The organism is Enterococcus sp. AZ095a, from assembly GCF_050546735.1.
Lineage (GTDB): Bacteria > Bacillota > Bacilli > Lactobacillales > Enterococcaceae > Enterococcus_D > Enterococcus_D entomosocium.
This window is the reverse complement of the sequence record NZ_CP172953.1, coordinates 858,015-915,685: the sequence shown is the minus strand read 5'-3', so window position 1 is coordinate 915,685 and position 57,671 is coordinate 858,015. Positions and strand designations below refer to the sequence as shown.

General features: G+C 41.5%; 53 protein-coding genes (2 of these 53 cut by a window edge). 9 read left to right on the top strand and 44 right to left on the bottom strand.

Annotation, left to right across the window (positions count from 1 at the left end; genetic code table 11):
- The 20 genes from IGJ26_RS04120 to IGJ26_RS04025 form a co-directional block, all read right to left on the bottom strand.
- Nucleotides 1-443: the 5' portion of a carbohydrate ABC transporter permease gene (locus IGJ26_RS04120; RefSeq protein WP_005237316.1), read on the bottom strand. The gene continues 427 nt to the left of window position 1, outside the view; the window shows 443 of its 870 coding nt (coding positions 1-443); its start codon is at nt 441-443; the stop codon falls past the left edge of the window.
- Between the two features lie 27 nt (nt 444-470).
- Entirely contained in the window at nt 471-1,406 is a 936-nt protein-coding gene (locus IGJ26_RS04115) for a carbohydrate ABC transporter permease (protein WP_005237317.1), read from the bottom strand.
- Nucleotides 1,390-4,401, bottom strand: coding sequence for an extracellular solute-binding protein (locus IGJ26_RS04110; protein WP_086372682.1), 3,012 nt, complete (start codon nt 4,399-4,401; stop codon nt 1,390-1,392). The genes IGJ26_RS04115 and IGJ26_RS04110 overlap by 17 nt, the downstream gene beginning before the upstream one ends.
- A gap of 89 nt (nt 4,402-4,490) precedes the next feature.
- Nucleotides 4,491-6,017 (bottom strand): ABC transporter substrate-binding protein, encoded by a 1,527-nt coding sequence (locus tag IGJ26_RS04105; protein ID WP_430599890.1) that lies wholly within the window; start codon nt 6,015-6,017, stop codon nt 4,491-4,493.
- Between the two features lie 739 nt (nt 6,018-6,756).
- A complete protein-coding gene (locus IGJ26_RS04100) occupies nt 6,757-6,924 on the bottom strand; it encodes a hypothetical protein (RefSeq protein WP_005237320.1) in 168 nt (55 codons plus the stop codon).
- A gap of 456 nt (nt 6,925-7,380) precedes the next feature.
- Nucleotides 7,381-7,788, bottom strand: coding sequence for a NusG domain II-containing protein (locus tag IGJ26_RS04095; RefSeq protein ID WP_034868672.1), 408 nt, complete (start codon nt 7,786-7,788; stop codon nt 7,381-7,383).
- A gap of 25 nt (nt 7,789-7,813) precedes the next feature.
- Complete coding sequence (locus IGJ26_RS04090) at nt 7,814-8,209, bottom strand: hypothetical protein (protein WP_194199596.1); 396 nt, start codon at nt 8,207-8,209, stop codon at nt 7,814-7,816.
- A gap of 37 nt (nt 8,210-8,246) precedes the next feature.
- Nucleotides 8,247-8,417, bottom strand: a complete 171-nt coding sequence (gene rpmF / locus IGJ26_RS04085; protein WP_005225341.1) for a 50S ribosomal protein L32 — start codon at nt 8,415-8,417, stop codon at nt 8,247-8,249.
- Between the two features lie 29 nt (nt 8,418-8,446).
- Nucleotides 8,447-8,581, bottom strand: a complete 135-nt coding sequence (locus IGJ26_RS04080) for a putative metal homeostasis protein (protein ID WP_005237325.1) — start codon at nt 8,579-8,581, stop codon at nt 8,447-8,449.
- A 15-nt stretch (nt 8,582-8,596) separates the two neighbouring features.
- Nucleotides 8,597-8,866: a 30S ribosomal protein S14 gene (gene rpsN / locus IGJ26_RS04075; protein ID WP_005225340.1), complete on the bottom strand. Its 270-nt coding sequence runs from the start codon at nt 8,864-8,866 to the stop codon at nt 8,597-8,599.
- 16 nt (nt 8,867-8,882) lie between these two features.
- Entirely contained in the window at nt 8,883-9,035 is a 153-nt protein-coding gene (rpmG, locus tag IGJ26_RS04070; protein ID WP_005225339.1) for a 50S ribosomal protein L33, read from the bottom strand.
- Nucleotides 9,036-9,332: 297 nt separating this feature from the next.
- Nucleotides 9,333-11,312: an alpha/beta hydrolase family protein gene (locus IGJ26_RS04065; RefSeq protein ID WP_194199595.1), complete on the bottom strand. Its 1,980-nt coding sequence runs from the start codon at nt 11,310-11,312 to the stop codon at nt 9,333-9,335.
- Between the two features lie 78 nt (nt 11,313-11,390).
- On the bottom strand, nt 11,391-12,335 hold the full coding sequence (locus IGJ26_RS04060; protein WP_008377300.1) for a tocopherol cyclase family protein: 945 nt from the start codon (nt 12,333-12,335) through the stop codon (nt 11,391-11,393).
- A 117-nt stretch (nt 12,336-12,452) separates the two neighbouring features.
- Nucleotides 12,453-13,286: a hypothetical protein gene (locus tag IGJ26_RS04055; protein ID WP_008377298.1), complete on the bottom strand. Its 834-nt coding sequence runs from the start codon at nt 13,284-13,286 to the stop codon at nt 12,453-12,455.
- A 6-nt stretch (nt 13,287-13,292) separates the two neighbouring features.
- A complete protein-coding gene (locus IGJ26_RS04050) occupies nt 13,293-13,610 on the bottom strand; it encodes a PadR family transcriptional regulator (RefSeq protein WP_008377296.1) in 318 nt (105 codons plus the stop codon).
- A 155-nt stretch (nt 13,611-13,765) separates the two neighbouring features.
- The gene (locus tag IGJ26_RS04045; protein WP_008377293.1) at nt 13,766-14,470 is read right to left on the bottom strand and encodes a DeoR/GlpR family DNA-binding transcription regulator; all 705 of its coding nucleotides are present in this window, start codon (nt 14,468-14,470) and stop codon (nt 13,766-13,768) included.
- 67 nt (nt 14,471-14,537) lie between these two features.
- On the bottom strand, nt 14,538-15,404 hold the full coding sequence (locus IGJ26_RS04040) for a ketose-bisphosphate aldolase (protein ID WP_016613798.1): 867 nt from the start codon (nt 15,402-15,404) through the stop codon (nt 14,538-14,540).
- Nucleotides 15,405-15,457: 53 nt separating this feature from the next.
- On the bottom strand, nt 15,458-16,861 hold the full coding sequence (locus tag IGJ26_RS04035) for a PTS fructose transporter subunit IIC (protein ID WP_008377289.1): 1,404 nt from the start codon (nt 16,859-16,861) through the stop codon (nt 15,458-15,460).
- The gene (locus IGJ26_RS04030; RefSeq protein ID WP_225869358.1) at nt 16,858-17,340 is read right to left on the bottom strand and encodes a PTS sugar transporter subunit IIA; all 483 of its coding nucleotides are present in this window, start codon (nt 17,338-17,340) and stop codon (nt 16,858-16,860) included. The genes IGJ26_RS04035 and IGJ26_RS04030 overlap by 4 nt, the downstream gene beginning before the upstream one ends.
- A gap of 320 nt (nt 17,341-17,660) precedes the next feature.
- A complete protein-coding gene (locus tag IGJ26_RS04025) occupies nt 17,661-18,698 on the bottom strand; it encodes an NADH:flavin oxidoreductase/NADH oxidase (RefSeq protein ID WP_086332109.1) in 1,038 nt (345 codons plus the stop codon).
- Between the two features lie 263 nt (nt 18,699-18,961).
- Between IGJ26_RS04025 and IGJ26_RS04020 the strand changes: the two genes are divergently transcribed.
- The gene (locus IGJ26_RS04020; protein ID WP_194199594.1) at nt 18,962-21,100 is read left to right on the top strand and encodes a UvrD-helicase domain-containing protein; all 2,139 of its coding nucleotides are present in this window, start codon (nt 18,962-18,964) and stop codon (nt 21,098-21,100) included.
- A 163-nt stretch (nt 21,101-21,263) separates the two neighbouring features.
- Here IGJ26_RS04020 and IGJ26_RS04015 read toward each other — a convergent pair whose 3' ends face one another.
- Nucleotides 21,264-22,646 carry a CHAP domain-containing protein gene (locus tag IGJ26_RS04015; protein ID WP_223347066.1) on the bottom strand — a complete coding sequence of 461 codons (1,383 nt, stop codon included), beginning with the start codon at nt 22,644-22,646 and terminating at the stop codon, nt 21,264-21,266.
- 392 nt (nt 22,647-23,038) lie between these two features.
- On the opposite strand from IGJ26_RS04015, the gene IGJ26_RS04010 reads away from it, so the two are divergent.
- Nucleotides 23,039-24,439 (top strand): metallophosphoesterase, encoded by a 1,401-nt coding sequence (locus IGJ26_RS04010; protein ID WP_087664401.1) that lies wholly within the window; start codon nt 23,039-23,041, stop codon nt 24,437-24,439.
- Between the two features lie 451 nt (nt 24,440-24,890).
- Here IGJ26_RS04010 and IGJ26_RS04005 read toward each other — a convergent pair whose 3' ends face one another.
- From IGJ26_RS04005 to IGJ26_RS03985, 5 genes are all read right to left on the bottom strand, one after another.
- Nucleotides 24,891-25,244, bottom strand: a complete 354-nt coding sequence (locus IGJ26_RS04005; protein ID WP_087664402.1) for a nuclear transport factor 2 family protein — start codon at nt 25,242-25,244, stop codon at nt 24,891-24,893.
- 558 nt (nt 25,245-25,802) lie between these two features.
- Nucleotides 25,803-26,003, bottom strand: a complete 201-nt coding sequence (locus tag IGJ26_RS04000; protein ID WP_005225331.1) for a cold-shock protein — start codon at nt 26,001-26,003, stop codon at nt 25,803-25,805.
- A 247-nt stretch (nt 26,004-26,250) separates the two neighbouring features.
- Nucleotides 26,251-27,711: a glycoside hydrolase family 1 protein gene (locus IGJ26_RS03995; protein WP_087664403.1), complete on the bottom strand. Its 1,461-nt coding sequence runs from the start codon at nt 27,709-27,711 to the stop codon at nt 26,251-26,253.
- 1 nt (nt 27,712) lies between these two features.
- Complete coding sequence (locus IGJ26_RS03990) at nt 27,713-29,155, bottom strand: glycoside hydrolase family 1 protein (RefSeq protein ID WP_005237340.1); 1,443 nt, start codon at nt 29,153-29,155, stop codon at nt 27,713-27,715.
- Complete coding sequence (locus IGJ26_RS03985; protein WP_005237342.1) at nt 29,152-31,023, bottom strand: beta-glucoside-specific PTS transporter subunit IIABC; 1,872 nt, start codon at nt 31,021-31,023, stop codon at nt 29,152-29,154. The genes IGJ26_RS03990 and IGJ26_RS03985 overlap by 4 nt, the downstream gene beginning before the upstream one ends.
- 107 nt (nt 31,024-31,130) lie before the next feature.
- On the opposite strand from IGJ26_RS03985, the gene IGJ26_RS03980 reads away from it, so the two are divergent.
- Nucleotides 31,131-31,940, top strand: a complete 810-nt coding sequence (locus IGJ26_RS03980) for a MurR/RpiR family transcriptional regulator (protein WP_008377267.1) — start codon at nt 31,131-31,133, stop codon at nt 31,938-31,940.
- A gap of 245 nt (nt 31,941-32,185) precedes the next feature.
- Nucleotides 32,186-32,767 (top strand): polymer-forming cytoskeletal protein, encoded by a 582-nt coding sequence (locus tag IGJ26_RS03975; protein ID WP_005237347.1) that lies wholly within the window; start codon nt 32,186-32,188, stop codon nt 32,765-32,767.
- 193 nt (nt 32,768-32,960) lie between these two features.
- On the opposite strand, the gene IGJ26_RS03970 is transcribed toward IGJ26_RS03975, so the two are convergent.
- The 4 genes from IGJ26_RS03970 to IGJ26_RS03955 form a co-directional block, all read right to left on the bottom strand.
- Complete coding sequence (locus tag IGJ26_RS03970) at nt 32,961-34,625, bottom strand: peptide ABC transporter substrate-binding protein (RefSeq protein WP_005237349.1); 1,665 nt, start codon at nt 34,623-34,625, stop codon at nt 32,961-32,963.
- A gap of 228 nt (nt 34,626-34,853) precedes the next feature.
- Nucleotides 34,854-35,801 (bottom strand): hypothetical protein, encoded by a 948-nt coding sequence (locus IGJ26_RS03965; protein ID WP_430599889.1) that lies wholly within the window; start codon nt 35,799-35,801, stop codon nt 34,854-34,856.
- A gap of 108 nt (nt 35,802-35,909) precedes the next feature.
- On the bottom strand, nt 35,910-36,749 hold the full coding sequence (locus IGJ26_RS03960) for a Cof-type HAD-IIB family hydrolase (protein ID WP_005237353.1): 840 nt from the start codon (nt 36,747-36,749) through the stop codon (nt 35,910-35,912).
- 156 nt (nt 36,750-36,905) lie between these two features.
- Nucleotides 36,906-37,529 carry a GNAT family N-acetyltransferase gene (locus IGJ26_RS03955; protein WP_034878738.1) on the bottom strand — a complete coding sequence of 208 codons (624 nt, stop codon included), beginning with the start codon at nt 37,527-37,529 and terminating at the stop codon, nt 36,906-36,908.
- Between the two features lie 73 nt (nt 37,530-37,602).
- Here IGJ26_RS03955 and IGJ26_RS03950 point away from each other — a divergent pair, with 73 nt between their 5' ends.
- Nucleotides 37,603-38,391, top strand: a complete 789-nt coding sequence (locus IGJ26_RS03950; RefSeq protein WP_005237356.1) for a MerR family transcriptional regulator — start codon at nt 37,603-37,605, stop codon at nt 38,389-38,391.
- Between the two features lie 87 nt (nt 38,392-38,478).
- On the opposite strand, the gene IGJ26_RS03945 is transcribed toward IGJ26_RS03950, so the two are convergent.
- Both IGJ26_RS03945 and IGJ26_RS03940 read right to left on the bottom strand, forming a co-directional pair.
- Nucleotides 38,479-40,251: an oleate hydratase gene (locus IGJ26_RS03945; protein ID WP_008377255.1), complete on the bottom strand. Its 1,773-nt coding sequence runs from the start codon at nt 40,249-40,251 to the stop codon at nt 38,479-38,481.
- Nucleotides 40,252-40,495: 244 nt separating this feature from the next.
- On the bottom strand, nt 40,496-42,139 hold the full coding sequence (locus IGJ26_RS03940) for an SH3 domain-containing protein (RefSeq protein WP_034878740.1): 1,644 nt from the start codon (nt 42,137-42,139) through the stop codon (nt 40,496-40,498).
- A gap of 611 nt (nt 42,140-42,750) precedes the next feature.
- Between IGJ26_RS03940 and IGJ26_RS03935 the strand changes: the two genes are divergently transcribed.
- Entirely contained in the window at nt 42,751-42,891 is a 141-nt protein-coding gene (locus IGJ26_RS03935) for a hypothetical protein (protein WP_005237363.1), read from the top strand.
- Nucleotides 42,892-43,236: 345 nt separating this feature from the next.
- Here the strand turns inward: IGJ26_RS03935 and IGJ26_RS03930 are convergent, their stop codons facing one another.
- The 4 genes from IGJ26_RS03930 to IGJ26_RS03915 form a co-directional block, all read right to left on the bottom strand.
- Nucleotides 43,237-43,695 carry a GNAT family N-acetyltransferase gene (locus tag IGJ26_RS03930; protein ID WP_008377253.1) on the bottom strand — a complete coding sequence of 153 codons (459 nt, stop codon included), beginning with the start codon at nt 43,693-43,695 and terminating at the stop codon, nt 43,237-43,239.
- 71 nt (nt 43,696-43,766) lie between these two features.
- Nucleotides 43,767-44,066 carry a MazG-like family protein gene (locus IGJ26_RS03925; protein WP_194199592.1) on the bottom strand — a complete coding sequence of 100 codons (300 nt, stop codon included), beginning with the start codon at nt 44,064-44,066 and terminating at the stop codon, nt 43,767-43,769.
- 146 nt (nt 44,067-44,212) lie between these two features.
- The gene (locus IGJ26_RS03920; RefSeq protein WP_016620624.1) at nt 44,213-45,526 is read right to left on the bottom strand and encodes a PTS sugar transporter subunit IIC; all 1,314 of its coding nucleotides are present in this window, start codon (nt 45,524-45,526) and stop codon (nt 44,213-44,215) included.
- Between the two features lie 11 nt (nt 45,527-45,537).
- Nucleotides 45,538-46,917: a glycoside hydrolase family 1 protein gene (locus tag IGJ26_RS03915; RefSeq protein WP_042890026.1), complete on the bottom strand. Its 1,380-nt coding sequence runs from the start codon at nt 46,915-46,917 to the stop codon at nt 45,538-45,540.
- 199 nt (nt 46,918-47,116) lie between these two features.
- Here IGJ26_RS03915 and IGJ26_RS03910 point away from each other — a divergent pair, with 199 nt between their 5' ends.
- Nucleotides 47,117-47,815: a GntR family transcriptional regulator gene (locus tag IGJ26_RS03910; RefSeq protein WP_430599888.1), complete on the top strand. Its 699-nt coding sequence runs from the start codon at nt 47,117-47,119 to the stop codon at nt 47,813-47,815.
- A 64-nt stretch (nt 47,816-47,879) separates the two neighbouring features.
- On the opposite strand, the gene IGJ26_RS03905 is transcribed toward IGJ26_RS03910, so the two are convergent.
- From IGJ26_RS03905 to IGJ26_RS03895, 3 genes are all read right to left on the bottom strand, one after another.
- A complete protein-coding gene (locus IGJ26_RS03905; RefSeq protein ID WP_005237369.1) occupies nt 47,880-49,199 on the bottom strand; it encodes a glycosyltransferase family 2 protein in 1,320 nt (439 codons plus the stop codon).
- Nucleotides 49,199-49,705: a hypothetical protein gene (locus IGJ26_RS03900; RefSeq protein ID WP_005237370.1), complete on the bottom strand. Its 507-nt coding sequence runs from the start codon at nt 49,703-49,705 to the stop codon at nt 49,199-49,201. The genes IGJ26_RS03905 and IGJ26_RS03900 overlap by 1 nt, the downstream gene beginning before the upstream one ends.
- 97 nt (nt 49,706-49,802) lie before the next feature.
- Nucleotides 49,803-50,549, bottom strand: coding sequence for a YcjF family protein (locus tag IGJ26_RS03895; protein WP_016613772.1), 747 nt, complete (start codon nt 50,547-50,549; stop codon nt 49,803-49,805).
- A gap of 401 nt (nt 50,550-50,950) precedes the next feature.
- On the opposite strand from IGJ26_RS03895, the gene IGJ26_RS03890 reads away from it, so the two are divergent.
- Nucleotides 50,951-51,148, top strand: coding sequence for a hypothetical protein (locus tag IGJ26_RS03890; protein ID WP_016610551.1), 198 nt, complete (start codon nt 50,951-50,953; stop codon nt 51,146-51,148).
- 207 nt (nt 51,149-51,355) lie between these two features.
- Here IGJ26_RS03890 and groL read toward each other — a convergent pair whose 3' ends face one another.
- Both groL and groES read right to left on the bottom strand, forming a co-directional pair.
- Nucleotides 51,356-52,984: a chaperonin GroEL gene (groL, locus tag IGJ26_RS03885; protein WP_005237384.1), complete on the bottom strand. Its 1,629-nt coding sequence runs from the start codon at nt 52,982-52,984 to the stop codon at nt 51,356-51,358.
- A gap of 32 nt (nt 52,985-53,016) precedes the next feature.
- Nucleotides 53,017-53,301, bottom strand: a complete 285-nt coding sequence (gene groES / locus IGJ26_RS03880) for a co-chaperone GroES (RefSeq protein ID WP_005225291.1) — start codon at nt 53,299-53,301, stop codon at nt 53,017-53,019.
- A gap of 217 nt (nt 53,302-53,518) precedes the next feature.
- Here groES and IGJ26_RS03875 point away from each other — a divergent pair, with 217 nt between their 5' ends.
- The gene (locus IGJ26_RS03875; protein ID WP_008377239.1) at nt 53,519-54,163 is read left to right on the top strand and encodes a CPBP family intramembrane glutamic endopeptidase; all 645 of its coding nucleotides are present in this window, start codon (nt 53,519-53,521) and stop codon (nt 54,161-54,163) included.
- 44 nt (nt 54,164-54,207) lie between these two features.
- Here IGJ26_RS03875 and IGJ26_RS03870 read toward each other — a convergent pair whose 3' ends face one another.
- The 3 genes from IGJ26_RS03870 to IGJ26_RS03860 all read right to left on the bottom strand — a co-directional run.
- Nucleotides 54,208-55,638, bottom strand: coding sequence for a 6-phospho-beta-glucosidase (locus IGJ26_RS03870; protein ID WP_087664408.1), 1,431 nt, complete (start codon nt 55,636-55,638; stop codon nt 54,208-54,210).
- A gap of 25 nt (nt 55,639-55,663) precedes the next feature.
- Nucleotides 55,664-56,956 (bottom strand): PTS sugar transporter subunit IIC, encoded by a 1,293-nt coding sequence (locus tag IGJ26_RS03865; RefSeq protein ID WP_005237388.1) that lies wholly within the window; start codon nt 56,954-56,956, stop codon nt 55,664-55,666.
- A 155-nt stretch (nt 56,957-57,111) separates the two neighbouring features.
- Nucleotides 57,112-57,671, bottom strand: the 3' portion of a protein-coding gene (locus tag IGJ26_RS03860) for a MurR/RpiR family transcriptional regulator (RefSeq protein WP_008377233.1). Its footprint extends 178 nt past the window's final position; the window shows 560 of its 738 coding nt (coding positions 179-738); the start codon falls outside the window, past its right edge — the gene reads right to left on this strand; its stop codon occupies nt 57,112-57,114.

The following is a 57,671-nucleotide window of genomic DNA, read 5'->3' as shown; positions in this document are numbered from 1 at the left end:
TATAAGCCCAATTGAACAATGATCAGAAATCGGGGGATCGCCACCGCAACCGGAACGAACATCAGCGCCAAAGTATTGATTTTATTGAAGGTCTCCTTACCTTTAAAATGCAGTTTAGACAATGCAAAGGCAGCAGAGGAACTGATCAACAACGTCAAGACAATCAACGTGAACGCTACGAATAAACTATTGAATAAATAGCGGCTCATTGGTATGCCTGACTGATTGGAAAAATTGGTCAGTAGTTGAAAGTTTTCTAATGTGGGTTGCCGAACAAAAAAAGTCGGCGGATAAGCAAATAACTCGGTAAAAGGTTTAAATGCATGATTCACAATAAAGATCACTGGTAACCCCATGATCAATGAGACGAAGACCAAAAGTACATGTATTTTTAGTTGATCCTTATGAAATCGCTGCGGATTCACTTTGACGGGACTGGACATCTTTTCACCACTCTCTAAATAATAATTTTAGTTTTCACTAAACAGCTTATAGCTGACACGATTAAATAGAATCACAATAAGTAATAGCACAACTGTAACCGCTGAGGCATAGCCTAACTCATACCGGGTAAAGCCAAAATCTTGGGCATGATCGACGATCAACCAGCCGGAATATTGAGGTGGTGGATTGCCACCACTCAAAGCTGCCGCCAAACCAGCTGTGTTAAACGTGCCAACGATGGCCATGACTGCGCCAAATAGCATTTGTGGCTTCATGGAAGGAATGGTAATAAAGAAGACTTCCTGCCATCTATTTTTCACTCCATCAATACTTCCTGCTTCATAAAGTGAGCGATCGATATTCAATAACCCGCCTAGCATAGCTAAAAAGCCGACCCCCATGCTACTCCAGATCCCGATAAAAATCATAATGACAAATAAAATCGTTGGCTGTTGTAAAAATTGAATCGGCTCTCGCACGATGCCCCACTCTAAGAGCCAATGATTCAAGTAGCCGGTCTCATCACCACTGAATAAAACCCGCCAAACTGTCCCCATCATGATGGAGCCTGTAATCGAAGGTGAGTAAATGATCACTGTATAAATGGTCCGCATTCGATGGGTAACTTGCGAAATATTCCAGGCGAGAAAAAAAGCGAGCATATAGCCGACAGGCCCAACAATCACACCATACAAAATCGTATTCATCAGCGCATTTTGTAAAAAAATCGTATCTCCCATAATCAAATCAATGTAATTTTGAAACCCGATGAATTCTGGAAATTGAACAGTATTGAAATAGGTAAAGGACAAAAGAAATGCGACGATAACTGGCAATAAAATTAACAAGCCAAATAATAGCGCATAAGGCGAAAGAAAGAGAAACGATGAATTCAGTAGACGATCTAGCCAGCGATACTCTTTTTTGGCTGTCTTTTGATTTGATTTAGTTATCCCCATCATGACTTGGTATCCACCTTTCAATTGTTTCTAGTACGGGAACATTAAAAGGCCGAACCAAGACGTCTTCTTGGATATACCCAAACTCCCTCAATTTTCTTTCCAACTCTTTGTCGATTATCCTGACCGCATGATCGATGGCGATCCGCGGATTCTCTCCATCGAGAACTACTTTGTTCCAAGCATTGCTAAGCTCTCTTTCTACAATATAATCACCGGGAACTCTCCCTGTTGTTTGAATCCATTGCCATTGCTCTAAAATCACTTGCTTTGATTCTTGCGGCCAAGCACTTGCTTTAAATCCTTCTAGGTTGGCTGGCAAATAGAGAAATTGGTGTCCCAGAGTCGCCTGCAGATCATAGGAGAACGTCGCCTGTGTTTGGCTACTGTTCCACCATTGTAAGAAAGACCAGCTTTCTGCTTTTTTCTCACTATCGCTAAAAATAATCGACGCAGAACCATAGGTAGGATCCCATCGTTCGATCTCTCCACTGTCATTTTCGATCCCAGGAATTGGGATCATCCCCCACTGACCGGCAATTTCAGGCGCTGCATGCTTCAATTGCACATAGAGATTAGCATCGCCGATCCCAATAGGAGTTTTCCCATCACGAAAACTCTGATAGAATTGCGCAGTAGTCAAGGGCATGTTGTAGACTGTAAAAAGACTGGTCATAAAATCAAACGCTTCATAGGAACCACCTAAATGAATCTCCGTCTGACTCCCAGTATCATCGAACAACCGCCCGCCATACTGATAAATAAACGGCGTGGTCGTGTCGAATCCTTTATGTGAACTGTCGGATCCTAAAGGGATATAAATATTCATATCGTATCTTTGTAATAATGGAATGATGCTGATCATTTCTTCCCATGTTTGCGGTGGTTCTTCTCCGATCATCTCCAACAGATCCTTACGGTAATAAAGTAACTTGACTGTCTGTGTTTCCGGAATCGCATAGACTCCTTCGTCATAGATATATTGCGTAAAGGAATTTGGGTTGTATTCAGCGGTAAGCTGCTCAAATCCTTCCAGCTCACTTAGATCTTCGATGATTCCTCGCAGTCCCAACTCAAAAGGCATCCCATGACTGACACTTAAGGCCGCATCTGGCACACTTCCTGCAGCATTGTTTAAGATGATTCGTTGTTCATCAGGCAACAAGGATAAATTCACTTGGATGCCCGTTTTCGGTGTAAATTCTTCATCAACAAGTCGCTGAATGATCTCTAAATTTAAACGCGATTGATTGACCCAAACCTCTATCGCTTCTCCCTCAGTTTCATTTATTTGACGATATCTTGGATTGATAAACGTATAAGCAAATGCCTTTACGCTTTCCAAAGCTGTGGTAAAAATCCCTACTCGCTCCCTTGGCAGTTCGACATTCGCATCATGGATAAAAATTCGATCCATTGATAAGGGACTAGCAATTAAAGTTGGTAAGACAGATTGGATCCTTCCGTAGGCCGAGGAGTAGCCTTGATTAAAACGGGTTAAATAATGAGGCAATGTATCCGGCTGTTCATAGAAACTCTCGACCATAGCGATTGCAACCGCTAATTCTGTCAAAATCGGTAATTTTTCATTGCCTAATAAATCGATCAACACTTCTCTTTGTGCGTTCAATCCATCTAGGATCTCTGCTAATGATGTTTTGAGTTCTGGGAAATAGGTTTCGATCCGCCAGTCTCTCTGACGATCAACCAATCCACCCGTCAAGCGCACCACTTCCGCACCGATGCCATCCATCTTTGCCAGTAATGCCAACAATTCATGGTATGGTGCTGCAACAAGCGTGCTGTCAATGACAAGCGATAGCGTATGTTGTCCCTCTTCTAAATAAAATAAAAAGGCGTTTCCCTCATCATCACTCAGTGTTTCATGGATCCACTTATTTGAATAATCAAAGGAATAAGTACTCAATTCTTCAAACGGAACTTCGCCATTCAACTCGATTCGTCTTCTAGCAGGCATTCCGTTATTCATGTTTTGTAAGTATTTGAAGGTGATTTGGTAAAAGCCACTCTCTTCCACAGTCAAAACATACGACACTTGGTCCCCAGGCTCAGAAAAAGAAGCACCATCTAAAACATTCAATAATCGGGTTTGATAGTCATAGGGGCTTAATGCTGGGTTACGAAGATATTGACCGCGGATACTTCTTCGACTTTTAGTCACAGGATTTTCTGTCTCGATCGTCAATAATTGTTGATCATTTTGTTTTGATGCGCCTTCGTGCACGACAAGGTATTCCTCATAGGAAAGGGTGGATCGTTGCGTGTTCTTGATAATGATATCTCCTAGTAAAATAGCTCCTTCAATCAATTCGAAGGAAAGCGTGTTCTCACCTTCTGCTAGTTCAAACTTCAACGGATCAGCAAAGAAATGATTTGGGTCTTTCAATGGTTGTTGGTCCCATTCCCCAGCTAGCTCTGATCGCACCTGAAGCTGATCGCCATAACGATCAAATTGAATTGCAGATTTCTCGTGCGCTTGTTGCCATTGCAAGGGCAACGTTAAGGCGTTCATCTCATTAAACTGAGTCGTATCGTTGATTTCGAAGGACAGTTCTGGGTTTAAAAATGTCTGCTCTTCTACACGGTAATCCAGCCAAACCTCATACAAACCCCCAACAGGCGCATTGATGGTCAACTCGATTTTATCTCCAGCTTGAAGATTCGTGACATATCCCTCATAGTTCTTACTCTGAGAAGGAGGCACCAATTCACCACCCAGGCGCTCTTGCGCTAAGTTAACTGACTCCTCAGTAGGTATTTCAAGCCCTTCTCGTACTCGTTCCATCGCTACCGCATAGTAATGATCTGCTTCGTGGGAAAAAGCCATTAATTCTTCAGTACTTCTTAGATCACTCCGACTTACTTCCTTTTCTTGTTCGGTATCATTTCTAGAAAAAAGAACGGATGCCAATACGATCACTGTTGTGATGCCGATTGACCAGGCTATTTGAAACATACTTCTTTTTTTCTTTGTCATAGAATCCCAACCTATCACTCATTTTTTGATGTAAGGAAACCTTGTTATGGTTCAAATGACCATAACAAGGTAGGTACTGATGGAAGTGATCAACGATTGTATTGTCGTAAGTATTCTTCGATCTGTTCATTGATTCTGCGGTCCCATTCGCTAGCGATGTCACTATAGCGAACTCCTTCATCCTTGATTTGATGCATGATTTCCCAAGGATCAACATCCCCTTGGACATTAGAGAAACCAGGCATTTGTCTCGGATAAGCGACAGGGTTAGATAATTGTTGCTGGAAGGCTTCTTCTTTAAAAGCGGCGAAATTGTAGTTAGCTAATCCACTCTCTTCATCGAACCCTTTTACCAATGGATGATTCGCTAACACCGTTGGATTAGTCGTAATTGGCCATCCTTGAATGAAGTCCATCAAACGATCCTCAGCTCGTAATGGTGCATCTTCTGGAAGACCTGAGTATTCATCGATCAAGGCCCATCTTGAAAGTAAGCCTTCCTCGCCATAAGTTAGCCACTTCAACAGCTCAAACGCCGCCTGAGCCTTCACCGGATCATCTTCTAACTGACTAGAGATACTAAAAGTATCATAGTAACCAGGAATGTATGTTTCGCCACGAGGAGCAGTTGGCATTGGATAAATATCGATCTCCATGTCTCGTGTTTCAATCAATTCAGAGACATCGCCGCTTAATGCCCACAACCAACCACTTTCTAAGACTTGCAAGCCATCACCAAATGCCCAACTCAAGTTGCCGACTTTTGCAACTCGTTCTTCTTCACTGAGATCATAAAAATGCAATCCTTCGATCGCTTCACGGGCAAATCGCTCATAGTACTCGCCAAAGTTTGTCGCACTAGCTAAATCCCATCGTTCTGTTTCAATATTGAACCCTTTCCACCCATTGGGAATATCATCAAAATAATTAGGTCCTATTTCCCCAAACCCAACAACGCCGGGAAAGATCGGGCTATTGGCTGTCAAAACTGCAATTTCACTTCGAAGCTCTTCATACTCTTCATAACTCCAGTTATAATCTGGAATCGAGAGATTATTTTCTCTCAAAAGACGTGTATTCACTAATACATATTGGGAAACAGACTGCCAAGCCAAGCCATAGATTTCTTCACCATCATGGGTACGTAAAAACTCCATCGCATTATCAGAGTTCCATTGCGCTTCATCATCTGCTTCTAAATAAGGTGTTAAATCAAGCGTAAACTCACGATCATAAACTTCAGCAGACATCGGCGAAAAGTAAATGTCTGGTAAGTCATTGTCTTGCGCACGAGCATTCAGCATTTCCAATTGTTCAAAGTTTCCATTCTCGCCATTGGCAAATTGCGCATCGCGAATAACGTTGATATTTGGATACTTCTCCATAAATTTCTCAATATTTAACCACATTGGATTTTCGCTATTTTCTTCCCCATAATAGCGGCTGGCAAAAACCAGATCGATCTCCTCTTCTTGCCATGCCAAATCCCCTTCTTCATCAGATGTAACATGGTTTCCAGATTCTGTGGTATCTGGATCATTGGAATTACTACAAGCTCCTAAAAGGAATAAACTTGAGAACAAACAGACCGACCTTACTATTTTGCTTTTTTTCATACAAAACACTCCTCATTTATATTTTTGTCTTTTATTTTTCTTATGGAAATGGAGGTACTTTCCTTAAGGACTTAAAAAATCACTTTTAGTTAAACGTTTACGTAAGTAATACGTAAACGTTTAACTATTATTCATTACTTGCTTCATTTGCTTCCAATCTACTTCTAGCTTTGCAATGCACGCTCTTAAACGATAGAGATTAGAACGTTATTGCCTTTTTCTCCTGATTCTTCTGTTTATCAGGATGCCGAAGTATGTGATTACCTGTCATCCTCTTTCTTTTGATCAATAATCTACCCAAGCGAGGATGAAGCAAGAACTTTTAGCTCTTCTTTTAGTCCTCAACTGACGATAGAAAAGCCTCTCTCACCTATGAAAGCGCTTAAGATATAAATCAATAGTACCATATGATAACAGATACTCAATATAAAACTTATAATTTGTATAAATAACCCACCTATTTCGTTTAACATATCAGATTATTTTCGTCTAAAAGAGTCTTAAACAATTACAAAAATACTTTTTTAAGACGATTTTAATGAAATCGAAAAAAACCGATTAATAATAATATAACATAACATTCTATAGACGACCTGAACGATTAATTAATCAAACCATTTAACTCCTGCTGCTTGCTGGTTTTCTATTTCAGTCAACAAAAAAAAGCATTGATGCTTGCATCATGCTTTTTTCTCATTTTCTTCTACTCATTAAAAATTTGTTATTGTTGAAAACAATATTAATGATTCTTTGAACGCCATTTGATCGTGTCTTTCGTCTTGCGCTGTTTCGTTACTTTGATTCCTTTTGGAGCCACACGAATCGCATAATCTTCCTTTTTCACCACATCATAGACATGCTCTGCAACTTCCGTTACTTTTTCTTTTAGATTCAATTTAAATTTCATGTGTTTTCATCTCCCGAATGCTTTACTAATAGCCTATCGCAAATAAAAAAAATCTTCAACTTATAGCCCTTCATAAAAAGGATTTTTAGGGTTTTCGTTCCTCTTTATTGGACAAGCGATTTAGACGCAACCAATGCTTCGTAATGCTGAACTGTTTTTCTAGGTTTAGAAGAAAATTTGTTGAACAAACGGCACGATCTTTCCTTTTCCCCTTCACAGTTCCCTATTTCTGGCAATGTAGCATTATTGACATCCCTTTGATTTCAGGGATGTTTGCAGAAACTTATCTTTTTCATGTGCTCCTCGTTTCTTATCAAATGAGACTGAGTTTGATCGACAGATTGTCTCTAGACAGACACACTTATTTTCTAGTTTCAATAAAAAAGTGTCAGTAGAAAATCCAACGATTTCCCACCAACACAAAATAGTATAGTTTCCAACTACCACGAAGTTTGATTAATAAATTAAATAGTCAGAGGCACCAGCTTGCTTGATCTCGATCACCAGCTTATGAGGCAGGCAAATGCTCGTCTGCCCATTGCGATAGATCCAGCTGGTTTTGACAGCAATCTGGTCGGGACTATTGTCTTCACGAACTCGGATCGCGCCATCTTTGATCTCGACGATATTGTACTGACCTTCTGCTGGATAGTAGGTTTTTTCCATCGCATCGATTTCTTCTAAGTTAAAACGGTCAACCTCTTCTCCATTTATTCGCACGATTGCATACCGATCGCCGGTATCACTTTGAGCTTGTGCTTCAAATAGAAAAAGCGGTAAAAAAGAGCCGACAACTAACAGAATAAACAGCAGATAATCATAGGGCTTTAGAAGTTTTAAAAATGGCTGGATCGTCTTTTTCATCACATGTACGCCTTTCACGGTTCATTTACTGTTCCTTTTTAGAAGGTAATCGCTCTTCAAAAAAAGCAGTTAGATCGATGATCTCTTCCTCTGTGAAGGTTTCTTGCTCCCATTGGGCAAGGATTTGTTCTTGCAAAGTCAAATCCATTTCCCAAAAATGCTCGATCTTCTTGAAATGCTTTGAGTCAAAGGAACGAAACACCGGGTAGATCATCAAAAATTCTTCAAAGGTAAGATCCCAGTCCTCAGTATAATCTTTAACGACCCCTTCTGACAAGGCTTTTTCCGTCGGATCGCCGTTTTCTTTGATCAAGCCTGCTTCGTAAAAATGGCGATAGATTGCCTCTTTGGTGATCTCTGGATGAAATTTTTTACTGTGACGATAGGCTTCTTCAATCAGTGACGGATAGATGATCTCCATTTTCCCCCTGCTTTCTGGACGGCGTCATAAGACGGCGTTAATTCTTTTCGATTGGGTGCTGCGCTTTATATTCTGCTAAAGATACATGGTGGCTGCGCTTGAAGGTTCCTGTTGTCCCATCAAACGAAATCGCTGGTGCTTTGACGCCATAGTGGGTCCGGCGCTTATTCTTTTTTGCTTTTGATGTTTTTCTTGCAGGTACTGCCATGTCATTTCCAACTTTCTTTCACTTTCTCATTATGCACGCAGCTGCAATGCATTTTTCCGTTTATTTCGCTTAAATTCATGAATGATCTTTAATGCGCGTTTCCTTGTTTTGATGTTCGGGCTCTTTAAACGTCGATACGCACTAGACAAGTCCGTTTTTTCCATATTGACTCCTTTCTGTTACCAGCTTGCTTTTGTAACGCCGGGAATTTCTCCGAGATGTGCATGCTTACGGAAATTGATCCGTGACATGCCGAATTTATTCATGTAGCCGCGCGGACGACCATCGATCATATCCCGTTTCTTCAAACGAGTCGGATTCGAATCCTTCGGTAGTTTGGCCAATGCTTGGGTATCTCCTTGTGCTTTTAGTTCTTGACGTACTGCTCGGTATTGTTCGATGAGTTGTACTTGTTTGTTGTATTTTGCAATTTTTGATTTTTTTGCCATTCAGTTATTGTCCTTCCTATTTCTTGATTTCACGAAAAATCGCTCTGCGCCGCAACTTTGGTGAGTATTTTTTTAATTCTAAACGTTCCGGCGTATTGCGCTGGTTCTTATTGGTCAAATAAAGTCTTTCCCCTGTCTCCACACATGCCAAAATAATATTGTTTCTCATAATAACCAGCTCCTTTCTCTTGTGTCACACCAAAAAACTTAAAGTGTAACGATTACGTTTTGTATCATATCACACTAAAACACAGGAAGCAAGCAAAACTATTTCTTCTTTTTGTTATTTAACACGTGAAGAAAACGTCATATGAATTTGTTTTCAACCGTCGCTGTCATTGGCGGCAAGATAACAGAAACCTATAGCTTTTGATCCCGCAAAAAAATCACCTGATTTTTAAGAAATCACTGGTTGGGCTTTTCAAGCAGCCCAAGTCGTGATTCTTTGTCAGGTGATTTCATTCGGTTAATTTACTGATTGGTTCTCATGTGATGCAAGCCATTCACTGATCGCCTGCAAGCGTTCTATCCGCAGGTTCGGCAAGCCATTGCGCGACAAACCATGAGAGGATTGAGGAAACAGCATCAGCTTCGTATCGACGCCTTGACGTTGCAATGCCATGTAAAACTGCTGTCCTTGTTCTTGCGGACATCGCAAATCATTTTCTCCATGGAGGACTAGCGTAGGTGTCTTGACTTGGCTGGCATAGGCCAAAGGTGACATCTTCCAAAGTCCTTCGGTCTCATCAAGTTCCCGCAACAATTGGAATTTGACAAAGGCAGGTCCAATGTCACTCGTCCCATAAAAGCTGATCCAATTTGAGATCGAGCGTTGCGTAACGGCCGCACAAAAACGATCGGTATGGCCAACGATCCAGTTGGTCATAAAGCCACCATAACTGCCGCCAGCCACATGGATGGTGTTCGTATCGATTTCTGGATGGTTTGCCACCACGGCATCCACCCCTAACAGCAAGTCTTGATAATCTTTATTGCCATAATCACCTAAAATCGATTTGACAAATGTTTGACCGTATCCTTGCCCGCCACGAGGGTTCAACAAGATGACCCCATTGCCATTAGCGGCATGGACTTGCATCTCATGGAAAAATGTTTCCCCATAACAGACCTGCGGACCGCCATGAATGTACAAAATCGCTGGATGATTCTCCTTTGTTTCGGTCGGAGGCAAATACCAGCCTTGAATTTGCCAGCCATCTGCTCCTTCGTACCAAAACGCTTCAGGTTTACTGATCGTTAATTGTGACATAACTGCTTGGTTAGGATCATAGAGATCGGTTACTTCGCCACTTGTTAAGTCAATCAACGCTAAGCGACTAGGGATCGTTGGCGTCGCATAAGCAACAGCAAGTTTGGCTTCTGAATAGATCGCCGCATCGAGGATATCCATTTTTTCATCAAGTAGTTTGGTCCATTCTCCTTGGGTCGTGGCACGGTACAATTGTAGCTTGCCATGTTCTGTTACGGGTACAAGGAATGTGTCATCCGTCAACCAGGTGATCGCTACGCCGCGATTTTTTTGTTGAAAATCACTGATGATCGCATTGCCAAAAGCGATGTCAAGATCTTGGGAAAGATTTTTGACCGCTTTTGTTTTTAAGTCGACCAAAAACAAATCATCCAAGGTCACAAAACCATAGGAAAGATCATTGCCTAATAGTAATAGCTGATCATTGCGCGCTGCAGCAAAAGTATACGTTCCTTCTGGCAGAATGTTTTCTAAACTTTCTGTCTTTTTCGTCTGGCTATTTAGGAGACAAACCTTCGATCCATAGTCCCACTCGTCTTCTTCCTCTTTGTCAAAAGTGAGAAACAAAGTCTCTTGATCATCCGCTAAGCCAGAGAACACAAAGGGATACTTATGCTCAAAAATCAGTTCCGTTTCTTGTGTCGCGATCGTTTTTTTGATGATCGAATGTTTTTTTTCTTTTAAAAAGCCGACGCCATCCGCCAAATAATTGACTTTCGTAGTAGCTTTTACTTGTGGAAATTCCTTCTGCTTGTCCGTCTTTTCTTTGTCGTCTTGATCCTCTGAAACTGTCTCCTCTTGTGCCAGCTGGTAATAGATAGCCGTTGCGTCTTGCTCCCAAAAATAGTCGCCCAGACCTTTTTCAGTGACAAGTGCTTGGGGCTTGCCGCCGGATATCGGCATCGTCCATAACGTACTTTCACCTTTCTTTGGATCGGTCGTCACAAAACTGAGCCATTGCTCATCTGGCGAGACCTTTAGACTGTTGTGGGTCGTCGCTTCGGTGCCCCACTCACGCCGTTCATTGGTCTTTGCGTCAATACTATAAATCGCTGAATCATACGTGTTGGTCTCTGGGTTGACTACCGTTTCCAAGTAAAAAACCTGATTTTGCCCCACTGCAGGCTGCGCAATCGTTTTCAGTTCAAACAGTGTCTCATTCGTTATTTTTTTCATCCATTTCCCTCCAAATATACGTGTTTTCGTAGTAACTATCTACTAGTATATCAAAAGAAACGAATTTTTCTGCTTTTTTTAATAGTGAAATCCTCGCAAATTCGCAACTTCTTCAAAACCAGCCGACATCCCTGTCTGCCTTAAGATCTCCTGCCCATTTTCTAAAAGGGTCAAGGCAATTTCCGTACTGGCACTTTCGCGAATGATCCGATTCATTTGCCCAATAGAAGGTGCCCTCAAAGAATGCCCTTCTTTCGTCAAAACTTCGATCGTTAAGGACCATTGTTTTTGTTTGAGATGGATCACTAAACGGTCTTCCGTGCGTTTGACATCATGAATCTTTGCACCATGATAAGTAGCAAAACGATATTCTTGGCTCCCGACTTGCAGAACACAAATCGTTCCCAAAAAAGCAAAACCAGCAAAGGGAATGTCGGCTGCGGAGAAAAAGAACCGAACATCTGGCGCATCAAAGCTGTTGCATTGAACCCAAATATAAGCTGCTGGAAAGGAGGTTCCCCAATCTTTTTCCAAATAACCGATCCCGTTCGTAAAATCGATTGCTTCGTCGTTCCACTGCAGCGTACCTTCTAAGGTATGACTCATGCTCAAGACCCCGTGATAACACTCCATAAATGACAGATACGAAAAAGGACCCATGATACTCGGCGCATAACGTGTCCGCTGAATCGGTTTGTGGTCGTTATACTTTACTGACCCTTGTACTTGAAGTTCGTTATTTTTTAAAGAGACTTGGATGCCTGCTTCACTAAAGATATTGTCACCAATCGTTACTTTACGCTCCTCTTCAGACACTTGAAAGTCAGTTTCTGGAAAGGAAAAGTAATGCGCACCCTCATGATTGATCACTTGAATGAATACTTCTTTGGTCCCGTCTTTTTGAATCGAAAAACCAGGAATAAAAGCATAGACTTCTTCACCGATTTGGTGTTTATGGTACCAGCCTTCAAAAAAAGCGGTCTGCTTGTCGTGGCCGTGAAAGAACTGATCTGTTGTCAACATCTTGATTTCCCTCCGTTTCTTTTTTAGTGTAGCATGAAGCAGAAAGATTCCTCAGGATAATGCTTTTTCTATGTAAAAAAAGCCAGAAACAAGTAAGACACTTGTTTCTGGCTTTGTTTATTGCTCTTTCATCACTCGACGGGTCCACCAGAGAAAAATAAGAAACCCTACAACTAACAGTGTCAAAAGTCCGCCGGTCATCCACGATGGATCCCCAATGTGATAAAATGCCATGGCTTTTTGCAGGCAACCAAGCAACACAAATACCCCCAGTAGAAAAACGATCGGATAAAAAGCTTTTTCTTTGAGTGATACAACAAAAACGATCGCCGCTACCAGCAAACTGCCAACCAATACTACATCAAATGGAAATGCGATCGTCAGGAGCCACCAGTTTGGGGTCAGCAGATTGATCAGCAGTGAAAGACCAATCCAGCCACTCACAACGAGCCACAGGGAGCCGAAACGAATCACTTTGCTTGTGCCCTTCTTTTGATAGATGGTTTTGCTGATGATCGCAAAAATCCCGATGATCGCTAACACAGTTACCAATCCTGTCAAAAGATAATCCAGAAGGTTAAGAACCAGTGGTCCTTGATTTGTAAAATCAGCTATAAATTTGATTCCCCAACTGATGCCAACCGCTAGATACGCCAATTTGAGGCGCTCTTTGAGATTACTCTTTGGCGTGTTTGCCAATAGTTCATCTGCCACCCCTTTCGGATCATTGCCAAAATAGTGTTGCGCCTCTTCCCCATGAGTTTGTGCTTCTAATAAATCCATTGCAATCGCGTATACCTGCTCTGTGACTTTATGCTCATCGTAAAAAAGGCTGGAAAGTAAGAGGTAGCCTCGAAAATCATCAAAAAATTGGCGATTTTTCTCATTGAATTGTTGCTCGATCAGATTGGTTTGCTTTCGCCAATAGGTCGTCTCTTGTTTATTTGCCATGTTTCCTCACTCCTTAAATAATCCTTCGACTTTCTTCATTAGGTTCGTCCATTGTTCTCTAAATTGTGCCAAATAGTCTATGCCTTTCGGGGTGATCGAGAAATACTTGCGATCAGGTCCTTCAGGTGACTTTTTCATCTCAGAGGTAATAAGTTCTTGTTTTTCCAACTTCTGCAGCAAAGGATAGATCGTGCCGCCAACGATCGTTTCAAAGCCTCTTTGCTTCAGTTCCTGTACCAGTTCATAACCATAAATCTCTTTTTGAGCAATCACTTGCAAAACACACCCTTCCAAAACCCCTTTTAGCAATTGCGTCTCTTTCACGATTTCCCTCCTTTGGTTCCCTTTATCTAGTTTGTTATACAAACTAGTGTTGTACCTAGTATACGTGTTTGCCACTAGTTTGTAAAGCATACTAGCAGTGGAAATAAAAACGGCCTTTTAAATAAGACCGTTTTTGACAAACCCGATGCTTTTTTCTAGATGACAATATCGATATCCTCGGGTAAGAGGCTCTTGTAAAAATATACTTTATTCCGCTTTGATTCTAAAACCATTAGAATAATTTTTTCGGTGCAGTCTTTCAATACCTGTTTAAATACTGCTTCCCCTTCAGTATTCTCAGTGGCTCCTTTTTCTTCATCGTATCCTCTACATGAGAGAAGTGCAAGATCAAAATGATAGGTTCTGAGCTGGTTGACTGCTGTAACTGAATTAACGGTAAACTTTTTGTTCGTTACCGTCCCGCCAACGATGGTCACCTCAGCAGCAGTATGTTCCGATAGTAGTGCGGCAGTTAGCACACTATTGGTTACCACTCGTAACCCATGAATTTTTTTCAGGTAAGGGATCAGGTGCAAAGCTGTGCTCGAACTGTCCACGAAAATGGTCATATCGTCCTCAATATACGTCACTGCACGTTCTGCAATTCTGCGTTTTTCTTCATCATTGACATAATTCCCCACTTTTGTCAGATAAGCCGCATCGACCTTCTCTGAATCGATCAGCACAGCACCACCTCGGGTACGTCTGATTTGTTCTTCGTTTTCCAGTTCAATCAGATCGCGTTTGACCGTAGCATCACTATAATGTAAGAATTCAACTAATTCCCCCAGAGAAGCAAATTTCGTTTCATTTAAATACATCATGATTTTCTGCTTACGCTCATCTTTTGCTTTCCCCATACATTAAACTCCTTTAAAAAAGAGATTCCCACCAATTTAATCCTGTACCAATCAATCATTTCATTTATTATCTCTGATAAAAACGTGCTTTGTCAACCGTATTCAGCAGGGTCAACTTATGGCGTACAACAGCTTTCACATCTTTTATTGGTTGTACATATACTTGATTTGGTTCATACATAGCAGGGTTTTCCGTCAATACTTTTCTGACTGAATCAAAAAATACGGATTTCAAATCAGAACTAAGATTTACTTTACATACGCCATATTTTACAGACTCTCGCACTTCATGATCTGGGTTTCCTGACCCACCATGCAATACAAATGGTAAAGCAATACGATCGTTCAACTTTTTCAACAAATCGATGTTCAACTTAGGGGTGATATTTTTTGGATACAACCCATGAGCCGTTCCAATTGCAATGGCAAGGGTGTCAATGCCGGTAGCACGTACAAAGTCTTCGGCTTGGTCGACATCTGTGTAAATAATTTCTGCAGCTCCCCCTTCTGCGGAACCGTTGTTCCCAATCGTACCAATTTCTGCTTCAACGCTGACACCAACCATATGTGCCAGTTCAACAACTTCTTTCGTGATTTTTTTATTTTCTTCGTAATCGGCTAATGATGCATCGATCATCACCGAGGTATAGCCATTACGGATCGCCCGCATGACATCGTAGATTGATCCCCCGTGATCCAAATGAATAACGACTGGTACCTTACTTTTTAATGCGTACTCCCGCACTGTCGCTATGAAACAATCTCCTAAGTATTCGATCTCATCAGGATGAATTTCTAAAATGACTGGTGCATCCTGTGCCTCAACTTCTTCCATGATTGCTTTTAACATATCAAAACTGCAAATATTAAATGCTGGAACAGCAAATTTATGTTCTTTTGCTACAGCAAGTAATTCTTTCATTGTCATTAACATTGTGACATTCCTCTTTTCTTTTGATTCGTTTCGCTTCAACTTATAAATAGTTTCTAAATCAGTTTTCCTTCATCGGTTGGTTGGCGTTCCATTTCAGTTCTAGATTTTTTCAAAAACCCTAACATCAATGCTGTAACCACCGTTCCAGAAACGATTGCCACGACATACATCAACGGATTGTTCAATACATTGGGAATCGGTAAGATCCAGATACCACCATGTGGAGCTAATGAAGTTACGCCGACACCCATTGATATTGCAGCAGCGGTTGCTGAACCTGCCATCAAACTAGGTATTACTCGTAATGGGTCAGCGACAGCAAATGGAATCGCACCTTCAGTAATATAAGATAATCCCAAAACCCAGCAAGACTGAGCAGAAGTTCGTTCTTCTTGAGTAAATTTTTGCTTAAACAAGATAGAAGCCAAGGCAATGCCTAGAGGAGGTGTCATCCCGGCAGCCATACAAGCCGCAATTGGTGCATTAACTCCTGCCGACATCAAACCAATACTAAAGGTTGAAATCGATTTATTGATGGGACCGCCCATATCAGCTGCCATCATAATGCCTATCAGTAAGCCGAATACCACACCACTCGTAGAACCAAGTCCATTAAGCCAATTCGTCAAAGCATCCAATACATAAGAGATTGGTTTATCAATGAAATAAAACATGGCAAAGCCAGTCACAGCAACTGAGATCAAAGGAACAATAATCAACTGATATAGTGCCGCAAATGATTTTGCTACTGTTACTTTATTCGCTAAATAATCCGTAGCATACCCAGCGAGTAAACCACCAACCATCCCACCTAAAAAACCAGATCCTCCACTTGCCGCCATCGTTCCCGCAACCAAACCAGCGGCAAAGCCCGGTCTACCGGCAACGGAAGTGGCAATTCCTGCTGCAAGTGCAGGAACCATCAATGCAAAAGCCGTATTCCCACCAATTGTGCTTAAAACTTCGGCAATTTGATTGTATGATGGATCGCTAGGATCAGCTGCATTGATCCCAAAAGCAAAACTAAACGCAATTAAAATTCCACCAGCAATAACCAAAGGCAACATGTAATTAACGCCATTCATGAAATGATTATAAATGCCAGCTTTCTTTCCGGATTCGTTTGAAACATGCTCGCCTTGGGCAATCGTGGTCACTTCTAACCCATCAATTGCCTCTTGGATCACTTTTTCTGGTTCTCTGATTGCTCTTGCGGTTGACACTCTTTTAACTTTTTTTCCAGCAAATCGGTCGGTCTGTACTTCTTTGTCAACCGCTAAAATGACAACCTCTGCCTGTTGAATTTCTTCTGTACTCAAAATGTTTTCGACTTTTACTCCTTGTGTCTCGATTTTGATTGTATATCCCAATGATTTTGCCGTTTTTTCCAGTTTTTCAGCAGCCATATACGTATGCGCAATTCCAGTCGGACAAGCAGAAATACCGACAATTTTCATACAGGTTCCCTCTTTTCTGATTGATTTGATTGAATATTATTAATAATATCTGAGGCGTCTTTTGCCTTCTTTACTGCATTTCGAAATCCTTCGTGCATCAACAATCGTGCGAGATTGCTTAAGATGATTAAATGATCGTCAGTACTCTTTTCAGGTACTGCGATGACAAAAGAATAGGTGACAGCCGTTCCGTCAATTGCTTGATAATCAGTAATTGGACTCGACTTTACGAAGGCGATTGCGGGCCTTAGTACTGCCTTACTTTTTGCATGAGGAATACCAAAATGATCTTCAATCCCAGTAGAGGTTTGTTTCTCGCGACGAAATAAATCTTTTTTGTACTTCTTTATATTACTGATAACTCCTGAGGACTCGAATAAAACAGATGCTTGAGTAAACAATTCTTCTTTTGTCCGAATTTGCTCATCAAATAAAATGAATCGTTCATCAATCAGTTGACCGATATCCAATTTCAACACCTCCATTTTTTGTAATCGTTTTCGAAAACTTGCCTAAACTATACCATCGTGAACTAAACAGTTCAATGCTATGAGCTATTTAATGCAAATAGACGAAAAAAAGTGGAATACGTTCATAAAAATGATCTATAAAAGTCAAAAAAAAGAACAAAGAACGACAAATCATCGTCCATTGTTCTCTTATTTCGATTAATTCCTAAACTATACTAAAAAAATTTTTAAAAGAAGAACCGTAAGTAAATCTCTACTTTTCTTCCATTCCCGATCTCTACACTTACAAGTCATTCTTTCGAATCAACTCTCATGTAATAAAACATATATCAACGTTTCACCCCACGTTGATAGGAATCATTGTACGCTTGAAAGGACTTATCGTGAAGTTTAGCCGCTGCATCTGCCAACCAGTTGACATTTCTGATCAACGCGCGGCCTTGTAAAACCAAATCCACTTGATTGGTTTGCAAAAGATATTCGCAAAGATCAGGATTATCCAATAAACCGACTGCTGCTACGGGAATATCGACCACTTGCTTGATGGCTGCAGCAAAGGGCACTTGGTAGCCATCATAGATCGGAATATTAGGCTTTTTATCCACCACACCACCGGTTGAGCAATCAAGACAATCAATGCCATCTGCTTGAAGCCATTGGGCTACTTGCTGCCAATCTTCCAACGAATTTTGGCGTCCTGGTTCTTCATAGTCTGTCAGTGACAAGCGCATCCACAATGCCCCAGAAAAGACCGCCCGAACTGCTTGTACCGTTTCTTTTACAAAGCGATACCGATTCTCTAAGGAACCACCATACTGGTCGGTGCGTTGATTGACGAATGGCGAAAGAAATTGATCCATCAAGTAGCCATGAGCCCCATGAAGTTCGATCATCGCGACACCCGCATTAGCTGCTCGTTGGGCAGCCTGAACAAAACTGTCTTGCACCCGTTTGATCTCCGCCAGGGTCATTTCTGACGGTAACGGGTAGCGTTCGTTAAAGGCAACGGCACTTGGTGCCAAAGGATTGGTGGCATCAACTGCTTTTCGTCCTGCATGGCTTAGTTGGATGCCTACTTGCGCATTGAAACCATGCAGCAGTTCCACCAATTTCGTCAGTTCTGTTTGCTGTTCTTCATTCCATAACCCTAGATCATTGTTTGTGATTCGTCCGTCTGGTTCAACGGCAGTTGCTTCGATAATGATCAATCCGGCTTTGCTTAATGCTCGTGCCCCATAGTGAACAAAATGAAAGGGCTCCGCAACACCGTCTTCTTTTTTTACTTCATACATACACATCGGCGACATAACGACGCGGTTGGCCAATGTTAAATTCGCTAGCTTCACTGGTGACAATAGTTTGGACATGTTGACACTCCCTCAACGATTTTTCGCTTTGTATTTTTCTCTATATTCAGTATAAACAGCCCCTTCAAAAACACAAGCAATGACCCTTTTTCTCATTTTTAAAACAAAAAAATAGACGCATTCTGCTTGCTCCCATGACATTGGAACAATCAGCTGCCTCTTCCCACTATTATTATACCGCATCCAGAGTCAAAAAAATAGACTAGTATTTTTGGTGGATGCCCGTATAATTGAGTTACTTTGGAGAATGGATGTGAGTCTGAATGAACAACCTAAAGGCTGAAAAGAAGCATCTCGCAGACACGTACCAGCAATTGCTAACACGAAAGACAGTGCTGAACAGTTTCTTGACTGAAGGCAGAAAAAAAGATCGCCTTGCGATGCAAAGCATCGGCGAAGAGATTCGCTTAAACTTTGATAATTTTGCTGACCGTTTAGATACTTTTGCTGCCATCGAAAGTAAGAATCGTGAGATCGACCAAATGAACGCCGCTCTTCAATCTGCTGAACGTGAATTAGCTGCCATCGACCGTCTTCTGGATAGTCCCTACTTTGGTAAAATCTCCCTACAATTTGAAGATGAGGAAACGATAGAAGATTTTTACATTGGGATCAATGGTTTTGTTAATGAAAATAAGGAAGGGCTGATCTATGATTGGCGCTCCCCAATTGCCGAATTGTTCTATGCCAAACGCTTGGGTCCGGTCTCTTATCAAGTGAACAATCAGACGATTTCTGCCGTTCTTGAACAACGCCGTCAATTTATTATCGAAAAAGATCAATTGAAGCAAGCCTTTGATACCTCAGTGGCGATTCAAGATGACGTGTTACTGGCAGCCCTTGAAGCCAATAATAGCCAAAAAATGCAGGATATCACTGCTTCGATCCAACACGAACAAAACGTCATCATCCGTGACTTAGCGCATAAAAACCTACTGGTCAACGGTGTTGCTGGAAGCGGAAAAACTTCTGCTGTCATGCAGCGGATCGCCTTTTTGCTGTACCATTTTCGTGAAGAGATGACCGCAGAGAATGTCTTGATCCTCTCCCCGAATTCGCGGTTTATTGATTATATTTCGCAAGTGCTGCCTTCCCTCGGTGAAAAAAATCCATTGACGTTGACCATGCGGCAGTTTTGCCAAGCATTTCCTAGCGTTGACTTAGAATCGGAAGAGGCTTATTTTGACCGCATCCAGCAAGCACCCAGTGAAGCAATCGAACTTTTACGCAGTGCTGACTTCAGCCGCTTTCTTCAATCCTTGAGCAAACAGCTGCCAGAAGAACTTGTGCTTCAGTTTAAACCAATCAAAAGAAAAAACGTCGTCCTTTTTTCTGAAGAAACGATCGACACTTTCTTCCAAGAAACACCGAAACAGGCACCCTTGCGCGATCGCATCCAAGCTGTCAAAAAGAAATTGGCTTACGCTTGGGAGGAACGATTGCAAAAAAATGCCTTAGCAGCGAATGTTCACGACCAAGTTCGTTCTTTGACTGAAGATGAACAACGACCCCTTTTAGGGACAGTTTTAAAAGATGATTCAGAAAAAACGATTCAGAAAGCAGCCCTTCGCCTCCTAAAGAAAAAATATGCAAAAGTTACGAAACAAATCAACGACCTTACGTGGTTTGATACGAAACAATTGTTAGCAGACAGTGCCGACTATTTTACTCATGGACAGATCACTTTGACGCAAACAACAGATAGTTTGGATTATACTGTTTGTCTATTGCTGATACGTCATTTGGTGGCCGAAAAACAACCTGTCCCTGCTTTGCGCTATCTCTTTATCGACGAAGTCCAAGATTATACGCCAGCACAACTGCAGTTTCTATTATGTCTTTTTCCTATGACCGCTTTCACCCTCGTGGGGGATCAGCAACAGGCGATTTTTACAAGTGCCATCACCGTATCAGAAATCCAAACGATATTTCAACAACAGGCGAAATCCCTCGAAACGTATCAGCTGACTACGAGTTATCGGTCTAGCGGTGTAATCACACGGTTATTTGCTCAAATGCTACCAAAAGAAACCAATTTAAAAATCTCTGCCGTTCGACCAGCAGGAAAGTTGCCACAGTTTTATGCCAATCTGACTGACGTTGCCTTGGTAGACATAGTAAAGGAACTTAAGCAGCCAGTAACGATCATCACAAAAGATAGTCGATCCAGTGAAGAGCTTAAACAATTCTTCGATAAACAGGCCGTGTCATTTCATGGAACGGTTTTACCGATTCATCTTGCCAAAGGATTGGAATTTAAGCAGGTTCTTTTATATGATGTTTCAGCAGAAAATTATCATACCGATCAAGATCAGCGGATTCTCTATACGGCGATTTCTCGTGCAATGGAAGAACTGATGGTAACTTCAAAAACGACCTTTTCACCGTTTCTCACTATTTGATAGTAGAACGAGAAACCTCCTATTTTCTATAGAATCTTGATAAGATTTGAGAGAACCCTGTCTTGTCTCTCTGGGTAATTCTCTTGTCTGACCGATTTAGAAAGCGATCGATCAAATAAAAAAGCATCAACGCGATTGCGTTGATGCTTTGCTTTTGATTTGATTAGCGATGGATGTAAGTATATCCAGATGCGCTCAATGTTGCAGTGTTTGGTCCACCAGGACTGTCAAAGCCCATTCCGCCTTGAGAGATCGTGATCGTATTGTTTGATGGGTTGTATGATTCAACATAGGCTACGTGACCATAAGTTGGATCAGCAGTCCAAACGCCACCAACTGATTGACCAGCGGCAAAGACTACAACAGCACCGGCTGCTGGTGTACCATTGACAGTGTACCCATCAGCTGCAGCTGACGCACCCCATTGGGCCCCGTTACCCCAGTAAGTACCTACCCAAGGAGCGCGGTTTTTCACGTACCAAGTACATTGACCCCAAGCATACATGTTCCCTGAGCTTGAATGATCTTTTCCGCCGCCTGTAGAAGTACTTCCGGTAGAATCATTGTTTGATGAAGAGTTTGAACCTGAGTTACTTGAACTTGAATTGCTTGAACCATTGTTCGAAGAGCTTGTGTTCGATGAACTTGAGCTGTTAGAACTGCTAGTATTGCTTGAACTTGAGCTTGTGTTGCTTGAAGAACTACTTGTTGCTGTTTCAGTAGAAGCAACTGTATTTTCTGTCGTGCTCTCTGTTGATTGGGCAGCAGCTTCTTCTTGTGCTTCTTTCAAAGCAGCAGCTTGTCTTTCTTCTTCTGCTTTTTGAGCAGCAGCAGCTTCTTGTTGTTCTTTCAAGATACGGGCTTTTTCAGCTTCCGCTTCTTGTTTTTTCTTGTTCAATGCATCTTTGTCTTTTTCAGCAGTTGCTTGTTCTGCTGCTAAGTTTGCTTTCAAGACATTTAAATCAGCTTGTTTTGCTGCAATGGCATCTTTTTGTTGGCTAAGTTCTGCTTGGTTTGCAGCAACTTCTTGGATCTTGCTTTCGTTTTCTTTGACTTTGTCTTCAACATCTTGTTTGTCTTGTTTTTGTTGTTCAACTAAATCATTGTTTGCATTGACGATCGTTGTCATCGCTTGTACGCGACCGATAACATCCGTTAAAGAATCTGCTTCTAAAACAGCATCAATGAAATTGGTGCTTTGACCGTTAACTTGTACATCACGGGCTTGCTTTTGAATTGCTTCTTCACGTTTGGCAATACGCAATTTCAATGTTGCGATTTTGTCTTGCAATTTCTCAGCTTCTTGACCTAACTCAACTTGTTTTGCTTCTAATGAAGCAACTTTTGCACTCACTGTTTCAATTTCTGCTTCTAGAGAATCGATCTGTGATTGGGCGTCAGCTTGCTGACCTTTAAGAGAATTGATTTTTTGGTCTTGCTGCTCGATTTGATCATCAATGGAATCTGCAAATGCTAATGCAGGTGCTGCAACTGCGGTTAATGTTAGTGAACACACCATTAATGCTGATAACAAACTATTCTTCACTCGTTTTTCCTCCGACTAGCTGGTTGATTTGACAGATGAACTGCCTTTATAAAAACTTAATTTTGTCTAAGAAAGTTTAATGTTCGATTTAACGACAAATGAATTCTACCATAATGATATGACACACAGATAAAGGAAATGTTACAAAAATGTTTCAATCTAACACTTCCTTTATCTCAGCGATAAATAACAGAACAATTAAAGACCGTTAAATCAATGTTTCTGAATGAAACACCGCGTTTTCTTTTCATTTTCAAAAAATGATGTTCTTTCTATTTTAGTTATTTTTATCACATAAAAGCACCTAAATAAGAGCACTTATAGTTTTTTCGGAATTATCTTAACAAGAAAAACTATGAAAACAAGAAATCTTTCAAAAAAAGACCCTTTATGTGACAAGATTCCTTTTCCTTCCTATAATAAATAAAACAAGCGAGGAGGGAATCGCGATTCGTACACACAAAAAATGGTTTTGGCCATTGGCACTTCTTACACTTTTTGTCACCTGTTTCCTGTTATTCTTTCAATTTCGTAAGGTGCATGAAGCCGATACACCTTTGCAACAGGCAAGCAACAGTGAGTTTTGGCTCTTAAGTGATATTCATTTTCTTTCCTCCACGCTTCATGATAATGGCGAAGCCTTTCAGACCTTCACGCAAGGAGCTGCTGGCAAAGAGATGATGTATCAAGAACAATCAATCGAGGCCTTCACCGCTCAAGCCTTAAAGGAGAAACCAACGGGAATTATTTTGACCGGTGATATGACGCTCAATGGCGAGAAAGCAAGTGCTCAAGAGTTGGCAAGATTGCTTGAACCATTGCAAGAAGCTGGCATTATGGTTTTAGCATTACCTGGCAACCACGAGATTTACAATGGTTGGGCGCGAGCATTTCAAGGTGAAAAGGAATACTATGCCGATCAAATCAGTCCTGAGGATTTTCAAACGATTTTTGCTGAAGGTTACGAAAAAGCCAACAGTATCGACAAGTCTTCCCTTAGCTACAGCATTCAGTTAAATGACAAGTATCGCCTCTTTTTACTAGATTCATGTATCTACGATTCTGAGGTTAATTGGGATGAGCCTACAACGAATGGTGAGTTGAAACCAGCTACTCTAACCTGGTTGGAGGAGCAATTAACCCTGACAAAAGAAGCAGAGCAAGTACCACTGGTCTTTTTACACCATAACTTGTTCAGTCATAATAAATTGTTACAAGACGGTTATGTTCTCAACAACGCCTCTGAGACTGTCGCTTTGTTGGAACGCTTCAACGTGCCAGCCGTTTTCTCTGGTCATATCCACATTCAAGACATTAACGAAGGGAATGATTCGCTTTATGAAGCAGTCACTGGGTCTTATTCAACAGCAGAATTAGGCTACGGCGTCCTTTCTCTTTCTGACAAAGATATCGACTACGAAGCTCGGCAGATTGATCTCGATGCTTGGGCGGCTGAAACGAAGCAAACTGATGAACAGTTACTGGACTATCAAAACTACCAGAAAAATATTTTTGAAAATGACACCGACCAACTGGTCCGCGACCAATTGTCCGCCGTGTCTGAACTGTCAGAAGCCCAGATCACACAACTTTGCACGTTTGTCACGAAGCTGAACACGGCCCTTTTTACTGGCAATGATACTTACTCAGTCGAGGAAATAGCTGCCATCAAAGACTCCGAGGAGTATCAGTGGTTAGCGACCTATTCTTACTTTTTGAAGCAATATGTCGACTCAATGCTCGACGATCAAACCGATGATCGCAAGCTGACGATCCCCCTCACAGCAGAATAAAGCCAAAAAGTGTCTTCTTCCTTTCTTTTAGGAAAAAGACACTTTTTCTTTTCTAATGAACGATAGCCCTCTCGTTTGGGTAAACGAGAAGGCTATCTGACGAGTCAATATTTATTCTTTGAAAGTGCAGCATACTATTACTACTATTATTTATTTCTCATTTAAACGATACAATCCCTAACCTCTATTGTATCCTTGTAACTCTGAAGTTACGCCAGGTTTGAATAAATTTCTTCAAAACAAGTAACGTGTGGTACAAAAATATTTGTCGCTTATCAATAACTATACCACGCAACTAGGCGCCGACGGAAGTAAACTAACTTATTCTTAATCATTACTTAAAACAAAAGGTATTGTTTTCAAACAGTGTTGCTCCTTTAAGAATTCTACGTGAAGCGATTAACCTTCCTGTCATGCATATCTGCTAACCATTCCTATAAGGGAATTCCTTTTATTCAATAGGCAAGTCGTGCTGTTTTAAGAAAGATAATTTATCCCAGTAGCCTCTTTGAAATAAAATTTTATCATTTACTATTTGAAAAAAACCGCAACCTCTCAAACCTAAGGGGTCACGCCACTCTAAAATTGCCCATTGTCCATCTTCGAAAATGTTCTCAACGATACAAACCATTTTTGCGTTAGAAAAATCTTGCTCAAACATCTGCTTGATCGCTTGTTTCCCAACAACTGGCTCATTAGCAACCTGGTGGTTTATTGCATTCTCATCATATAATTCTGAAATAATTTCTACATCTGCCTGATTAAACGCATCAACCCATTGGCAAAGTATTTCTTTTGGCTTCATATAAATCCCCCTCGAAATGTAATCATCTTTGTTCCCATCTCCAATAAAAAAAGCAGCTAATTTGTACCAATATATTCTACTTTTACAATTCATTCAAGACAATATCGATGAAACGAATAAGAAATATCGATCTTTCACATCGATTACTCTTGTATAAGTACGGGGTACCATATATTGAATCGTAGCATGTTTCGCTTTACCTGTTTCTTTATTCCATTCACATGAGTCATGCCATTTGAATCACTAGTAATCATTGCTTTTAATGGTAGCAACGCCACTAAACCTATTCAACCACTTTATTAATTTATTGAATACGGTATACAGCCCCTCTTTCTTTTTATACGCTTATCATCGAATGAGAAATCATAGGTAAGTAAACCGCGACGCTTAGGGCTAGTTGAATAGTGAAATCAAAGATGTACTATTTACCATGTCAGGTCCTCAAAACCTGCAACTATTCTCTTGTAGCAGATCATCAACACCCGATCCATTTCAATATTTATATAAAATAAAACAAAAAAAGCGAGAACCCAATGGATTCTCGCTTGTTAACGTCAATTAACCTTTAACGATGTTTGTTGCTTGTAAGCCACGTTGGCCTTCTTCAACGTCGAAAGTCACTGCTTGACCTTCTTCTAAAGTTTTGAAGCCGTCGCCTTGGATAGCTGAGAAGTGAGCAAATACATCATTGCCGTCTTCACCTGTAATAAATCCAAAACCTTTATCTGCATTAAACCATTTTACTGTACCGTTATTCATAAACGTATACCTCCATATTACACATCGACTGTGTTTATTTGTTTGTAATAGAAAATGATGTGTAATTGAAGTGTGTATCAATAGAAAAGATAAACAAGTATTAACATATCAGAACTTTACCTATTCATCATAGCATGGTTAAAATAAAATAGCAAATAAAGTTGGCTTTTTTTCTTGATAAAAAGCTAAATTGTTAAGAAACCTTATGATTAAGCCTAGCAATTGCTTTATCTGGAAGAATCAAAAATCAAAGAGTTGCGCCGTTTGAAGCAATTACTTTTTTGTACCAATCAAATGACGCTTTCTTGATGCGTTTCTTTGTGCCATTGCCTTCATCGTCTTGGTCGACGTAGATAAAACCATAGCGTTTCGACATTTGTGAGGTCGAAGCACTGATGATATCGATGCAGCCCCATGCCGTATAGCCAAAGACCTCGACGCCATCATGCAACGCTTCATTGATTTGTTCAATATGCTGACGCAGATAGTCGATTCGATAAAAATCATCGATGGTGCCATCTTCGTTTACGACATCCTCTGCTCCCAAACCGTTTTCGGCAATAAACAAAGGTTTTTGGTAGCGATCATAGAGTTGATTCAATGCTGTTCGCAACCCTTTGGGATCGATCTGCCAACCCCATTTACTGCTTGGCAAATAGGGGTTTTTGATCCCACCAGTAATCAAATTCCCGACAGCACTTTCCAATCGTTCTGGATGCGCGCTGACTGCACTGGACATATAGTAACTGAAGGAAACAAAATCCACAGGGTTTTCCCGGATGACTTCTAAATCTCCTGGTTCGATCACCAATTCCACTCCTTTTTCTTCAAACATGCGGTTGGCATATGCTGGATAATAGCCTCTTGCCTGCACATCACTGAAAAAGAGTGAGGTTCGTTGACTTTCGACTGTTTTTTGGACATCATCTGGATCACAGCTGTACGGCGTTAATAATTGATAGCTGATCATACAGCCGACCTTGGCATCGGGAATCAATCGATGGCAAAAGTCAGTCACGATTGCGCTGGCGACAAATTGATGGTGCGCCCCTTGGTACTTGTCTTGTTCAATATTTGGATGGCCTTCTTCAATGATCCCAACACTAACATATGGATGGTGTTTGACACAGTTGATTTCATTAAAAGTCACCCAGTATTTGACTTTCTTTTGGTATCGCTCAATCACGGTCTTGGCAAAACGGACATAAAAGTCGATCACTTGCCGATTCGGCCATCCTCCATACTCAGTCACTAAATACAAAGGCATCTCATAATGGGATAGTGATACCACTGGTTCAATCCCATACTTCAAACATTCATCAAAGACTGCGTCGTAAAATGCCAATCCAGCTTCGTTTGGCTCTACCTCATTCCCCTTTGGAAAGATCCGTGTCCAAGCAATTGACATCCGATAGGCTTTGAAGCCCATCTCAGCAAATAAGCGAATATCTTCTTTAAAGTGATGATAAAAATCGATGCCCTGTCTTTTCGGATAGTATTTCGTGCTGTTAGGATCCTGTGCTTCTGCAACTTGCTGATGAGTCATCATATGCCATTGGTCAGTCCAACGTTCTTTCGGCATTGAGGAATCGAACAGATAGACATCAGAAACCGACAAGCCTTTTCCATCGATCCCAGAACCTCCTTCAACTTGGTTGGCAGCTGTTGCTCCCCCCCAGAGGAAATCTTTTGGAAAATAACTTTTCATTTTACTTGCCGCCTTTCAAAAATGATTCGTACGCCAACGCTTCCCCATTCGTGGCGATCACTTGCTGATAATACGCAAAACTAGCTTTTTTCTTGCGGGAAAGATCTCCGCTACCATCATTTTGCTTATCGACATAGATAAAGCCGTATCGTTTTTCCATCTCTCCTGTCCCCGCAGAAACGATATCGATCGGTCCCCACCATGTATAGCCTAGAATCGTTGCGCCATCTTTGATCGATTCCGCCATTGCCTTTACATGGTCTTTCAAATAAGCCATCCGTTCTTCATCGACGATCGATCCATCTTCATTGACAACATCCTTTAAACCAATTCCGTTTTCAACGATAAATAATGGTTTTTGATAGCGATCAGTCAATTCGCTGCAAACATAGCGTAATGCCAACGGATCGATCGGCCATCCCCAAGCAGTTTCTTTTAGGTAAGGATTCTTTTTCCCCAATAATCCGCCAGTATTACCTAAAATTTTCATGCCCGCTTCATGTAATGAGCTGCGGTAAAAACTAAAGCCTAAATAATCGCAGGTCCCCGCTTTAATGATCGCTAGATCTTCTTCTGTAATGTCCAGCAACAGATGATTATCCTTCACGATGCGGTCGAAGTATTCAGGATACGCTCCTCGCAATTGCACATCACTATAAAACAAAGAACGACGGCGCAGTTGATACGATTCAAAAACATCTTGCGGGTTGCACGTTGCAGGATAAATCGGACTCAGTGACAGCATACAGCCAATCTGATTGTTTTCATCTACTGCCTTCCCATTCAGAACTGCTTTGGCACTTGCAACAAACATATTATGACTCGCTTGATAAAGTGCCTGTAATTTTTCTTCTTCAGTCTCGAAAGAAAACACATCGATACCTGCTGCGAGTAAAGGGATCGTATGGGTATGGTTGATTTCATTGAAAGTCATCCAATATTTCACTTTCCCTTTATAGCGTGCAAAAACCACTTTTGTATACCGATCAAAAAAATCGATCAGTGCACGATTTTGCCAACCACCATATTTCGTTACCAAATGCAGTGGTGTCTCAAAGTGAGCTAACGTAACAACTGGTTGGATCCCTTTTTCATTCAAGGCATCAAATAAATCGTCATAAAATTGTAAACCTGCTTCATTCGGTTCCGTCTCATCCCCATTCGGAAAAATGCGACTCCAAGCAATTGAGGTACGCAAACACTTCAAGCCCATTTCCGCAAACAGTTCAATGTCTTCTGGGTACCGATGATAAAAGTCGATGGCTTCATGGCTCGGATAAAAGTTTTCCTCTTCAAGCTGCAGTGAAACTTGCTCAATACGTTTTTCACCAACTGGTAAAATATCTGCTACGCTTAATCCTTTTCCTCCTTCCAAATAAGCTCCTTCGGCTTGATTTGCGGCGATTGCGCCGCCCCATAGGAAATTTTTTGGAAATACACTCATGAAATCGCTCCTTTTAATAAATCATTTGCTACCAATGCGGTAACGTCTTTTTTCGCTTGATCCACAACTGTCAATGCATCTTCTTTGATCACACTGGTAAAGACCAACATGGTTGTCGGATCATATCCTTTTCCAATAATTTTTGCTAAGTCAAAGGTGCCAATTTTTTGCCCCTTCACGACTTGATCCCCTTGTTTCACCGAAATCTCAAACACGCCTTTTGCTAAATCAACCGTGTCTAAGCCGATATGAACCAACACTTCCGTCCCAGCAGCTGATTGGATCCCAAAAGCATGTCCAGTTGGAAACACTGTCACAACCGTACCAGTAAGTGGTGCATAAATATAGCCGGCTGATGGATAAACGGCTAATCCATCTCCCATTGCTCGAGAAGAAAATACTTCATCTTTGACATCATCAAGCGTGATCGCTTCACCAGCAACTGGTGTCATCACTTGCAGCCCTGCACCTTCTTCTAAAACAGGTTCTAGCGTTTCTTCAAATCCTAATACATAGGTCAAAATAGCAGTACCGAAGAACGCAAAGGCAATGCCGATCAAATAGTACACAAAGGTGTCCCCAAAGAAAGCTGGCAATGTCGTCAATGCTGGAAAAACATAGACGATGGCCTTGGTTTGCATCATGCCCATAAACGCACCAGCAATGGCACCAACGATGGTTTGAGCAATCAACGGCTTTTTAAATTTTACCGAAAGTCCATAGACGATGGGCTCTGTAATTCCTCCAAGCAATGCTGGAAGCAAGGAAGATAGCGCCAGGCCTTTGGTTTCTTTTCTGCGAGAGCGTAAAAATACACCTAAAGCAACCCCAGCACTCGCAAATGTTGCTGCTGCGATCATCGGGCGCAGCGTATCATAGCCATATACCGCTAAGTTATTGACCATGATCGGTACAACTCCCCAATGGATCCCGATCATTACTAAGAATGTCCAACCGCCACCGATCAACAAGCCAGCCAACAGCCCACTCTTATCGCTGATAAAGTTCATGGCATTGCCTAAACCGTCCCCAAGCATTACACCGACCGGTCCAATGATCAAAACAGTCAGAGGCACCATGATCAAAAGAGCCACTAGCGATAGAGCAAAAATCTCGATACTCTTAGGAATGATCCGTTTGAGTAGGCGTTCCAAGTGCGAGTAGATATAGATCGAAACGATCGCTGGAATCACGGTACCCGAATACCCCATCAGCACAGCTGGGATGCCAAAGAAATCAACCGTCACACCGTTTTCCGTCACCATTGCTGTAAAATTCGGCTCCAGCAACGCCCCAACGATTGCTAAAGCAATAAACATATTGACTTTGAAAATCCGCGCTGCACTGATCGCTAAAAATAAAGGCAAGAAATAAAAGACACTATTGCCAGCAGCAGCTAATATTTTATAGGTGCTTCCTTCTGCGTCCATCAAATGATAGGTCGTAAAAACAACTAGTAAAGCTTTCAACATCCCTGCCCCTGCAAGCGCAACAATGATTGGATTAAAGATCGCAGACAATACATTGAAGAATCGGATAAATACATTGCCTTGTTTTTCTGTTGATTCTTCGGCATCTCCATCACTTTCCAAAGCGTTTTGGATCGAATACTTGCTCATGATCGTTTGAAAAACATCTGCCACATGATTCCCGATCACGACTTGAAACTGGCCATTTCCTTCAATGACTGACAATACCCCATCAAGCTGCTGAATTTTGTTCTTATTTTTTCGTGCCAACTCGACATCTTTCAACTTAAAACGCAATCTAGTGATGCAATGATACAGGCTAACGATATTTTGTTCCCCACCGACCTGTGCTATAATTTCACTAGCAAGTTTTGAATAATCTTTTGCCAAATGACTCACTCCCGTGTTTGATTTATAAAGCGCTTTATGGCGTTACTATAGCAGATTTTTTTCTCTCACCTGCGAAAGTTCGCAATTTGGAAACTGCTTACAAGAAAGGAAAGAAAATGGGCCTCTTAATCATTCGTTTATTGAATCTTTTAAATAATGCACCCACTGATTCCACCAACTACTATATCGGTTTGACCATGATCAACTATTACGATCAGATCCAAACTCTAAGTATTGGTGAATTCGCCGCTCTTTGCCATGTGTCAAAGTCAACCGTTTCAAAATTCGCCCGTACCTTAGGCTTTGATGACTATGGTGATTTAAAAGACAACGCAGCTTTCATCGAGAACCGCTTCAACAATCCGCTAAATTATCGCTCGAATATTTTGTCTGCTTTGGAGCAAGAAGGCGTAGACTCCTATTTTGACGCAGTGATACAAGACATCGATTATCTGCGGCATCATCTTGATCTGCCAGCCATCGAACGGGTCGCACAAGCAATTGTTTCGCATAAAAATGTCTTTGCTTTTGGAATATTATTCTCAGAATCGGCTGCTATTGATTTCCAGATCAAACTAGCTTACAACGGCAAGTTCATTCGGACCTTCCAAGACGATCTCGTACAGGAAGAAATCATCAAATCTGCCGATGAAGAATCGCTTTTTATTATTTTTACCAATTCCGGTGACTACCTGACCAAGCAACAAATTCGAAATGGAACGCCTCGAAAAGATTTCTTTGATCGAACCAAAGCCAAAGTCATTGTGATCACCGCCAACCCACAGATCTCGGAACTTCCCTTTGTCCAAGAAGCAATCATCTTCCCTCATCAAACCCATTTCCAAACCCATGCCTTTATGTATCAGTTCATCATGGATTTGATCGTATCGAAGTTCAAGCAGTTGACTGATCGAAAGCGAATGTAGTAATGACCCTCCATTATAGAAGAAGGGCATTTCTTCCATAATGGAGGGTTCTTTGTGAATGAGATGTCTCATTCATTCGTAAGCGTCACGCATTTATTCCTAGTTTCTTTGAAATTTTTTTAATCCTAGGCTGATATTTATTAAATTTCTCCTCATTTATGTTTTTTGTTTCACAAACTTCACTTCGGTATGGTATAATCATTTTGTTTTTAAGAAAACTATGGGAATACAAAGGAGAAGGAAACATGAAAAAAACTAAAATCACTTTAATCGCTGCATCATTGCTTATGGGAGGCACTCTTTTAGCTGCATGTAGTTCAGATAACGACACAGCTGCAAGCTCATCATCAACAGCAGCTTCAACTGCTGCATCAACTGAATCATCAGATGATGTTGTTTCAACTGCTTCTATCAGTGACCAAACTTCAGTCATTGAAAAAGCATTGGGTGCAGATGGTAACTGGATCGTTGCTGTAACTGCTGACATGACATTTGATAACGATGTAACCGTTGATGGCGAATTCCATGATAAAGGCGATGACTCAGCTGATATCTACCGTAAATTTGCATTGTACTCACAAGATGAAGACCGCAACGTAACAGCTGAGTACACAGTAACTGTTCCTAAATTGATCGTTAACTCAGAAAACTTCAACATCGTTCACGGTGTAATCAAAGGTGACGTTGAAGTGAATGCAAACGGCTTTGTATTGAACGGTGCAAAAGTTGAAGGTAACGTAACATTCACTTCAAAAGAATTCCAAGATTCAGCAACACTTGACGAAGATGGCGCTTCTGTAACAGGCGACGTAACAGTTAGCGAATAATCTTTCACTGGATTTCTGTGAAATAGATGAAGAAAAAAACGAGGTTGACAAGTTGATCATTGATCCTTGTCAACTTTTTTTGTTTTTTTATAAACAATTGCATCCGCTCTCATTACTAACATTGTGTAAGTAAGAACAAAGCACAAGAAAAAAACTGGCTTGCTTACGCAAAACCAGCTTCTTCTTTAGGCGCTTATTCTTCAATAACTGCCCACTTGTAATCGTATTGCGCACCGGCACCGTGAGAAACGACCCCTTTTACTTTTGGTGCACGTAAATGAGCTTCAACGTTTTGGTACACAGGGATAACCCCTTGTTGATCCATAATGATTTTCTCTGCATCCAACAAATCTTGCCAGCGGGCATCTGGATTGCCAGCATTTGTCGTGGCAGATGATTTCACTGCTGCATCGTACTCATCGCTTGTCCAACGACCTCGGTTGTATGAATTATCGGTTACAAATAGATCTGTAAAACTGCTGGCATCCGCATAGTCAGCACCCCAGCCACCCATAACGACATCAAAATCACCTGAGTTTGAACGATCAAGGCGAACGGAGAAAGGTACTGGACTTAGGCTAACTTTCACCCCATCAAGCGTATCTTGAATCGCACTTTGAATATATTCAATGGCTTTTTTGGTTGAGTCTGTGTCAGAGGCCAAAATTTCAAAACTTAAAGAATCGATTCCCAAAGCCTCTTTGGCTTTTTCCCAATGTTCTTTGGCTTTTTCTTGATCGTATTCAATGACACTTTCCGCTTCATCGACAAAATCAGTATTATCAGTTGGGTTAAAGGTCATTCCTTTTGGTATCAATCCTGTGGAAGCCAATGAACCATCACCTAAAATCGATGTCACTAATGCATCACGATCGATGGCATAAGAGATTGCTTTACGCAGATCCTCATTGCGAAATGGCGAATCTTCTTCTCGCTGATTCAACTCGATATAGGAAGTACGGGCTAATGGTTCTGACACAAACGCTTCATCATTGGCCATTTGCTGCGCCAATTCTCCTGTTAAGATGACGTCGTCCGCTTGCCCATCCTGGAATAGATTCAAGGAGGTCGATGATTCTTTTACGACACTGACATTGATCGTATCAAGTTTCACCGTATCTTTATCCCAATATTGGTCGTTCTTTTCATATGACCATTCTGTATCGGTTCCTGGACCATCAAAGCCAGCTAACACAAACGGTCCATTGTAAACGGCATTGTCGCTTGTTGAAGCATATTGATCGCCGTTGTCTTCTACGACTGCTTGGCTTTGTGGGAAGAAGGATGGAAATGCCAATAAGTATTGGAAGTATGGCGTAGGTGTCGTCAGCGTGATTTCTAATTCATAGTCGCTGACTGCTTTGATCCCCAATTCTGAGGCATCTTTTTCACCTGCTGTTATCGCTTCGGCATTGGTTACGGGCGCAAATAAGTACGCATATTCAGAACCTGTTTCCGCACTTACGGTGCGTTGCCAGCCAAAGACATAATCCGCTGCTGTTACTGGTTCTCCATTTGACCATTTGGCATCTTCACGTAATTTCAATTTATAGGTCAGACCATCTTCACTGACTTCCGCTAATTCGGCGGCACCTGCTGGTTCGGGCTTACTATCAGCATCTAAGCGGTACAACCCTTCATACACATTATTTAAAGCACTGAAACTGATCGTATCGGTGGCTAAGGATAGATCGGCACTAGGCATTTCTTGTTGAACCACAACATTAAAAATTTGTTCGGCAGCTGCTGTCCCACTACCACTTGAACTTTCACCTGTACTTGATGTCCCTCCTGTTGAGCAACCTGCTAATACGATTCCACAAACAGCGATGACACCATATCCCCATTTTTTCTTCATCTTACCTACCCCTTATGAAAATCCAAAATTTTCAGAATTATTACAAAACTCTGAATGTAAATAAGATTTTAATAAATATTAATTATAAAAGCAAGCTATTTTTCTCATTTTATTATTATTTATTTTTTATGTTAACACTGCATGTTATTATTTATGACACAAAAACAAAAAACACAAAGCGAAAGAGATCGCGCTTTGCGTTTTTTTATCTTTGGATAGAAAAGTGGATTACTCCATTTTATAGCTTTGACGCGTCACTTTCCCCTCTCGTACCGCAGCGATAATAGTTGGAATAGCCCCAATCGCCGTAAAGAGATAGACCAGACCTAAGTTCCCGTAATATTGACTCGCTTCCAAATACCCTTCACGAATCAAATCAGGTAAAATACGGAAAGCGTATAAGACATCAACGTCTGTGTAATAATTCGCTACACTGATCGACCAGTCGATACGATTCCCGACATAGACCATAATGATCATGACGATGATACTACTAATAATACCTTTTGTACTGAGTTTTCCACCTAATAATTCATACCCTTTGATGGCACAGATCGCCATTGCGATTCCAGACAATGCAGCTACATATCCCAGTTGTCCTAATAAAATAATTGCGCCGGCACCAATCAGTGAACCAAGAAACGCGCCCACTGTTCCAGCTAGCCAATTTTCTTTTTTCTGCCCTTTTTCCCGTTCTTGTGCAAGGACCGCTTCTTGTTGTTTCTTAAAGCAAGCTTCACACGCAATGACGGGAGTGCCGCTAATAGCATACAGCGAAACCGGCTCAGTGATCGTTCCGCAGAAGGTACAAGCATTTTGGTAAGCTTTCGTCTTCAAGAAATTCGTCAATTGGTCCAACGCAGTACGGATCTTGTCCACAGTTTTCCCTGCAGTCATCGCTCCGCGTAATGTATAGGCAACTTGATATCCTTGGATCACACAGTCGGTGATCTCTTTTGACTCACTTAAAACTTCTTTGACTTCTTCTTGGTTCGGAAGTTCCCCCTCTTTGCTAAGGGAAAAATGAGCCACAAGAGAATAACTATTGTTATTCTCTTGAACTAAAAAAAGTTTATAACTATGATACGTTCCATAAATCACCCCGGTGGAAGTATCAACTGAGAGCCCCAACGGCTCGGCAAATTTGGTCAATGTCTTCTCGATCTTCTTATTCATTTTTCTCCTTCTTTCCAACAAACACTTACCTTTTTAGGTATAGCTAAAAGTTTAAGGAGAGTAGAAATGAAAGTCAATCAATTTGTTCAAAAAACCTAGTTTTTTTATTTATTCTGTGACAAATCGCCGCAATGCATCAGCAACCCCATGGTCTGTATTGCTAGCCGTCACAAAATCAGCTTTTGCTTTGACCAAATCGGGCGCATTCTCCATCGCAACACCGATACCGGCTGAAGCAATCATTGGCAGGTCATTAAAATTATCGCCGATCGCTAAGGTTTGCGCCAGCGGCACTTGGAAATAGGCCGCTAATTCATTTAGCGCCTTATCTTTTCCCACAGCTTGATGAGTGACTTCCAAATAATTCTCTTTGGATAAATAAAAGGCGCTTTCTAAAAAGTCAGCGTTCTGGCAGGCAGCATGAAGCGCTTGGATTTCTGCCGTTGTGCCGATCAAAAGAAACTTATGTACCTCAAAAGCTTCTTGTGCCAACAGTTGTTCCAATGAAGTTTCCAAAGGGGTCTCTTTGGTAATCGCCGCTTCTGCCTGTGCCCACTGATCCACTCTTTCGCAATACCACTGATCACCAGAGTAGACATTGATGGAAACGGCAGGAAAATCAGCTTTGATGCGAGCAACCAAAGTCTTTGCTTCTGCTTTTTTGACCTCATGACTAAATATTGGTACAAGCGTACCCGTATGATCGTACCGTCCAATCAGGGCACCGTTGTAGCAAGCCAAGGGCCAGTCTTCTATCTCTAATTCTTCAGCTATCGGTAGCATTCCTTTCGGGGAGCGAGCGGAAGCCAAAACAAAAGGAATCGCTTGCTGCTTCAACCGTTTGATTTCTTCAATCAAAACCGGATCGATTTGATGTTTATGATCCAAGATCGTCCCATCGATATCACTTAAAATAAACCCAATCTGCTTTTTTTCCAAATAAACCATCCTTTCCCATTCCCATCCTTTTTACGAAAGCGAATTGATCCATCGCTTTCGACCAAAACAAGCGCCGTTTCCATAAAACGAAAACAGCTTTCTTGTCCTTCTTTGCTTCCAGTTTACCATACTAGCCAATGAAAAAAAGAGTGCATCGCTGCACTCTTAGGAAGTATAGATATAAAACTCGATTTCCTTCTTGATCGGCTTTTTGATCCAGCGTTTCACAGCAGCTGCCCGCTTCAAGCCCATATGCTCATAAAAACCGTAATTACAAGTGGTATCGGTATAAAGGAAAAACGGAGCTGTTTTATCATGCTGGACCATCGCTAAGAAGGAAGTAAAGAGTTGCTTGCCTACACCCAATCCTTGTGTTTTGGGACTAACGGCAAACAAACCAACTTCGGTCTGAAAAGGAATTTGTAAGTCTTTCAACATCGCTTGATTTAACTCAGCCACCTCTTTGGCATAATGCAGCAGCGTGTTTCTCCCTTGATTAGAAAGCACTAAGCAGCCAGCATGCCACATCGTTTTCCCCCAATAGCGCATTGGATGAAGCTTCTTCCCTCTTTTACTGTCTGCTAATAAGATACCGACAGCTTCACCATTTAAAAGAGCCACACGTGAATAGGTAGCACGGGCAAGTTCATAACACAAAAAGACATGAGCAAAGTGTTTGGCGGTCTTCTGGTCAAATTGCTTGTCGTAGTTCCAGCTATCAATAATTACTTGCACAAGCGCAGGCAGATCTTCTCGTTTAAATGGTCGATATGTTACTTGTTTATTCATTCTATCTTCCTCCCAGTAGTTGACTATCTTTAGTATAAAGTTTACAGTAACTGTAAAGTCAAGGAGGAGCGCCATGAAAACCAAATTAAAAGTATCGGAAATGGCACGCTTAGCGCGAATCAATCCTCGGACACTCCACTATTATGACGAGATTGGGCTATTTCAACCAAACAGCAAAGACGAGAACGGGTACCGGTATTATTCCCTTGATCAACTTTTGGATCTCGGATTGATCCTGTCATTGAAAGAATTATCGATGCCCTTAAAAGAGATTCAAACAGCGTTGCAGGGGGATGCCGAGACCATGAGAAACTTATTGGAAGCCAAGCGGCAAACCATCGATGAAAAAATTCAGCAGTTGTCCAACATCCAAAAAATCATCGAACGAAAAGCAGCGGACTTGCGTCTGGCTGCAGAAAAAACTTCCCCCTTCACCTTGAAGGAACAGCCAGAGGAGTATTTCTCCCTTAGTCCTAGATTAAACGGCAGCAGCATCCCAGAGATGATCACCCAAGCCTACGACCTTTTGATGGCACAGCCTTATCTTTTCTCGAATAACGAATACGGTTTTATGATTCGGACGAACAAAGACAATACGCAGGACATCGACTACGTTTATGTGCGGCAAGAAGAACCACAACGAGCTTCCTTCGTGAAACCAGCAGGTTGCTATTTAACCACCATTTATCAGGGGGATGACGAAGGATTGAAGCAGTTCTATCAAAAACTCAAGCAGCTGATTGCAGCGCACCAATGGCAAATCGATGACTACTTCTATGAACGATCGATCCATGAAACGACCCTTAGCAACGAGCAAGCTTATTTGACAGAGATCCAAGTACGGATTTTATCTGAGGAATAAGGATTCGTCTAAACAACACTAAAAAGTAAATGAAAAAACGCAACGACCACGAGCAGTTTCTTTCGCCTCGCCGTCGTTGTGTTTTAATTAAATCAAATGGTTTTCTTTCAACAGATCGCCAATGTAGGTATGTTCGGTTTTCTTAACGAATCCTTCCAATAGTTTCCGTTCGATAAATGGTAGCTCCATTTCCGTGATTTTTTTCTTATCGGTCAGATAATAGACAGCTTTGGCCAAGGTACGCAGATCATAAGCGGAAGCAAACACTTCTGGTACCCCGCGTTCCACATCTAATAGCTGATAAACAGCCTCCATTGCAGTCCGAACGGAATACTCTGTTGTAAAAACAGTGTCTCTTTCAGTCTCTGCGAAATTACCGATAAAAGCTAAGTTTTTGGAGCCATTTGGAATAACCAATGGCCGATCCCCTGGCTCACGCAGCATGAAGTAGGAAGTGATAAACGGCATGTAAACCGGAACTGCCACACTTGATTCTTTTGAAATGCGTTGGATTTCTGCTTCCGGCACGCCTAAATGGTAAAGCAGTTCTTGCACGATTTCTTGTCCCGAACATTGTTCAATTGGTTTTTTGATGTAGTTTCCTGGCGTATTTGACAACAATCCATACACCCATGTGATCGTTTGTTGGTCTTTTTGTTCTTTAAAGTGCGGTTGGCGATGGGTCGCAAAGCTCATCATCCAATTGGAATCTTTGATGGTGATGATCCCGCCAGTGACGATTCTGCCTGTTCGCAACTTGCGATGGGTCAATTTTTCTAAATAAGGTTCAACATCAAAATTTTGCCAAGTGACAGTTGCCGAAACAAACCAGCTTTCTTCAGGTAAGTTTTCATAAAAGACTTCTGGATGACCAAACTCAGGCGATTGCGCCGCCAAGTTTTTCCATAAACGCCAGCTACCACCAGGTGCTTTTGAGATAGGCGCTGGAGTATAATGGTCCCCTTGCGTGGAACTTTCAGTGATCGATCCGTTGGTAACAAAGACCAAGTCATCTTCTGACAAAGGAATTTCTTCGATTGCCCCCGCTTTTTCTAGCACAAGTTTTTGAGCAACTTTTTCCTCGCCCACGATCCGAACATCGATATTGCTGACTGTGCATTCATATTGGAAGTCGACTCCTTGTTCTTCCAAATAAGCAAGTAGTGGTTTGACCAATGACTCATATTGGTTGTAACGGGTAAATTTTAACGCGGTAAAATCAGGCAAGCCATCGATATGATGCACAAAACGCAACACATAGCGACGCATTTCAATCGCCGAATGCCATTTTTCAAAGGCGAACATCGTACACCAGTATAGCCAAAAATTGGATTCAAAGAATTCTTCGCCAAAAACATCTTCGATTTTTTTCCCGATCAATTGATCTTCTGAAGTCATAAATAATTGAGTCAATTCTTTTTGTGCTGTAGCAGACAAGGTAAATTCTCCATCATCTGCTGCTCGTTGGCCGCGATTGTGGATGATCCGACAGTTAGACGAATTTGGATCATCGTGATCCAACCAGTAAAACTCATCTAACACTGAAGCATCTTCCACCTCCAAAGACGGAATCGAGCGAAATAGATCCCACAGACACTCAAAATGATTTTCCATTTCTCGACCGCCGCGGGTCACAAATCCATCATGGGGAATGAATTTTCCGTCTAATGAACCGCCTGATAAAGAAAGTTCTTCAAGGACGTGGATTTTCTCACCAGCCATATGGCCGTCACGGATCAAGAAGACTGCCGCAGCAAGTCCTGCTAATCCACCACCAACAATATAGGCTTCTTTCTTTTCGACATCTTTCGGTTTTCTGCTTCTTGCAAAAGCTTCGTAATTTCCGTTCGTATATCTCATGTAGATCCCTCCTAATATTGGTACGTTTTTATGGTATCAGTAACTATTTTTTTTGACAAAAATTTGTACTAGTAAAAACAAGTGATTTTGACAAATCGGCCTTTTTGTCAAAAAAACAAGGGCAAAATCCCACCTTTTAGAAGATCTGCGCCCAGCACAAAAAGCGCCCCTAAGAAAACTGATTGCAGCTTTCTTAGGGGCGTTTCTAACAAAGGACAAACCCTTTGCCTTTTCAATAAAATATTTATTTCACGCGTAGAGCGAAGCTAGCAGTCGAAAAGCCTGATTGTGCTTCGGTGACTGTATAACCCGTGCTTGGCGCATGGATATAGCTTGTATTACTTGTAGCGATCGCTACATGGTAGGTATTCCCTTTTTGACCCCAGAACAGCAAGTCGCCAGCTTGTGCTTGCGAGACAGGAATGATCGTCCCTGCGCTTTCTTGTGGGACTGTCCAATCACCGATGTTTTTGCCCGTCACTTTTAAGAAGACGTAGCGTGTAAACCCAGAACAGTCGAAGACATCTGGTCCTTTGCCTCCCCATTGATAAGGAGTGCCGATATGTTTTCTAGCTTCTGCAACGATCGCTGCTCCGTTCACGCTCATCGGAACATTGGTATTGCCTGCGTTGTTATTGTTGCCAGGAGTCGTCGCACTGACTTCTTTGACATATGCTGCAGATACCCAGCCACCAGTTGATAACTTATACCAAGTGGTATTGCCATTGACTGACGTGCCTTGTTTTTGAGCCACTGCTTTGAAGGTCGCATTACTGCCCAAACTGCTGACCACACTTGCAGAAGTCGATGCATTTGAGCGCACATTCATCCCAGTGGTTGTTTGGAACGTCTTATTGATGGCTTGCTCACTCGCATTGCTTGAGCCGTTTGATGAACCAGTATTGTTTGAACCTGTGTTTGAATTATTGTTATTACTTGTATTTCCAGAACTAGACGTGACGTCACGCACATATGCCGCTGTGATCCAGCCACCAGTCGATACTTTGTACCAAACATTGGTGCCGCCAACGGATGTGCCATTTTTCTGGGCAACGACCTTCACCGTCGTGCTGTTGCTTAGGCTGCCAACGACACTGCCGCTTGTTGACGCACTCGAACGAACATTTAATGCCGCTGTTGTTTTCACGTTCTTGCTGATAGCCGTTTCTGCAGAAACACTTGTATTGCCGCCAGAAGAACTATTGCCTGTGGAGTTACTGGAAACATCTTTGACATAGGCTGCCGTGATCCAACCGCCTGTGGACAATTTGTACCAAGTGGTCGTGCCATTCACCGATGTCCCACTCTTTTGTGCAACGACCTGTACTGTCGCATTACTGCTCAAACCGCGTACGACACTAGAACTTGTCGTTGCATTTGAACGGACGTTCAATGCAGTAGTCGTTTTCACTGATTTCGAAATTGCTTTTTCCGATGAAGAAGACGACGAATTGGACGAGCCTGTATTGGCAGAAGAAGAGCCTGAGGTGCTCTTCACATAAGCCCCTGAGATCCAGCCGCCTGTTGATAGCTTATACCATATTGTATTGCCATTCACTGAGGTACCGTTCTTTTGAGCCACCGCAGTGATTGTTGTATTTGCTCCTACACCACTTACGATAGAGGCGCTCGTTGAAGCATTTGAACGAACATTCAGTGAAGCTGTTGTTTTAAATTGTCGATTGATCGCCGTTTCAGCTGACGATCTGGCAAGAGTAGCAGTTGTGTTGGTTGATGACGAAGCGTTCGTCGTTTCGGTCGCATGAGCAAGAGACGTAAAGACACCTGAAGTTGATGCTAACGCTGCTGTGATACCCAATCCTTTTTGTACGAAAAGGGACCGTTTTTGTTTCACTAAACGCTTCCGTTTGATTTTCCGAGATTCCAATAAAACACCCCCTGTACCCCATTTTAACAAAAATTAATATTTTTTGATATTGTTTTCGTTTTGTATTTTTTTAATTTGCGTTTAATAAAACGTGTCATTTATTTTCCTGCGTTATTCTTTTTAATCACTTTCTCTTTGACGCTGACCACTGACACTATATTTACAAAGATTTCTATAAACAACAAAAAAATGCTATTTCATTCAACGTTATTTTAATTCGCGAATAAAAACAGGATTTTTTTTGCAAACAAACCCACTTTTTGAAAATCAAGACTGTTATTTGAATAACATTTCTTTCCTGATCCCCTTTTTCAAAAATCGATACTAAAATCACCCATTTATCATTCCTTTTTTACACACGGGATTCTGTGAAAAAGTTTTTTCAAAAAGAATGCTTCTTTCACCAGTGTGATCGACGCTATGATGAAATCCTGTTACATCGCTTCCAACTGGATACGAATTTTTTGATAGAGAAGTCCCTCACTTCTACCGAAAGAAATATTTTCACAATGTATTTCATACGAAAGTTTATAATACCAAGGAGAAAACCAAGAATTTGCATAAGTTTGTGAAATTATGCTATACTAAAAAAAAGGAAGAGGTGACCGAGTATGAAAACAAAGACGAAAGAAAAAGTTTATGCTGAACGACAACATAACTACAAAACGAAAAAAGAAGAGATTTTCAAAAAAGCCCTAGATTCCGTACCGACCACAGACAAGAAAAAAGAAGAACAGAAAAAGAAAGCGTAGAATCCTGCGTTTTCTTTTTTTGTTGATCTGTAAAAAGACGAGGCTTCGCCGAAGGGTGGCGAGTCTCGTCTTTATTGTAATCGAAAAAAAAGCAGGCTATGATACTTTCTATCTCAACCATTGTCAATTCACCTTGAAAATCACCGAATGACTACCATCAATGCAATAAAGGGAAACTCTTCCTCAAAAGAAGCGACAGCTTCTTATTCCAACGGGTCTTAAACACAATATTTAGTAGGCGAAAACACGTTCCTACAATATATTGTGGATAAACCTGTTGAAACTGTGCATAACTAAAAAGCCTGCGATTTTTTTGCAGACTTTTTAGTTATTGACATGCTTGAATTAATCTAGAGATAAATAATAGCTCACATTATCTGGTAACGGTTTAAAGCCATTCTTTTTGTAAAAATCCGCTGCGGGCATACTTTCTTCGGTATCTAACAGGATCGTTGGAATCTCTTTCTTGAGCAGATCCTCTTTGATCATTTCTAAGAAAGTGGAACCCAAGCCCTTTCCTTGGTGCGTGCCTGTAATTAAAAAGGTGTCGACCACATACTCTTTTCCTTGATACCAGGGCTTGATAAAGCCCAATGAAAGACCAATCAATTCATTCGATGCTCGGTTTGTTAGTCGATAACCAATAAAAGTATTCATTGCCATCATTGATGATACATAGTCGGTGATTTGCGGCACTGTCAATTGGTCATTCCATGGTTCTGCTGAAAATACAGCAATATAGTGGTCCACGACTTCTGCTAAATCTGCCGTTGTTAATTCACGCATGCTTACGTTCTTTTCCATCCTATCTCCTGCTTCCCTTTCTATTTCGGTCGAGCCTATACTCGAAGAATCCACTAATTTTTGTGCGTGTATCAATCATCGATTCGTTTTGCATAGCCATTGCCATAACTGATATAACGGCGCTTTTGGTTGACGGCCATTTTTTTATGAATCTCTGCTTCAAGATCAATGGAAAGGATTTCTGCTAACCCAAGAAGATAAATCGCCACATCCGCCAATTCTTCTCCTACCTCTTGTTGATTCCGATAGGCATCAAAGGCCTCCCCTATTTCACCATATAAAGCCAAAAACTCTTTTTCAATATTGGTGACATTGAATTGGTGATCAATCTTGTTTTGATAAATCGCTTTTTGCATTTCTGATAGTTTCATAGTCGCTCCTTTTGGGATAGTATACCATTTAATTAAAATTCAAAATAGAAACTTAGTAAAAAAATCACCTCAAAAAATAGTGACCCCAAAACGTTAGAATTTTGATCTAACTTTTGTAGGTCACTATAATATAGGATTCCCTTTTTTTATTCTGCCCGCTCCAATTCAGCAGATTTGATTGCAACCCGTTGAGCGATTTTTAGAAATGGAAAATAGATTGCTACACAGACGACGATGATGATCACCTGAACCAAAACAACTTTGAAATCCCCTTTTGATGCCAATAATGCACTAAGAATTGGCGGTGTCGTCCAAGGAACCATGACTGAAAGTGGCTCAATGAATCCTACTGCGGTAGCAAAGTAGCCAATCAACGTCGCCACAATTGGACTTGCAACGAAGGGAATGATCATGGGTAAATTGAAGACGATCGGTAAACCAAAGATGATTGGCTCATTGATATTAAAAATACCCGGAGCTAGGGATAGATTGACGACATCCCGAAAAGGTTGGTAATTGCGGACGAATAAGAGCACTGCAATGATCAAGCTGATCGTAAATCCAGTCCCGCCTAGTTGTGCGAAAACCGTCACGAATGCTGAATTTAAGATATTGGGTGGCGTAGCGCCTTCTTGCACGGCTTGCATGTTTTCATTCATATTGACTAACAGCAATGGATCTAACAAGGTGCCATTGATGACGGTTTGGTGAATGCCTAAAGTAAACAGAAAATTGCCCGTTGAATAGATGATCAAGAACCCAAAAATCGATGTGTTCAATAAACGCAGTGGTTCTTGGATCACTGTGGAAATGATTTGAATCAGGTCGGTATCAAAGGCTGCTAACACGGTCGCAACTACGGCAAAGAAGGAAATCACCAAAATAGCAGGGATCAACGTGCTGAAGGATTTGCTGACGGCAGGAGGAACTTGATCCCCTAAATTGATTTTTAGGTGCTTGTTTTCTGACAGTCGAATAAATAATTCCGTGGCAACTAACCCACAAATGATGCCAGAAAACATCCCTTTGGTCCCGACATCGTCAAATAGCATCACACCACTGATGGTCACTTCTGCTTGAGCGCCTTCTGGCATCACGGCATGAGCCATCGCCAACATGACCACTAAGCAAGTCGTTGCCACAAAGGTTGCATTGATGGCGCTCGGATTGTTTTTGTTGCGGCAAAGAAAATAAGCGATCATCGGGGCGATCAGCAGACCGGCGATATTCAATGTTCCATTGGTGATGGAATTGCCAAACACTTGCATTCGCGCCAAGGCAGCCCCTTCTAAGAACCATGGAAAGAAGACATTATTAAACAACACAGCGATCCCTGCGATAATAAAGGCAGGCATTAAGGTCGCAAACGCATCACGAAGACTTTTGAGATGAACCTGATTGCCGAGACGGACCGAAAACTCTGTAAATTTATCTAAAAACGTGCGCTTTTCTGCTGCCATTTTTGTTCCTCCTATTCTGTATATGGGTTTGTATAGATCGTACTACCATTGGTTTTGATCACTTCTTTGAACCATTCATACGATTTTTTCGGTACACGTTTCATATCTCGCAACTCATGGTTGCCACGATTGACATACACGAGTCCGTATCGTTTCTCCATATCACCTTGCGAGCTCAAAATGTCGATCAGCCCCCAACCAAGATACCCAAGACAGACCACTCCATCTTCCACCATCGCTTCAAACATCGCTCGAATATGCTCTTGATGATAGGCAATCCGGTAATCATCTTGAATCGGTTCGTTGCCATCCCAATGCTCTCTGACACCAATCCCGTTTTCAATCGGAAACACTGGCAAGCGGTACCGCTGATAGACTTTATTTAAGACATCACGGAAGCCGAGCGGATCAATTTGCCAATTCCATTCCGTCGTTTTAATATACGGATTGTCTTGTTTTCCAAAAGTCATGTACCGATTCGGCGGCGTTCCTTCAGGAATTTTTTCAGCGTTCAAGGTAGAAGAAGCATAATAGCTAAAGGCAATGTAATCATTTTTCTGCGCTGCGATCGCTTCTAATTCCCCAGGTAAAATATTCATATTGAGTTGATGATTTTTCACGTATCGGTCTTGTGCTGCCGAATACTTGCCGTGCGCATAGCAATCTAATAAAGTAAAATTCGCAAATTCATCAAACTCTCTTGCTGCTTTGATGTCTTGTGGACGACAAGTCGCTGGATACGCTTCAGAATACGCCAGCATGCCGCCAATCTTCGCATTTGTTGTTTCATGAAGATAGTTACAGATCTCTGCATGGCAAACCATGACATTGTGGAAAATTTGATACAATTCTTCTGTTGTTTCTTCCCCTTCTAAATAGCCGCTGATCTTAAAACCATGATCTTGGTGGAAAAGATTTTGTTCGTTGAAGGTTAACCAATAATGGACTTTATCCGCAAAACGATCCACCATTTCTTTTCCAAAGCGAATGAATGCGTCCTTCACTTCTTTGCTGATGAACCCGTTATAGGTTTTCGCCAGATGTAGGGGCATATCAAAATGGTACAAACAAATCATAGGCTCGATTCCTTTAGCTAACAGATCATCAATAAAACGATCGTAAAAGGCGATCCCTTCTTCATTAAAAGCACCATCTCCATCGTGAACGACCCTTGACCAAGAAATTTGAAAACGATACATGTTCATCCCCAAATCTTGCATATAATCAAAATCTTCTGTATACGCATGATAGTTATCATTTGCTACATGCCAATCGCTAGCCTGTTCCGAAGCTTCCCGTATATCATAAACGGATAAGCTTTTACCACCTTCATTCCAACCACCTTCTGTCTGCATACTGCTGACACTGTTCCCCCAATAAAATGTTGTCATAGTGATTCCTCCATCATTTGTATTCGCTTACAAAACCTATTATAATTAGGTGAAATCGGCATGTAAATTTTTCAAACACACATGTAAATCTTTTTCTGTACATTTGAATTGCAGTTGATTCTTTAATGATATACCTTGTTTTTATCCCCTTCAAACAAAACTCAAGTCCATGAATTTCTTTACATAAGGAGTGATGACTATGACAAAATACAAAGAGATTGTTGATCAGTTGCGGACGAATATTTATGAAGGTGTTTTTCCAGCTTTATCAAAACTACCGGAACAAACGGCGTTAGCCAAACGATTTCAAACCTCGCGAATGACGATCCAAAAAGCGCTAAATCAACTGAAGCAAGAAGGCCTGATTTCCACCAAAAGAGGTCATGGCACCTATGTCAATTCAGCGACCTACCAAGGACAGATCAATGAGTATATCGGTCTAGTCAACCGATATGGCGGGCGGCATAAAGTGCAAAGTAAAATCATTAGTTTCAATGTTCGTTTCCCAGAAGCCAACGAAATGGATTACTTGTCCTTGCGAGAAAACGAACCTGTTTATGATATCGTACGACTGCGCTATGTTGATAACGAACCCTTTGAATTGGAGTACACGATCATGCCCATCAAAACCATTCCCGATATTGATATGGCGATCCTTGAACACTTGATCTATCGATATATCACTGATTCCTTACACCTCAAAATAGGCCCCGCCATACGTAAAATCCGTGCCGACAAAGCGGATTCCTATGATATCAAATATTTAGAAGTTGATCCCAATGATCCGATCTTAGAATTAGAACAAGTTGCTCGTCTCTCCGACGGACGGCCCTTCGAATTTTCACAAACTCGTTATCCTTACCAAAATCGTGAGATTTACTATCTTTCTGAACCTTAATGGCAAAAAAACAAGTCTGAAGAAAACTCAGACTTGTTTTTATTGTCTAGGAAAGGTGAACTCGTTAAGATTCTTCGTTTTTTTTCGCCGTTCGCTCGGGACTGACCCAAACGCCGCTACCGTAGCCAAGGATGGTTTTGACGGCTGGAATAAAGGTAGTGACGATCGTTATGGCATTAATCATCCAGTAAAACAGCATGTAAAAAGGGGCAAAGCGGAAATACTTCAGCTTGCTGCGGTTGTCATCCGCCAAAAGGCTGGTAAATAGCTGCATGACCCCTGCAATCATCTCAAAACAAACAAAGAGAAAGGCCATCGTAAACATATGGTAGATCCGCTCGTAATTCCCAGTTGCCCCATAATAAATCAGATAAAAAACAAACAAAGCCGAAGACAACCAGAAAAAGAATGACCAGATAATACTTAAGGACTGATCCACAAACATGGCGGTTCGTCCGATATTTTCAAAAGGGTGTAAGAAAACTTTTTTAAAATTGGTCAACCACACTTCCGTTCCGCCTTTCGCCCAACGTTTCCGTTGCCGATAGAGCATCTTGAGTGTTTCTGGCACCTCCATGAAAAACATCACTCGTGACGCAAATAATGACAACCAACCATGGAATTGGTGGTCCCAGGCAATACTGATATCTTCCGTGGCACGATTTTGTCGAAAGAGACCAACGTCCATCAATGCGGCTCTACGATACATTGTGTTGGCACCGCTATAGGCATAGATGACGCCGAAAACGGCTTGCTGGGTTCGTTTGATAATTCCTACGATACTTGAAAATTCAACGGTTTGCGATTTCCCGACGATCGTTGTGCGATTTTGAACGTCCATATTCGCCGTAATGGCAGAGATATTGATGGAATCTTGGCGGATGAAATAATTGACATATTTCCACAATGCATCAGGTTCAGGGACCGTATCTGCGTCGTTGCTCAAAATCAATTCCCCTTTAGCAAACCCTACACCAATATTAAAGGCATGGGCTTTCCCTTGGTTTTTTTCGATACGCAAAACCCTTAGATTCGGGTACTGTTCCATCAATCGATCTAGTATCACAGGAGTTTGATCCGTTGAGCCATCATCCGTCACCAACACCTCATAGTTGCTGTAGTTTAGATTGTTCATTAAATAATGAATCGTGTCTTCAATTACGACTTCTTCATTGTGAGCCGGTACCATAATGGTGATCATCGGCTCGATTTCTTCGGGGATCGGTATCCACTCTAACTGACGATAGCGGAACAAAAAACGATTGCAGATCACCCCGATGAACCAAGCAAAGCCGCCTAAAATGGGATACGTGAACAGAATCATTAAAACAACCGTTAAAAATGTATCCAACCACGGGAACCCAGTATCAAAATTGACAACCATCAGCCCACCCCATTTCTACGGAAAAGTTCTTGGATCTCCGTTTCTCCAATGTTTTGCTCAGGAGTAACGGCATAGTACTTGGCAGCGTGACGCTCTTCTTTCGTTCCGAAGCGTTCTTCGTAAAAAGCTTCTAATACTTCTTTGCGTTTTTCTAAGGCAACTTCGTCATGCATCGATTGCTTTTGCAACAATCTTTTGAAACGCCGGTTGTTCCTCAAGGTCAACAAAGTAAATGTCAGAACCAAGACCAAAAAAGAAATTCCTAGGAACAACGCCAAAAAATCAAAAGTCACTGCTTCTTCCAGATATGTCCGAAAGGCGATCCGATCCGCTAGATTCGGTAAAGTCAGCGGGATGGCCAGCCAGACAAACGGAACCAAGACCATCAGCCAAGCAAGAATCGTCAAAATCGTTTGGCGGGTCTTCAAAGCAGAACGACCTTTTTGAAAATACGCATCGGTGACCAACCGTTCTTTGACTTCTTCCCGTGTCACTCGTTGTTTCATTTTACTCACTCCTTAAAAAGTATTTTTTGCTGTGAAGAAAAAGAAGCAACAAAAGCAAGTCGTCTTTTGATGGACCTGCTTCGTTCTTCTTTTTGACCTACTTGGATTTCTTGCCAACTTTCAACGCATTGAACAGCGTGTGAAATTGGCCTTTAAAGGACATCACTTGCTCAAACACATCTTCCCCATCATTCAGCATCTTGACAGTCACCCAGCCTAATGCTTCGGTGATACCACTAGCCACACTGGCATTGATCGCAGCTCCAGCAACGGTGCCTACTGCTGGGACAAATTTCAAGATATTGCCAACGGCACTGCGTCCAAAACTCACCACCACTAACTCTTTCGAGATACTCTTCGCTAACCCTTCACGCCACGTTCGCCCAAAAATGCGATACAAACGTGCCATCATCGTCATTTGAACCGGCACAAGTAACACTGCATCTGAAAAAGGAATCGGTGAACAGCCGATGATCGCCGCCGTCAAAGAAGCCGCATGGATCGTGCGGTGGGCTTTTTTCCGCGTTTCATCATCTACGCCAACCAAAAACTCCTCAAACACCTGATCAAATTGATCCTTGCTTTTCGCTAACACTTTTTCCGCTTGGGCTTTTGATCCGTCATAGCCTTTCATCACAAGGGCAGCCGATTTTTTCGGCATTCGCATCATGACATCCGCAAAAAAAGAAGTAAACTCCGCTTCTTCTTGCAGCTCCTCTCCCGTTTGACTTTGCTCGACTTGAACGGACTGTTCCGTTAATAATTCATTTTCGTTTTGTTTCTTTTTGCGTTTTATCCATGGTTTTTTCAAAGAAATGTCTCCTTCTTTCGACTCGTTGTTCATTTAAAAAATCAAAGTGAGCCATGATTTTGTTCCTCTTTCTATTTTAGCTCAGGTTTTTCAAGATAGCGAAAATGTAGCTTGAGAGAGCTTACACTTGCTAAAAAAATGCATATTTGCATCTTAACATTATTTATTTATATTATCGTTTTTTTATGCTATGATACACAAAAGGAGTGGATCGAATGAAAAAGAAATTGAATTGGAAAGTCCTTTTTTATCTAGGCTTATTGACTTACTTTCTTTTAAGCGGGATCTTCGCATTCTTTGGAGTCGAAATACCGTTTCTTTATAAACGTTGATCTTCACGTTTTCTCAGAACCATATCATTCAACTCTTTGCTCTATGTTGAGAGAATCCATCATTCTATCGTCCATTCAATCTAATCAGAAAAGGTGATTTTCTTGTCCATTTTATTTGATCTATTGCAGCTGCTTGCCGTTATCTGTATCGCGTATTTATTGTTCACAAAAAACCATTTCCTCAAACAATTAACTGCTGTTCAGAAAATGGTCTTTGTCGTTTTATGTATTTCGGTGATACTGCCGGCTCTTTATGAATTTATTACTGGTTTTGCGCAAGGATTTTGGGAACGGTTGTAATTCACGGTTCCTTAGGAAACACGCTGCCTTTACAAGACAAACAGATAGATCATATCTACCAGTCCTTTCTCCTTTTATTCAAGCAATGAACCAATTCTTTGGTGCTTAGAATACTAAGAAGAGAGGTTTTTTGTCTTTTTCTGTGTTAAAGTATTTTTTGATCGTACAAAAAAAGAACCCCTCAAAAGAGGAGTTCTCAAGGCTTGCTTACATCATGCCGCCCATACCCATTGATGGGTCCATTGCAGGAGCTGCTGGCGCTGCTGGTTCTGGTTTGTCGGCAACGACTGCTTCAGTTGTTAACAATAATGCGGCAACAGAAGCTGCGTTTTGTAATGCAGAACGCGTTACTTTTGTTGGGTCAACGATCCCAGCTTCTAGCATGTTTACCCATTCGCCAGTTGCTGCATTGAAACCAACACCTAAGTCAGCGTTTTTCAATTTGTCGATGATGACTGAACCTTCGTAGCCTGCATTTTCAGCAATTTGACGAACGGGTTCTTCTAATGCACGTAAAACGATTTTGACACCTGTTGCTGCATCGCCATCTGTTTCGATTTCTGCAACTTTGTTGATGACATTGACTAAGGCAGTTCCACCACCAGAGACCATGCCTTCTTCAACAGCGGCACGTGTTGCGTTCAATGCATCTTCAATACGTAATTTCAACTCTTTCAATTCAGTTTCAGTTGGTGCCCCAACTTTGATCACTGCAACTCCACCAGCAAGTTTTGCTAAGCGTTCTTGTAGTTTTTCACGGTCAAAGTCAGAAGTTGTATCAGCGATTTGGTTTTTGATCAATTGAACGCGTGCGTCAATTGCTTCTTTTTCACCAGCACCTTCAACGATCGTTGTGTTGTCTTTATCCACAACCACTTTGCTTGCTTGACCTAAGTTATCGATGGTTGCATCTTTCAACTCAAGACCTAAGTCTTCAGTGATCACTGTACCACCAGTTAAGATCGCAATGTCTTCTAGCATTGCTTTACGACGGTCACCAAATCCTGGTGCTTTCACTGCGACAACGTTGAATGTTCCACGGATTTTGTTCAAGACAAGTGTTGGTAATGCTTCGCCATCAACGTCATCAGCGATGATCAATAATGGTTTTGATTGTTGTAAGATTTGTTCTAACAATGGCAAGATATCTTGGATGTTAGAGATTTTTTTGTCAGTGATCAAGATGTATGGATTTTCTAACGCTGCTTCCATTTTATCGTTGTCAGTTACCATGTATTGTGATAAGTACCCACGATCAAATTGCATTCCTTCCACAACATCTAATTCTGTTTCGATCCCTTTTGATTCTTCAATAGTGATAACACCGTCATTGCCGACTTTTTCCATTGCATCAGCGATATATTGACCAACTTTTTCACTACCAGAAGAAACAGCACCAACTTGTGCGATTGCTTCTTTTGAATCAACGATTGATGAAATGTTGTGTAGCTCTTCTACAGCCACTTTTGTTGCCATTTCGATCCCACGACGAATACCTAATGGGTTCGCACCAGCGGTGACATTTTTCAATCCTTCACGAACGATTGCTTGTGTCAATAACGTAGCAGTCGTTGTTCCGTCACCAGCGATATCGTTTGTTTTTGAAGCGACTTCAGAAACAAGTTTTGCGCCCATGTTTTCAAAATGATCTTCTAATTCGATTTCTTTAGCGATCGTTACACCGTCATTTGTAATCAATGGTGAACCGTAAGATTTTTCTAAAACCACGTTACGACCTTTAGGACCTAAGGTTACTTTTACTGTATCTGCTAATTTATCTACCCCACGAAGCATTGCTGCGCGTGCGTCTTCTGCAAATTTGATTTCTTTTGCCATGATTTCATCACCTCAAGTATTTTTTATTTTTCTTATTCTACTACTGCAATGATATCTTTTGCAGCAACGATCAAATATTCTGTTCCTTCATATTTCACTTCTGTGCCAGCGTATTTTTCAAACATTACTTGTTCGCCAACGTTGACAGCAACAGGAGCTTTTTCACCGTTTTCGAGCGTGCGTCCTTCGCCGACTGCAATAACGGTACCCGTTTGTGGTTTTTCTTTTGCTGCTGATGCAAGCACGATTCCGCCTACAGTTTTTTCTTCTTCTTTTGCGACTTCGATAATCACACGATCACCTAATGGTCTTAACACGATAAATCCCTCCAATGAATGTTATAGAATTTAGTATTAGCACTCTCTTGTATCGAGTGCTAACTTACAGTTTCAATATTACTCATTTTCCCAAATTTTTGCAAGCCTTTTGCTAAATTTTTTTTGCATTTCTATTTGATTGATAAAAATAGTAGGATTTTTTGTTTCTAGAAGCAACCTAGTCTATAATGAAGCAAAGGAGTGTGAGGAAACAACTATGTCTTTATCAAAATATTCTTTGTCCACGATTCTTACTTACGGCATCGTCTTTTTTCTACCGATCGCCTTCATCCCTAGCGGACATCAAGTGGCCGCAACAACGATTGGTTATTTAGTTGGTGCTGCGATCATGTTTTTCTTGTATTTCAAACAAACGGAACCGTTATCGTTTGAACACAAAAGATCAAAAATTTCATCGATTCTTATTTATGGACTGACAGGTATTATTGCAGCGATCTTGTTGCAAAATCTAGCCATTTTTATCGAATCGCTTTTCGGTGAAGTCAGTGCTTCGCAAAATACCGAAAATATCATTGCTATTGTGCTGCAAAACCCACTGTTCGCCCTCGCGGCAATGGTTGGTGGACCAATTATGGAAGAATTTGTCTTCCGCAGAGCCTTAGTTGGCATCATTGGGAAATACAGCAATGTTTGGGTCGGTGTAGTGGTCAGCGCTGTAGCCTTTGCCTTTGCCCATAATGACAATCATCTCTTAGTCTATATTTTCTTAGGACTGTTCTTTTCTGGGCTTTATGCCTTGACCGGCAGCATTTGGACTTCCATGATTACCCATGTGGGAATGAACACTTTAGTTATTATTATTCAGTTGTTGCTTCATTACGGCTATATCCAAATGCCCTAAAGAAAAAAACGCTACGCAGAAATTTTGCGTAACGTTTTTTTTCTTTATACCTTCATGCCATTGGACGCAATCACTTGCTGATACCATGCAAATGAATCTTTCTTCCGACGATCAAGGGTCCCATTTCCTTCATTGTCTTTGTCCACATAGATCACACCGTAGCGTTTCTTCATTTCCCCTGTACCAGCAGAAACCAAGTCAATGATGCCCCACGGTGTATAACCCAATAAGTCGACGCCATCATAAGCTACTGCTTCTTTCATCATTTCGATATGGGCTTTCAGGTAATCAATACGGTAGTCATCATGGATCTGCCCATCCTCTTCCACTGTATCTACGGCACCAAAGCCATTTTCTACAATGAAGAGCGGCAATTCGTAGCGTTCGTTGAACCAATTCATGGCGTAGCGTAAGCCCACGGGATCAATCTGCCAGCCCCATTCGGAAGCATCAACATAGGGATTATCCACCAGATCTTGGCTCTCATCATAGTCATAGGTTGGATCATTTTCCTTACCTTTGATCGCAAAAGACATATAGTAACTAAAGCCGATGTAGTCAACACAGCCGTTTGCCAAAATTGCTTCATCTTCAGGGGTGATATCTAAATCAAATTGTTTTCTCTCAAAATAGCTACGCATATATCTCGGATAGTGTCCACGGGCATGCACATCTGAAAACCAATAGCGGCGCTGCATGGCCACCGTGGCTGCCATCATGTCTTTGGGATCGCAAGAATACGGATAGATTGGACACATTGCGATCATCGATCCGATTTGAAACGCAGGATTGATTGCATGCCCTAGCGCCACCGCTTTCGCACTGGCAACGAGTTCGTAATGGGCTGCTTGGTACATGATTTTTTCTCGGTCTTCTCCTTCGGTAAAGAACAGACCGGAATTGGTAAACGGCGCAAAATCTTCTTTGTAGTTTGCTTGATTGTTGATTTCATTGAAAGTCATCCAATACTTCACTTTCTTTTGATAGCGCGTAAAACAAACTTCTGCAAAGCGGACAAACAAATCGATCAACTTACGGTTACGCCAACCTCCGTATTCGGTAACTAAATGATAGGGCATTTCAAAGTGAGAAAGGGTAATAACCGGCTCAATGCCATAGCTTAAACACTCATCGAATAATTGATCATAAAAGGCCAAGCCTTCCTCATTCGGCTCGCGTTCATCACCTTTTGGAAAAATACGGGTCCAGGCAATCGATGTTCGGAAGCACTTCAACCCTAATTCGGCAAAAAGCTTGATGTCTTCAGGATACCGATGATAAAAATCGATCGCTTCATGATTGGGATAGCTTTCGCCCGGTTGGATACCTTCCGTGATTCGGCGAGAAATTCCGTTGCCTCCTACAGTCATGACATCAGCGACACTCACGCCTTTTCCACCCGCACGATAGCCGCCTTCCAATTGGTGAGCAGCGACTGCGCCACCCCATAAAAAATCGTTTCTAAGTTTATTCATTTCTGTTCAACCTGCTTCCTTGGTATTAAACGATCTCTGTTTCTTGTTTATAGTTCAAACTATCGACCTTACGAATGAAAGGATAGTAAATAAAGAAGCCGATTGCTAAAACAACAAATTGTAAAATAGCGGTCCGGATGCCCCCTACTAGAAATCCTGAAATGATCGGCGGGGTCGTCCACGGAACTTGCACAGCAGTAAATAACGGTACGATACCGGTATAAAGTGCAAAATACGTGATCACGCCTGAAACCATCGGTGTCAAAATAAATGGTAAGACCATGATTGGGTTCATGACGATCGGTGTCGCAAAAATAATTGGTTCATTGATATTAAAGAATGCTGGGATCAGGGAGAGACGTCCTAATTGTTTGAACTGCGCTGAACGGGCAAAAGCAACCATGTATAGCACGATGCCAATTGTCATTCCTGCACCAGTTACCGTCATAAATTGATCTAAAAACTGTTGGGTCACGATGTGTCCCCCATTTTCCAATGTCAATGCTTTACCAGATTCAAGAATAGCCGTATTTGCTAATGAATTGGCTTGTAAAATCGGCCCCATGATGCCGCCCACGATCGTCGAACCATGAACCCCGAAGAACCACAAGAATGGTACTAAGAAGCCTAGCATCATTGCACCGCCAAGAGAATCCGTCACACCTTGCATTGGACTTTGAATCACGGTGTAGATCCATTCGACCACGGTTGTCTGAAAGACTTTATCAAAGAAAACATAAATGCCTAATGCGATGGTCGTCAAAACAGCTGCCGGAATCAACGCTGTAAATGAGTTTGCAACATTGGTGGGTACTTGTTCTGGCAGTTTGATCCGGATGTCGCGTTTTAAGAACCAAGTATAGCCCCAACCCACAAAAAGCCCTACTAAGATGGCACTGATCATGCCTTGTCCACCAGTCCATGTTTTATCAATGACATTTGCGATGGTCACATTTGCTTCAGCATCCGTTACACTTGACTCCATAGTTAATAAGAAAATAACTAAACCAATCATTCCTGCTGGGAGTCCTTCGTAACCTTCTGCTTTTACATACGAATAGGCGATACCCATTACGGCGAAAAAAGCCATAATTGCAAAAGAGGCGCCATAGGCTTGGTTGAAGTATTCACCTAAGCCACTATTCGTTACCCAATCCGCAATCGACTGGACGGGAAAGTTTGCTAATAGCAGGAAAATCGATCCTACGATTGAAAAGGGCATCGTATAAAGCATACCGTTTCTTAATGCAGTGATTGCTTTCGTATTAACAAATTTTAATATTGGGGGTAATAATTTCTCATTGATCCATTCGTTCATCTCACATCACTCCTAAAATAAAATTCCATCCACCGGCCAGTGAATTCGCTTACAAATAAATCTTAATGGATAATATTCCCCTTGCCTATAGCTTTTCTAAGTTATGAAACATGTTCCAACAAAAAAAACAGCCGAAGCTGTTTTTTTACGATCGCTTAGATTTGCTTGTAGACTTGATGGGCTAAAAGTTCGATCAGTGTAATCACCGGGACTTGCGTTGTCAGGTTCAAATCGACTTCTTTTCCGCCACTTACGACGGGCATATAATACGATATATTGTAGTCCGCCATTTGGGCGATCGTCGATTTTTCATCATTGGTGATGCTGAGTACTTTTGCTCCATAGCGTTTGAAGTCTTCCGTTTGCTTGATCATTTGAATGGTTTCACCCGACACCGATAAAATGATCGCTAACGTATTTTCCATTCCACGAGACGGTACTGGCAAAAAGGGATCAACGATGCTATAAGCATTAATGCCTAAGTTGGCAAAATAGCGACTGCCATAGGTGCCCAGAATGCCGCTTGTGCCGATACCGGAAAACGCCACATGGCGTGCGGAAAGAATCAATTCTACTGCCGGTTGGATAAACTTACGGTAATCTTCATTATTGACTTTTTTTAAGAATGTATTGACTTGAATCGTTGCATCATAGAAAAGATCAAACGCTCGTGCGTCTTGTTCCTTTTTTTGACAGATTGCATACTTTAACTCTG

What these genes read in the sequence shown, in the direction of transcription:
- IGJ26_RS04115 (WP_005237317.1), bottom strand. Translation starts at nt 1,406, where the DNA reads ATGATGGGGATAACTAAATCAAATCAAAAGACAGCCAAAAAAGAGTAT.
- IGJ26_RS04110 (WP_086372682.1), bottom strand. Translation starts at nt 4,401, where the DNA reads ATGACAAAGAAAAAAAGAAGTATGTTTCAAATAGCCTGGTCAATCGGC.
- IGJ26_RS04105 (WP_430599890.1), bottom strand. Translation starts at nt 6,017, where the DNA reads ATGAAAAAAAGCAAAATAGTAAGGTCGGTCTGTTTGTTCTCAAGTTTA.
- IGJ26_RS04100 (WP_005237320.1), bottom strand. Translation starts at nt 6,924, where the DNA reads ATGAAATTTAAATTGAATCTAAAAGAAAAAGTAACGGAAGTTGCAGAG.
- IGJ26_RS04095 (WP_034868672.1), bottom strand. Translation starts at nt 7,788, where the DNA reads ATGAAAAAGACGATCCAGCCATTTTTAAAACTTCTAAAGCCCTATGAT.
- IGJ26_RS04090 (WP_194199596.1), bottom strand. Translation starts at nt 8,209, where the DNA reads ATGGAGATCATCTATCCGTCACTGATTGAAGAAGCCTATCGTCACAGT.
- rpmF (WP_005225341.1), bottom strand. Translation starts at nt 8,417, where the DNA reads ATGGCAGTACCTGCAAGAAAAACATCAAAAGCAAAAAAGAATAAGCGC.
- IGJ26_RS04080 (WP_005237325.1), bottom strand. Translation starts at nt 8,581, where the DNA reads ATGGAAAAAACGGACTTGTCTAGTGCGTATCGACGTTTAAAGAGCCCG.
- rpsN (WP_005225340.1), bottom strand. Translation starts at nt 8,866, where the DNA reads ATGGCAAAAAAATCAAAAATTGCAAAATACAACAAACAAGTACAACTC.
- rpmG (WP_005225339.1), bottom strand. Translation starts at nt 9,035, where the DNA reads ATGAGAAACAATATTATTTTGGCATGTGTGGAGACAGGGGAAAGACTT.
- IGJ26_RS04065 (WP_194199595.1), bottom strand. Translation starts at nt 11,312, where the DNA reads ATGAAAAAAATAACGAATGAGACACTGTTTGAACTGAAAACGATTGCG.
- IGJ26_RS04060 (WP_008377300.1), bottom strand. Translation starts at nt 12,335, where the DNA reads ATGTTGACAACAGATCAGTTCTTTCACGGCCACGACAAGCAGACCGCT.
- IGJ26_RS04055 (WP_008377298.1), bottom strand. Translation starts at nt 13,286, where the DNA reads ATGGCAAATAAACAAGAGACGACCTATTGGCGAAAGCAAACCAATCTG.
- IGJ26_RS04045 (WP_008377293.1), bottom strand. Translation starts at nt 14,470, where the DNA reads ATGGGGAAAGCAAAAGATGAGCGTAAGCAGAAAATCATGATGTATTTA.
- IGJ26_RS04040 (WP_016613798.1), bottom strand. Translation starts at nt 15,404, where the DNA reads ATGTTAATGACAATGAAAGAATTACTTGCTGTAGCAAAAGAACATAAA.
- IGJ26_RS04035 (WP_008377289.1), bottom strand. Translation starts at nt 16,861, where the DNA reads ATGAAAATTGTCGGTATTTCTGCTTGTCCGACTGGAATTGCGCATACG.
- IGJ26_RS04025 (WP_086332109.1), bottom strand. Translation starts at nt 18,698, where the DNA reads ATGTCCAAACTATTGTCACCAGTGAAGCTAGCGAATTTAACATTGGCC.
- IGJ26_RS04020 (WP_194199594.1), top strand. Translation starts at nt 18,962, where the DNA reads ATGAACAACCTAAAGGCTGAAAAGAAGCATCTCGCAGACACGTACCAG.
- IGJ26_RS04005 (WP_087664402.1), bottom strand. Translation starts at nt 25,244, where the DNA reads ATGAAGCCAAAAGAAATACTTTGCCAATGGGTTGATGCGTTTAATCAG.
- IGJ26_RS04000 (WP_005225331.1), bottom strand. Translation starts at nt 26,003, where the DNA reads ATGAATAACGGTACAGTAAAATGGTTTAATGCAGATAAAGGTTTTGGA.
- IGJ26_RS03995 (WP_087664403.1), bottom strand. Translation starts at nt 27,711, where the DNA reads ATGAAAAGTTATTTTCCAAAAGATTTCCTCTGGGGGGGAGCAACAGCT.
- IGJ26_RS03990 (WP_005237340.1), bottom strand. Translation starts at nt 29,155, where the DNA reads ATGAGTGTATTTCCAAAAAATTTCCTATGGGGCGGCGCAATCGCCGCA.
- IGJ26_RS03980 (WP_008377267.1), top strand. Translation starts at nt 31,131, where the DNA reads ATGGGCCTCTTAATCATTCGTTTATTGAATCTTTTAAATAATGCACCC.
- IGJ26_RS03975 (WP_005237347.1), top strand. Translation starts at nt 32,186, where the DNA reads ATGAAAAAAACTAAAATCACTTTAATCGCTGCATCATTGCTTATGGGA.
- IGJ26_RS03970 (WP_005237349.1), bottom strand. Translation starts at nt 34,625, where the DNA reads ATGAAGAAAAAATGGGGATATGGTGTCATCGCTGTTTGTGGAATCGTA.
- IGJ26_RS03965 (WP_430599889.1), bottom strand. Translation starts at nt 35,801, where the DNA reads ATGAATAAGAAGATCGAGAAGACATTGACCAAATTTGCCGAGCCGTTG.
- IGJ26_RS03960 (WP_005237353.1), bottom strand. Translation starts at nt 36,749, where the DNA reads ATGGTTTATTTGGAAAAAAAGCAGATTGGGTTTATTTTAAGTGATATC.
- IGJ26_RS03955 (WP_034878738.1), bottom strand. Translation starts at nt 37,529, where the DNA reads ATGAATAAACAAGTAACATATCGACCATTTAAACGAGAAGATCTGCCT.
- IGJ26_RS03950 (WP_005237356.1), top strand. Translation starts at nt 37,603, where the DNA reads ATGAAAACCAAATTAAAAGTATCGGAAATGGCACGCTTAGCGCGAATC.
- IGJ26_RS03945 (WP_008377255.1), bottom strand. Translation starts at nt 40,251, where the DNA reads ATGAGATATACGAACGGAAATTACGAAGCTTTTGCAAGAAGCAGAAAA.
- IGJ26_RS03935 (WP_005237363.1), top strand. Translation starts at nt 42,751, where the DNA reads ATGAAAACAAAGACGAAAGAAAAAGTTTATGCTGAACGACAACATAAC.
- IGJ26_RS03930 (WP_008377253.1), bottom strand. Translation starts at nt 43,695, where the DNA reads ATGGAAAAGAACGTAAGCATGCGTGAATTAACAACGGCAGATTTAGCA.
- IGJ26_RS03925 (WP_194199592.1), bottom strand. Translation starts at nt 44,066, where the DNA reads ATGAAACTATCAGAAATGCAAAAAGCGATTTATCAAAACAAGATTGAT.
- IGJ26_RS03920 (WP_016620624.1), bottom strand. Translation starts at nt 45,526, where the DNA reads ATGGCAGCAGAAAAGCGCACGTTTTTAGATAAATTTACAGAGTTTTCG.
- IGJ26_RS03915 (WP_042890026.1), bottom strand. Translation starts at nt 46,917, where the DNA reads ATGACAACATTTTATTGGGGGAACAGTGTCAGCAGTATGCAGACAGAA.
- IGJ26_RS03910 (WP_430599888.1), top strand. Translation starts at nt 47,117, where the DNA reads ATGACAAAATACAAAGAGATTGTTGATCAGTTGCGGACGAATATTTAT.
- IGJ26_RS03905 (WP_005237369.1), bottom strand. Translation starts at nt 49,199, where the DNA reads ATGGTTGTCAATTTTGATACTGGGTTCCCGTGGTTGGATACATTTTTA.
- IGJ26_RS03900 (WP_005237370.1), bottom strand. Translation starts at nt 49,705, where the DNA reads ATGAAACAACGAGTGACACGGGAAGAAGTCAAAGAACGGTTGGTCACC.
- IGJ26_RS03895 (WP_016613772.1), bottom strand. Translation starts at nt 50,549, where the DNA reads ATGAACAACGAGTCGAAAGAAGGAGACATTTCTTTGAAAAAACCATGG.
- groL (WP_005237384.1), bottom strand. Translation starts at nt 52,984, where the DNA reads ATGGCAAAAGAAATCAAATTTGCAGAAGACGCACGCGCAGCAATGCTT.
- IGJ26_RS03875 (WP_008377239.1), top strand. Translation starts at nt 53,519, where the DNA reads ATGTCTTTATCAAAATATTCTTTGTCCACGATTCTTACTTACGGCATC.
- IGJ26_RS03870 (WP_087664408.1), bottom strand. Translation starts at nt 55,638, where the DNA reads ATGAATAAACTTAGAAACGATTTTTTATGGGGTGGCGCAGTCGCTGCT.
- IGJ26_RS03865 (WP_005237388.1), bottom strand. Translation starts at nt 56,956, where the DNA reads ATGAACGAATGGATCAATGAGAAATTATTACCCCCAATATTAAAATTT.